We start from the raw sequence: 45,799 nt of genomic DNA, 5'->3' as shown, positions 1-45,799 counted from the left end.
CCCGGATCCACCGATAGGGGCGGGTCGGCTGATGGGTTCGGTTGCGGCCGTTGATGGGCTGTCGGGGCGTGGGTGATCGCCCGACCGATGTGTCGGGTTGTTCCACTGGGTCTTTCGGGTCGGGGCCGGGGGTGGCCGGGCGGATTAGGTGACCTGGGGTCTTCGATGCCGGGTGTGGGTGAAGAGTTGGTTCCATTCGGATTCCCAGGGCCAGCGCCGCGGCAGGTGCAGGGTAAGGCGGCGGGCCGAGGACGCGATCCGCGCCGGGACCGAGATCAGGGTCCGGCGGATGGTGGCGGTCGTCGCCCGCACCAGGCGGGCCCCGGTGAGGGTGGCGGCGGCGCGGGTGAGATTGAACGCCATCACCGCAAGCACCAGCCAGGCACTATTGGCGGCGAACCGCCCCGACGGCAGGTGCGCGAGCGCGGAGTTCTTCAGGTCGGCGTGGACCTGCTCGATGATCGCGTGCCCGCGGTGGATCTTGTCCGCGGCCACGGTGTCCAGGACGGCGGGGTCGGTGGTGGTGAAGAACGCGTGGAACCGCCAGGCGTCGAACAACGTGCCCTGACCATCGGTGTGTTCCCGCAGGTCGGGGATGCGGCGCACCACCAACCGGCCCGGTGTCCGCTCGGAGGCGAGGCGGGTGAACGCGGTGAAGTCGATCTCGGCGACCTCGGCGCGGGAGATCCACCGGCCGGCCTGTTCGTCGTAGACGGCGTCGGTGTATTCGATCGGGGTCCACGCATCCTCGTCGATGGCGGCGATCGCCGCCTTCACCGTCGCGGTCATCCGCACCGTGACCGAGACGTCGGCGCCGGAGCGCAGTGCCGCGGACACGGTCGGGTGCCCGTAGAAGGCCGAGTCGGCCCGCACCAGCACAGACCCCGGTGACAGCTGCGGGCGCAGGCGGCCGAGTGTGGCGAGGGCGTCGCTGACCATCCGGGATGCCCCGCGTGGGGATCCGCAGCCGCCGCGGCGCAGGCGTTGGCCGACGATCACCGGTGCCCGCCCGTCGGTGGTGGCGGTGGCGATCAGCGCGTTCAACCCCCGGACCCCCGTATATCCGTAGCCCGAACCCTGCTTGGCGTGCCCGTGCACCGGGACGATGGTGTCGTCGAGGTCGACGAGGATCCGCCCACCGACTTCGGGCCCACCGACCAGCGGTGTTCGTTCGGCCAGGCCTTGCAGGAATCGGGCGGCGACGGCGTCGAGTTGGCGGACGTGCCCGAAGGAGAACGTCCGCAGGAAGGAGCCCAGCGTCGACGGGGCGTACGGGTGGTCGAATACCGTGGGCATGGCGCCGTGCCGCAGCAGCGCCATGTCGTCGATGCTGTCGGCGCCGGCGACCATGCCCGCTACCAGTGCGGTCACCTTCCGGCCCGCGTGTGCGCCCTTGTCGGTGGGCAGCGTCAGATGCTCGTCTGCCAGGTCATCGAGGCCGCAGTCCTGAGCCAACCCCAGGACCGGGATCAGTCCGGCCGCGGCGAGGAGATTGCGGTCGTCGAACGCCGAGGCCGTCACCGGGTGGGTGTGGGATAGTTGCACCCTAGAGATGCCCTTCGTGTCGATCGAACTGGTTCTGTGAGAAGTCCAATTCTTTCAGCACGCAAGGGCATCTCGCCGTTTCGACTCACCTACCCCGCACCACATCGGTGGATCCGGGCTTAACGTCGGGCGGTTAACAAGTACTCACGGGCGGCGGAGCCGCAGGCGTCGAGCAGGGTCAGGGCGAGGGCCAGCGCACCGTCGACGGCCGCCCGGTCTGCGGCGGGCGCGGCGCTGGCCGCGGCGAACTCGGCCTGATGGTTGACGGCAGGCGCGGAGTCGATTCCGATGTAGGGGTGGATCGCGGGAATCACCTGCGAGACGTTGCCCATGTCGGTGGAGGCCCGGTTCATCAGCGAGTCCGCGCCGGTGCGGAACACGCGGCCCAGCCCCTCCGCGTGCCGGACGTACGACGCGAGCAGCGCTTCGTCGGTGCGGAACTCCGAGTACGGTTCGCTTTCCGGGGCGATGGTGAGTTCACAGCCGGTTGCGATGGCGCCGGCCTCGAAGCAGCGGGCCACGCGGGGTTCGATGCGGGCCAACTCCTCCAGCGTTTCCGCGCGCACGTACCAGCGACCTTCGGTGCGCTGGGGAATGGCGTTGGGCGCCTCTCCCCCGCGGGTCATCATCCCGTGCACTCGCGTGCTCGACGGAAGCTGTTGCCGGAGAAGCCCGATGGCAACCTGCGCCACCGTGAACGCGTCGGCCGCGTTGACGCCCCGCTCCGGGTACGCGGCGGCGTGTGCCGCCTTGCCGTCGTACCGGATGTGGCTGTGGGACACCGCGTACGGTTCGGCCCGGGCGACGTCGACCGGGCCGGGGTGGGCCATGACGGCGGCGTGGACGCCCTCGAACGCTCCGCGTTCGAGCATGTCGATCTTGCCGCCCCCGCCTTCCTCGGCGGGGGTGCCGAGCACCGACAGGGTGATGCCGAGGTCGTCGACGAGCGGGGCGAGAGCCAGCGCCGTCCCCACCGAGATGGCGGAGATGACGTTGTGCCCGCACGCGTGCCCGAGCCCGGGGAGCGCGTCGTATTCCGCGCAGACCGCGAGGTGCAGCGGTCCGGAACCGACGTGCGCGCGGAACGCGGTGGGCAGTCCGACGTACTGTTGCTCCACCGTGAAACCGGCGTCCGACAGCACCCCGGCCACCCGGACGCACGAGCGTTCCTCCTCCCACGCGACCTCGGGGTGGGCGTGGAGGTCGTGCGACAGAGCCAGGATCCGGTCTTCCGCCCTCCTGGCTCCGTCACGAACCGCGGCGTCGGCGCTCACAGGTCCCCCGGCACGCCGTAGGACGGGGCGGCCGTCGGGTCGACACCCCGCACCCGGTAGTCCCGCTTCTGCGGTTCCCACACCGTCCACAGCCGGCGCAGTTCGCCGACCGGGTCGTCGTGCCAGTCGACGCGCAGATCGGTGACGGGCCAGGGCACGTCCTCGACCACCTGGATTCCCGCCGAGTGCACGGGCCCCGCTTCCCCGCCGGCGGTGAGGGCCGCGGTGAGTCCGTCGAGCAGTCTGCCCTCGAACGTCGGGGCCGCGCTCGACACGTAGCCGAACAGCAGCGATCGGATGACGCCTTCGTCGCGGAGCATGTTGCCGGCGACGGCGGCGCCGCTGCCCTGCGCACTGCTGTGGATGCCCAACGTCTGCGCGCCCGAGTGCACGGCCGTGCCGCCATCCGCATCGACGATGACGACCTGGCGGTACTCCGGGAACTTCTCTTGCGCAAGTGCGCTTTTCAGTGCGGTGTCCGCATTCGCACCCGACGCGAGTGCGTCGAGACCGATCGGCCCCAGCTGCGGATTGGTCACGTTCTGGGAGGCGACGACACCGACCCCGGACCGCACGTGCAGGCAGCGTGCGGCCACGGCGGGGCTGGAGGAGCAGACGACCATCCCGAACGCGCCCCCGGGATCACGGGCGACGAGTGAGAACGTCATGAGCTGATCACAGCCGTCGCGTCGATCTCGACGAGCCATTCGGGCCGGGCGAGGGCGTCGACGACGATGCCGGTGGACACCGGATGCACACCTGTCAGCCAGCGTCCGACCACCCGGTAGACGGTCTCCCGGTACCGGACGTCCACCAGGTAGATGGTGACCTTGACGACGTCCTCCAGCCGGCTGCCCGATTCCTTCAGCAGCATCGCGATGTTCGCCATCGCCTTCTCGGCCTGGGCCTCGACGTCGCCGATTCCCACCGACTCCCGGGTGTCGAGGTCCTGTCCGATCTGCCCGCGGAGATACACGACTCCGCCGGCGACGACCGCTTGCGCGAGGTCGTTGTCGAGGTTCTGTTCCGGGTACGTGTCGCGGGTGTTGAACGGGCGGATGCGGGTGTGGGTGGTCATGCCGCACCTCCGTCGACGTTGTCCGACAGCCCCGCTGCGGCCTTGACCAGCCCGAGCGGCCCGTCGAAGTCGAAGTTGCGGTAGACGGCGGCGAGCTGCGCGAACGGCGGTGACTGGGCGAAGAGCTGGAACGTCAGGCGATGTCCCGCGTAGTCGCTGTTGAGCAGGTCGCGGGCGAACGCGAGAAGCTTGCGACGGTCGTCGGCCACCCAGTTGTCGTTGATGGAGTAGAACTTCTCCAGCCACGGCGCGACGTCGGGGTCGGCGAACGTGGCGGCGTCCGGGGTGATGCAGATCTGGCCGCCGCACAGCTCGCGGGCGATGTGCATCATCGCGGGCAGCTGGCTGAGCGCCATCACCCGGCCGGTGTAGAGCAGGGACTGGTTGGGCATGAGCAGGCCACCCGGGCTGGGCTCGGCGAGTGAGATGGCCGCGGTGAGGTGGGCGTTGATCGTCTCCCGGTAGCAGGCGAGCTGGGCGAGCTTCTCCTGCACCGCCTGCTGCTTCTCGAGCCCGCTCTGCTTGACGTTCCACAATGCGGATCCGATCATCAGATCGGCGAGGTGCAGCGTGCGTTGCACGAACGGGAACGCGCTGTAGCGGTGCAGGGTGGAGCGGATGAACGTGGCCGCCCGGGTGTGCCGGTAGAACAGGACGTCTTCCCAGGGGATCTCGACGTTGTCGAACACGACGAGGGACTCCACCTCGTCGACCCGGTTGGCGAGCGGGTAGTCGGCGGACGGCGCGCGGCCGGCGAACCCGTTGCGGGAAATGTACTTCAGCCCCGGCGCGCCCATGTCGAGCACGAATCCGACGGCGTAGTCGGACAGTTCGCTGTTTCCCCAGTTGGCGATGGTGGGTTTGGTGAACGCCTGGTTGGAGTAGGCGGCGGCGGTCTCGTACTTCGCGCCGCGCACGACGATGCCGTTGTCGGTCTCCTTCACGACGTGCAGGAGCATGTCGGGGTCCTGATCCTGCGGCGCCTTGGACCGGTCGCCCTTGGGGTCCGTGTTGGCCGACACGTGGAACGGGTCCTCCCGGACCGACCGGTCCAGGTGGCGTCGGATGTTCTCCGAGAAGCGCGGGTCGACCTCGTTGAGGACGTCCTGACCGTCGAACAGCGACCACATCTCGCCGATGGTCTCGTCACCGACGCGGGTGACCACGCCCCGGGTGTCCTCGAGGACCAGGTCGACGGCGGCGCGCTTGTCGAGCCAGTCCTGCTGCGTGCGGGGGAGCTTGTTGGCGATGGCGTTGCGTTCGCCGGATTCGGGGTCGACGTAGGTCATCGCGTCCTGCGTGGCCTCGTCGTGCGCGAGGTCGTAGATGCGTGCCCGCACGTCGACGATCGGCTTGAACATGGGGTGGTCGGCCACGTCCTTGACGCGTTCCCCGTCGACCCAGACCTCGCGGCCGTCCCTGATGGACTCCCTGTATTCGTCTCCGGTGCGGATCATTTCGTGCTCCTGGTCCTCGGCGCGGGGTGTGCGTCCGGGTAGTCGGGGAAGGTGGAAGGTTCGAATGCTGCAGGCTTGCTGTAGGTGTGGGAGGCGTACACGAGCGGTTCGCCGGGGTGTGCCTCCACCGCGGCGACGCGTCCGATGTAGACGCGGTGGGTACCGGCCTCGATGACGTCGTGGACGGTGCAGTCGAACGACGCGATCGCGTCGTGGACGCGGGGTGAGCCGGATTCGGCCACGGTCCAGTGCCCGCAGGTGAAGTCCCACCGCTGCTTGCCCGGCCAGGGCCGGCCGGCGAAGGTGTCGGCGACGTGATCATGCTGGGTGGCAAGCACATTGACGCAGAAGACACCGTTCCCGGAAATCGCGTCGTTGACCGGGCTTCGTCCGTGCAGGCAGACCAGCACCAGCGCCGGGTCGGCCGAGACGGAGCACATCGCACTCACGGTCTGGGCGGCGCGACCGCCGGGACCGTCGGTCGCGACGACGGTGACTCCGGTCGCGACAGCGCTCATGGCCATGACGAAGTTCGCGGTCGAGTTGTCCGGCATCGGTGAGGCCACCGATGTTCGGGCCGTCGTTTCGACGGCTGGGTGACGGTCAGCGATCGGCATGACGGGCTCCTTTCTGTGTGCGGTGAGCGAGGAGTTCGTGCCGTTGCACCAATCTTGAGGTCCCCGGTGAAATCTGTACAACACAGATAAGTGGCGTACTGCATAAGGAAAAGTGATGAACTGGGAACCGATGTCGATCACGGGGTCGACCAGGGATAATTCCCTACATCAGCCGATGCGGACGGGGACGATCATGACGCCACTGCAACGCTATATCGCCGAAGAGATCGCGATCGATCATGCCGACGGGCTGCTGTCCCGCCGCGAAGCGTTGCGCAGACTCGGACTCATCGGCCTCGGCGTGGCGGCGGCGTCCTCGTTGCTCGCCGCCTGTTCCACCGACAGCGACGAGTCGCCGACCTCGGCGCCGGTGACACCCGGCGGAGCGACGCCCCCGCCACCGGGATCGGCCGACGCCGTCGAGACCGAAGCGGTGACGTTCCCCGGCCCGGACGGCCGCGTCCTGCAGGGTGCGTGGGCCGACGCCGCCACACCTCGCGGAGCGGTCCTCGTCATACACGAGAACAAGGGCCTGACCGACCACATCCGTTCGGTGGCGGGACGATTCGCGGGCGCCGGCTACTCCGCGCTCGCCCTCGACCTGCTCTCGGAAGAGGGCGGGACCGCGACGTTCACCGATCAGGCGCAGGCCACCGCCGCGCTGGCCACCGTGCCGCCGGCACGCTTCGTCGCCGACATGAAGGCCGGAATCGACGAACTCGGGCGGCGGGTGCCGGACGAGAAGATGGCGGCGGTGGGGTTCTGCTTCGGCGGCGGGATGGTGTGGCAACTCCTCGCGTCCGGTGAGCCGCGGCTGGCGGCGGCGGTCCCCTTCTACGGTCCCCTGCCCGAGGGCGCCGACTTCTCCGGGTCGAAGGCCGCGGTCCTCGCCATCTACGCGGAACTGGACGCCCGGGTGAACGCGTCCCGCGACGCCGCGGCCGCCGCACTCGCGAAGGCGGGGCTACCGCACGAGATCGTCACGGTTCCGGGTGCCGATCACGCGTTCTTCAACGACACCGGGCCCCGCTACAACGCGACCGCGGCAGCCGAGGCCTACGAACGTGTCCTCGCCTGGTTCGGCGAATACCTGGGGTGAGGCGGGCGCATCAGCAGTGCGGCCACGAGGAAGCAGACGGCGCCCACGAACGTGCCCAGATCGGCGACCGCCGCGTTCTTCAGCGCGTCGGTGCCGGGCACGATGTACGCGCCGACCGCGGACACACCGAACGCCACCGACCCGATCATGTTCAGCCAGGTGCTGCGCCAGTTGCGGGCATGCGGATCCCACAGCTTGTCGGTTTCGGTGGTGGCCACCACCGCCAGACCGCTGGCGACGAGGAACGCCGTCGACCCGAAGAGGTCGGGACTCCACCCCCACACCCGGTCCTGTTCGACGGTGAGGCTCTGGATCAGCACGACCCCGGTACTCACGTTGAACAGCAGGGTGCCGACGAACTGGATCAGCGCCGCCCACCAGTCGTAGCGTTCGACCGTCGCGGATTCCTCCCCGGGCACCGGCCTGCCGCTGAGCCGCAACTGGATGAATCCAGCGGTCGTGAAGAACAGCGATCCGACGAAGTAGGTGATGTTGTCGATCTCGGGGCCGACCGCCTGCCCGTACACCCGCGTGGCCGCCATCCCGAACAGGAAGGAGCCGATGACGAATCCCCAGGACTCCCGGCGCAGCCGGAGCGTTCGGCGAGGTGCGGACGAGGTGTGGTCACTCGACACCGTGACGTCACCCCCTCACCGGTCGGCAGGGTCTCAGACTCTCCGAAGACACGTACCGGGTCAAGGTCGGAGGCCGAAATTCGGCTGCGCGTCCACGTGGGGTGTGCCAGTGTCGGGACATGACGACGACCACCGCCGGCATCACGATCAGAACGGCGACCGAACAGGACTGGCCGAAGATCACCCTGCTCAACGAGATCTGCTTCGTGACACCGCAGAACGAGGAGTTCACCGCCCACTGGAGGCAACTCGTCAGCGGCGCGCCGCCGATCATCGCGGTCGACGAGGACGCGGTGGTCGGCGCCACCATGGACATCCCCATGACCGTCACCGTTCCCGGTGGCGAGGGCGTTCCCGCGGCGGGCGTCACCGCGGTGACGGTCGCGCCCACCCATCGACGCCGCGGTCTCCTTCGCGCGCTCTACGCCGAACATCACGACCGCATCCGGACGTCGGGGGTCCCGCTGTCGCTCCTCACGGCCAGTGAGGGCGGGATCTACGGACGCTTCGGGTACGGGCCCGCAACCATCGAGACCACGTCGAGCATCGACCGCCGATTCGCCGTGCCGCACCCGAAGGCACCGGATCCGGGTGGTGTGCGGATGGTCCATCCGGCGGAGGCCCGGGCCGCGTTCACCGACGTCTACGACCGCTGGCAACGGGTGACCCCGGGGGCGCAGGTGCGGCCCGAGATCGTGTGGAATCGGATCTTCGCCGACCGTGAGAGCGAGCGCGGCGGCGGCACAAGCCTGTTCGGGCTCGTGCACGACGGCGGTTACGTGCTCTGCCGTCGCGTGTCCGGCGACAACGGAACCGTCGCCCGGGTGGAGGAGATCCGCACGGTCACGCGGGACGCGCACGCCGCGGTGTGGCGGGCACTGCTCGGCCTGGACCTCGTGCGGCGCATCGAAGCGCACCTCACCCCCGAGGACCCACTGCCGTATCTGCTGACCGACGGCCGGCTGGTGCGCACCACGTCGCGTCACGACGAGCTGTGGGTCCGGATCATGGACGTGCCCGCCGCGCTCGAGGCCCGCAGGTACCGAACAGACTTCGACGTCGTGATCCAGGTCGACGACGGATTTTTGGACGCCGGCGGGCGGTTCGCGCTGACCGTGCGGGACGGCACCGCGATGTGCACCCCGACCGACTCCACCCCGCAGGTGGTGCTCGACCTGGACGTCCTGGGCAGCCTGTATCTCGGCGCCCACCGGGCACGCACGTTCGCGGCCGCGAACCGGCTGCAGGCCGCGGACCCCGGCGTCCTCGACCGTGTCGATCACGCCTTCGGCGCCGACCGCGACGCCCAGATGGGGTGGCCGTTCTAGCGGGCCGAACCCGCCTGTTTCGCGAACACGGCCCGCGCCCGTTCGGCGACGGCCCGGGCCCGCGCCGTGCTCCGCACACCTTTCAGCCGGGCGAGTACCACGGGGAGGCCGGGAACGTCGTCGGCGATGGGCAGCGTCGCGACCCGTCCGCCGTCGTAGGTTCGGCCTTCGGCGGGCCGCTGGTTGAGGATCGAGAAGCCGTGGCCGCGGGCGACGAGTCCGCGCACCGTTTCGTAGCTCGCGGACCGGTACCGGACCACCGGCGTGACCCCCGCCGCCGACAGCATCGCCAGGAAGTAGTCGCGGCTGCTCGGCAGGTCCAGCAACACCATGGGTTCGCCCTCGAGGTCGGCGAGGGTGATCGCGTCGTGTCCGGCCAGCCGGTGGTCCGGCGGAAGGATGACGTGCGGCCTGGCAACGCCGAGCGTCTCCGTCTCCATGTCGTCGCCCAGCCCGAGGTCGTAGGTCAGGGCCAGTTCTGCGGTGCCGTTGCGCAGCGCCGCCCGCACCGCCTCCGCCTGCGTCTCGACGACCTCGACCTCCAGGTCGGGGTGCTGATCGCGCAGGTCCGAGATCAGCGTCGGGAGGATGAACGGGGTGAGGGTGACGAAGCAGGCCAGGCGCACCGTTCCCCGCACGTTGTCCTCGTGACCGCGGGCCGCGTCGAGAACCTCACCGAGGTGGGCGAGGACGCTGCGGGTGTCGCGGAGCATCTCCTCCCCCGCCGCGGTGAGGACCAGTCCGCGGGACCGTTGCCGGATGAAGAGCTGGGTGCCGATCTGATGCTCGAGTTGGGAGATCGCCGAGGAGACCGCCGACTGCGCGACCATCAGTTCGTCGGCGGCCTTCGTCATGCTGGAGAAGTTCGCGGCCTCGACGAAATACCTCAGTTGGGTGAACGTCACGTCGGGTCGTCGTTGCATGCGCTCTCCTCGGGATCTGAGGCCACCAGGATTGCAGGTCTCCGACCGGGGAGCCACCCACGACACACGCGGCGGACGCGACACCGTCAGCGGATGTCGGCGTTCACGAGGTCGGGATCCGGCTGCGATCCGGGGCCGTCTTCCCGGGTGGGGCGCGGGCCACTCGCGGACCGCACGGATGTGCCGCGCACGTATCCGACGGCGCCGAGTAGCGCGAGCACGGCCAGCGTCCCGAGCGTGAACAGTTCGAACGTCCCCTGGCTCACTCCCCAGATCTCCTCGAAGTCGTAGTCCAGGCCGAACACCGATTCCAGGGTGCCCGGGAAGACCGCCACCCAGGAGCCGAGCAGCACCCACGCGAAGCACAGGATGCCGAGGACGCGGAAGCCCGCGTTTCCGGTGGGAACCCGGAAAGGCCGCACGACGTCCGGGAAACGCGTGCGCAGGCGGACCGCCGAGGGGATGACGATCAGGTAGCTGAGCAGGAACGTCGAGATCGAGATGGTGAGCACGACCGCGAAGATGGAGCCGCCGGAGCCGGTGATCTGCATGGCGGCGACCATGAAGACGGTGGCGACGAGTCCGGACAGGAAGTTGACGCGCACCGGCGTTCCGAGACGCGGATGGAAACGGCCGAAGAATCCACCGAAGAACGCACCGTCGGCCGCGGCCATCGCCTGCATGCGGTCGCTGATGATCATCCACGCCGCACCCTGGGTCATCAGGATCACCGCGAAGATCACCCCGGTCACGGTCAGCATGGCGGGTGCGGCGGGACCGTAGACGCTGTACACGGTCGCGACCGCCTCGAGGAGTCCGCCGACGCCGGTGATGTCGTCCGCGGGTACGACGAGCAGGATGGCGAAGATCGGCAGCAGGTACGACGCGGCGGCGATGGCGCAGGCGCGGGCGATCGAGATCGGGACGTCGCGGGCGGGGTTCTTCATTTCCCCGGCGGCGCTGTTGCCGGATTCGAAACCGAGGTAGGAGAACAGCAGCAGCGGCGTCACACCGAGGAGCCCGGTCAGGGTAGGGCTGAAGTCGCCCGCGGAGATGCCGGCGAAGCCGTTCTTCGCGGCGTAGATGCCGGTAGTGACGAGGAAGAACAGCAGGAAGACGATCTTGAGGAACGCACCGACCGTCGGAATCCACTTGCCGCGAGCCAGACTCACGACGGCCGCGAGCACCGTCAGCCAGATGAAGACCAGTTTGAACAGGTAGTCCGTCACCGATCCTTCCTCGAACGCGGTGACGTAGTGGTTCCAGGTCTCCGCGGCGATGAACGCCATGGACCCGCCGACCCACACGGGCTGGGTCACCCACGTCAGCAGCGATGCGAGGGCGGCGAGGGGCCGGCCGAACGCTCTCCGGACCCACACGTAGACCCCGCCCTCGCCGGTGAACGTGCTGCCGATCTCGGCGAAGATGAGGCCGTACGGCAGCAGGAAGAACACCGCGAGAACCAGTGCCCACGTGAACGTCTCCGCGCCGAAGGTGGAGACCTGACCGAGAACCTCGACCGACACCACCGCCGCGACGATGAGGAAGACGATGTCGAAACGGCCGAGTGACTTCTTGAGATGTTGCGTCTGTTCGTCCGCCAGGGCGGTGGGGGTGTTGTCGCTCATCGATCGTGCCTCTCACGTTGCAGTGATGCCGGTCACTACTCTCGTCCGGACCCGGCAAATCTGTACAGCACAAAGATCCGGGGTACTGCATCAGTTCTCCAGATGCGGATGCCGCCGGGTTGGCATCTGAATAACTGATGTAGTGGCACGGAAAGATCCTGTTGACTGTTGTGGTCGCGCGGACCGACGATTCTGGCACTGCACGAACCGAACAGCGTGAGGAACCCACCGTGCGTGATCCGCGATACGACATCCTTTTCGAACCGGTCAAGATCGGACCGGTCACCGCCCGCAACAGATTCTTCCAAGTCCCGCACTGCAACGGCATGGGCTACCGCGACCCCTCCGGGGAGGCGTACATGCGGCGCGTCAAGGCCGAGGGCGGCTGGGCCGTCGTCTGCACCGAGCAGGTCGAGATCCACCCCACCTCGGACATCGGCCCGTTCATCGAACTGCGCCTGTGGGACGACCAGGACCTGCCCGCCCTGACCCGAATCTCCGAGAAGATTCACGAGGGCGGCTCCCTCGCCGGCATCGAGCTCGCCCACAACGGCCTGAACAGTCCCAACCTGATCAGCCGCGAGACCCCGCTCGGCCCGCAGAATCTGCCCGTCGTCTCCTGGAACTACGACCCCGTCCAGGCCAGGGCGATGACCAAGTCGGACATCGCCGACCTCCGGCACTGGCACAAGGAGGCGGTGCGCCGGTCGCTGAAGGCCGAATACGACATCGTCTACGTCTACGCCGGGCACGCGATCGGCGGCCTGCACCACTTCCTGTCCCGCCGGTACAACAACCGGACGGACGAGTACGGCGGCAGCCTGACCAACCGGGTTCGCCTGCTCCGCGAGATCCTCGAGGATTCACGCGAGGTCGCCGACGGGAAGGCCGCCGTGGCGTGCCGCATCTCGGTCGACGAACTCCTCGGCGACGAGGGGATCACCCGCAGCGAGATCGAGGACGTGATCGGCCTGCTCGGCGAGACCCCCGATCTGTGGGACTTCGTGCTGGGCAGCTGGGAGGACGACTCCGTCACGTCGCGATTCGGTCCCGAGGCGGAGCAGGAACCATACGTACGCGGTCTGAAACAGCTCACCACGAAACCCGTCGTCGGCGTCGGCCGCTTCACCTCGCCCGACACGATGCTGCACCAGGTCAAGAGCGGAATCCTCGACTTCATCGGGGCGGCCCGCCCCTCGATCGCCGACCCGTACCTTCCCCGCAAGATCGAGGAGGGGAACCTCGAGGACATCCGGGAGTGCATCGGCTGCAACATCTGCGTGTCCGGCGACTTCACCATGTCGCCGATCCGCTGCACCCAGAACCCGACGATGGGCGAGGAGTTCCGGCGCGGCTGGCACCCGGAGCGAATCAAGGTGCGCTCGACCGATTCGAACGTCCTCGTCGTCGGCGCCGGCCCCGCCGGACTCGAGGCGGCCCGCGCGCTCGGGCAACGCGGCTACCACGTCAGCCTCGCCGAGGCGAGCAGGCAACTCGGCGGCCGCGTGATCCGCGAGTCCAAGCTTCCCGGACTGTCCGCGTGGATCCGCGTGGTCGACTACCGCGAACAGCAACTCCGCAAGCTCCCCGACGTGGACGTGTTCATGGAGAGCGAGATGACCGCCGACGACGTCATCGAGAACGACTTCCACCACGTGGTCGTCGCGACGGGCTCGCACTGGCGCCGCGACGGCGTCGGCCGGTGGCACACCCACGCCGTCCCCGTCGACGAGCACGCCGACGTCCTGACCCCCGACGACGTGATGGCGGGGCTCCGCCCCCGGGGCAACAAGGTCGTGCTCTTCGACGACGACCACTACTACCTCGGTGCGGTCGTCGCCGAACTCCTCGCCAAGGAGGGATTCGACGTCACCCTGATCACGCCGGCCGCGCACGTGTCGCAGTGGACGACGAACACCATGGAAGTGGTCCGAATCCGCAAGCGAATCATCAAGGCCGGTGTGCACGTTCAGGTGAACCGCGCCGTCACCGCGGTCACCCCCCAGGGCGTCCGCACCGTGTGCGCGTTCACCGGCGACGAGCAGTTCGTCGAGGCGGACAGCGTCGTCCTCGTCACCGCCCGACTCCCACACGACGAGTTGTCCCACGAACTGCAGTCCCGCGAATCCGAATGGGCCGGCGCCGACCTGCGCAGTGTCCGCGGCATCGGCGACGCCTGGGCGCCGTCCACCATCGCGGCGGCGGTCTGGTCCGGGCACCGGTACGCCGAGGAACTCGACGAACCACCCGCCCCGGGTCCGGTCGCCTTCCGACGAGAAGTCACCGGACTGTCCATCGAACCCGTCGGGAAATTCTCCGTCCCCCCGCTCGCCAACGCACAGAACTGAGGAACACCATGACCGCAGTGCACCCGATCCCGACCGACGCCCGGAACATCGCGGCGATGACACCCAGCGCATACGTCACCGCGGACACGCTCCGGGCAGGCGATCCGAAGGAACACGAAATGGTTCACCTGAGCAGCGGCGACGAGAAGTTCACCGTCGGCTCGTGGCGCGCCGAGCCGTATCGCGAGTACATCGAGTCCTACCCGGGCGACGAATACACCCGGGTGCTGGAGGGTTCGGTGACGCTGACAGCGGACGACGGCGTCTCGCACACCTTCGGACCCGGCGACGCGTTCACCCTGACCAAGGGGTGGCGCGGCGAGTACCGCGTCGACGAGCCCCTGCTCAAACAGTTCGCCATCTATGTTCCCTGATCGCACACCACCACTTTCGAGCCCGAGGGATGACGATGCCTGACCCGACCACACTCGACGACTGGACCCGGCTCGCCGCGACGATCACGCCGCGCCGGGAGCTCTTCATCGACGGCGCGTTCCGTCCCGCCAAGTCCGACGAGACGTTCGACTCGATCAACCCGGCCACCGGTGAGCTGCTGGCACGGGTGGCGGCCGCGGACGCCCCGGACGTCGATGCCGCGGTGCGGTCTGCGCGCGAGGCGTTCGACTCGGGCGTCTGGTCGCGGAGCCCGGCGTCCCACCGCAAGCGGGTCCTGCTCCGGCTCGCCGAGCTGATCCTCGAACACCGGCACGAGCTCGCCCTGCTCGACTCCCTCGACATGGGCAAGCTCGTGGTGGAGGCGCTGACCGTCGACGTCCCCTCGGCCGCCGAGCTTTTCACGTTCTACGCCGAGGCCCTCGACAAGATCGGCGGGGAGATCGCGCCCACCGATCCCGGGAGTCTCGCGCTCGTCTCCCGCGAACCCCTCGGGGTCGTCGGGGCGGTGGTCCCGTGGAACTTCCCACTCGACCTCGCGGTGTGGAAGCTGGCGCCGGCCCTCGCAGCGGGCAACAGCGTCGTCCTCAAACCCGCCGAGCAGGCTCCGCTGTCGGTGCTGCGGCTGGCCGAGCTCGCCGCCGAGGCGGGCCTGCCCGACGGCGTCCTGGGCGTCGTCCCCGGGTTCGGCGCCACCGCCGGGGCGGCGCTGGGCCTGCATCCCGACGTCGACGTCCTCGCCTTCACCGGCTCGACAGCGACCGGGAAGCGATTCCTCCGGTATGCGGCGGACTCGAATCTGAAGCAGGTCTGGCTCGAATGCGGAGGCAAGAGCCCCAACCTGATCTTCGCGGACGCCGACCTCGACGACGCGGTGGAGAAGGCGGTCTTCGGCGCGTTCTACAACCAGGGCGCGGTGTGCTCGGCCAACTCCCGGTTGCTGGTCGAGGAGTCGGTGGCCGAACAGGTGACCGCGGCCCTCGTCCGCCGGGCGTCGTCGATCCGCCCCGGCAATCCGCTCGATCCCGCCTCCACGCTGGGTGCGATCGTCGACGAGAACCACGCTCGCACCGTCGCGGGGTTCATCGACCGCGCCCGGTCCGAGGGTCGGGTATTGCTGGGCGGCAACAGGACCACCGTCGACGGCCGCGGGTCCTTCGTCGAGCCGACGATCTTCGCGGACGTCGCACCCACCGCCGAGGTGGTGACCCGGGAGGTGTTCGGCCCCGTCCTCACCGTCCAGACGTTCACCGACGAGGCCGACGCCGTCCGGATGGGTAACGACAGCATCTACGGCCTGGCCGCCTCGGTGTGGACCGAGAACCTGAACCGGGCACACCGCGTCTCCGCGGCACTGCGGGCGGGGACCGTCTCCGTCAACACCGTCGACGCCATCAGCGCGCAGACCCCGTTCGGCGGGTTCAAACAGTCCGGGTTCGGTCGCGACCTCTCCCTGCACGCGATGGACAAGTACACCGGACTGAAGACGACGTGGATCCGGCTGCGGCAGTGAGCGGCACGACACCGGGTTGAGCTCCCGACCTCGCCGGGCGAATGTACCCGTCGGCGCTGCCGAGGCGCCCGAAGGTACATTCGCCCCGAAACGTGGCACCCCACATGGGCACGTCGAGCCGCTAAGCTGGCGCCATGTTCGCCCTCGTCCCTTCGGAACCCGATCCTCGATTACGTTGTGTCACAGCGTTTCATGGCCGCACCTCCACGATTCCGCCGATCACCGTCCGCCGGCTCGATGCGGGCGACTGGGGGTCGGTGCTCCGGATCTATTCGGAGGGCATCGCCGGCGGGCTGGCCACTTTCGACACCGAGACCCCGACACGGTCGGAACTGGACGCGCGCTGGCTGGGCGGGCACCGCTGGGTGGCGGAGGTGGACGGGACGGTCGCCGGATGGGCGGCCCTGTCCCCCGTGTCCTCGCGGCGCTGCTTCCGCGGGGTGGCCGAGAACTCCGTGTACACGGCCAGGGAGTTCCGCGGCGCGGGCGTCGGGACCGCGCTGATGCGGCGGCTCATCGACGAGGCGGACTTCTCGGGCATCTGGACGCTCCAGGCCTCGGTGCTGGCCGTGAACACCGGGTCCATCGCGCTGCACCACGCGGTCGGCTACCGGACGGTCGGGGTGCGGCAACGACTCGCGCAGATCGACGGCGTCTGGCACGACAGCGTGCTGCTCGAGCGGCGCCGGGAGACCTGACACCGCGGCGACCCCGGGATACCGTGGAGGGATGCTCCCCGTCATCGATTTCGCCGAACTGGACACTCCGGCCGGGCGGGAGCGGCTGCGGGAGATCACCCACCACGTGGGGTTCTTCTACCTCGACGGGCACGGCGTCGACCGCGAACTGCTCGACCGCGTGTTCACCGTCGCGAGGGAGTTCTTCGCCCTGCCCGAGGCCTCCAAGCAGTCGATCGCCATGCTGAACAGCCCCCATTTCCGTGGCTACAACCGGGTGGGCGGCGAACTGACCAACGGCGAGACCGACTGGCGGGAACAGATCGACATCGGCCCCGAGCGGCAGCCGATCCCCGGTGCCGCCGGCTACCTGCGACTGCAGGGTCCCAATCAATGGCCCGCGGATCTCCCCGACCTCGAGAAGACGATCGAGGCCCTCGACGCCGCACTCGCCGACGTCGGGATGCGACTGCTGCGGCACTGGGCCGCGTCACTCGACGCCGATCCGGCGATCTTCGACGACGCATTCGCGCACGCCCCCGCCACGCTGATCAAGGTCGTCCGCTATCCGGAACGGCCGAGCGCCGACCACACCGGAGAGCAGGGCGTCGGCGCCCACAAGGATTCCGGCGTGCTGACGATGCTGCTCCTCGAACCCGGGTCGTCGGGACTCCAGGTGGAAACCGAGACCGGCGACTGGATCGACGCGCCTGCCCGCGCCGGCTCGTTCGTGGTGAACATCGGCGAACTCCTCGAGGTCGCGACCGGCGGGTACCTGAGGGCCACCCGGCACCGCGTGCTCACCCCGGCCGGTGCGCCCGAGCGACTGTCCGTGCCGTACTTCCTCAATCCTGCCCTCGACGCCACCGTCCCGACCATCGGGCTGCCGCCGCACCTGGCCGAACGTGCCCGCGGCATCGAACTCGATCCGGCGAATCCGCTCTATCGCACGTACGGCGAGAACGCGTGGAAGAGCCGCACCCGCGCGCACCCCGACGTCTACGCCCGCTGGTATCCGGGCGAGGCCGAACCGGAGTAAACGCGCGCCGCCACCGGGAGTATTGTTCCCGCAGTGTTGTTCCTGACCTCTCGGCGCTACGTCGACCTCCGCCTGCAGGCGAGCGCAATCTGTCCGCGCTCGCGCTGACGCACCTCTCCACTCAGGACTCTCTCTCGCCGTATCCGCCCCACCGGGCGACGTTCCACGGCCCCATGCGAAAGGCACACCCATGCCCAGTCCCGCGCTGTCCACGCGCGCCGAGACCACCTCTCGACGCCGTCTACCCCAGTGGGCCACATCCTTCGGCCCCCAGATCGTCACCGGGCTCGTCGTCGGCGTCATCCTCGGACTCGTCGCCCGCGCCATGCCCGTCGCCGCCGACGGCAACGAGAACTGGCTCGTCGGAACCGTCCACACCATCGGCTCCAGTTACGTGAAACTCCTTACCGTCGCGGTGATCCCGCTGGTGTTCACGGCCATCGTCAGTTCGATCGCCAACCTGCGCGAGGTGGCGAACGCCGCGCGCCTCGCGGTCCAGACACTGCTGTGGTTCGCGATCACCGCGTTCATCGCCGTCGTCATCGGGATCGTCATCGGACTCGTCACCCAGCCCGGATCCCACACGACCGTCACCGGCGCCGGCAAGGAACCGGCCACCACCGGCTCGTGGTGGGCGTTCGTCACGGGCCTCGTGCCCAGCAACTTCCTCGGCCTGAACGCGAAGACCACCCTCACCGAGGGCGCCGCCAGCACGTCGCTGAGTTTCAACGTGCTGCAGTTGCTCGTCGTCGCGGCCGCGATCGGCATCGCCGCACTGAAGGTCGGGGCCAAGGCCGAACCGTTCCTGCAGTTCAACGCGTCACTCCTCGCGATCGTGCAGAAGGTGCTGTGGTGGATCATCCGCCTCGCACCGATCGGGACCGCCGCGCTGATCGCGAACGCCGTCGCCACCTACGGCTGGGACGCCATCGGCTCGCTCGGCTGGTTCACCGCCGCCGTCTACATCGGCCTGGCCATCGTGTTCCTCGTCGTCTACCCCGTCCTGATCCGCGCGCACGGACTGTCGGTGCGCGCCTTCTACTCCGGCGTCTGGCCTGCCACGCAGCTCGGCTTCGTCTCCCGTTCGTCGATCGGCACCCTGCCCCTCACCGAGCGGGTCACCGAACGCAATCTCGGTGTCCCCCGCGAGTACGCGTCGTTCGCGGTGCCGCTCGGGTCGACCACCAAGATGGACGGCTGCGCTGCCATCTATCCCGCGATCGCCGCGATCTTCGTCGCCGAGTTCTACGGTGTGCCTTTGTCGTTCACCGACTACCTGCTGATCATCGTGGTCTCCGTGATCGGATCCGCGGCCACCGCGGGCACCACCGGCGCCACCGTCATGCTGACGCTCACGTTGTCGACGCTGGGACTGCCCCTCGCCGGTGTGGGCCTGCTGCTCGCCGTCGAACCGATCGTCGACATGGGCCGCACCGCGGTCAACGTCACCGGGCAGGCTCTCGTCCCGACGATCGTCGCGAAGCGGGAAGGCATCCTCGACGAAGCCCGCTACAACGCCGAACGGACCGGCGACCCGTTCGAGGACGACGAACCGGTCGCCGCGAAGTAGCGAAATAGTCGACGAGGGCCTTCCGCACGTGGAAGGCTCTCGTCATGGCCGACCTCGACGCGATCAAACGACGGATCGTCATGCAATTCCAGCGGCACGTCGCCAACCCGCTCTCCAGGCGACTGTCGAGCCAGACGCTCCTCGAGACCACCGGCCGCGTCAGCGGGCAGCCCCGCGTCACGCCCATCGGCGGCCGGCGCACGGGCACCGAGTTCTGGCTGGTGTCCGAGTTCGGTGAGCGGTCGAACTACATCCGCAACATCCGCGCGAACAATGCCGTTCGGCTGCGGATTCACGGCAGGTGGCACGCGGGTACCGCGACGCTGCTTCCCGACGACGACGCCCGCGCCCGGTTGGCGCAGCTTCCCCGGATGAACAGCGTCGCCGTCCGGGCCGTCGGCACCGACCTCCTGACCGTCCGCATCGACCTCACCGACTGAGGTCAGCCCACAAACGCCCACGGAATAGTTACCCGCACCCGCAATAGCGTCCGCATCTGACCAATGTCCGTGCATCTCCGAGCGGGGCCCAGCGTCCTGGCCAGGTGTGATGTTCGCGACTATGCGTTCTGCCTGCACGCTCGGCGCGGATTTGGTACCGCTCGTCGGCTGCGGATCGAGCTACTTGCTCTCGAGACTTAGCCTCGGCTAATCTGCGATTTCGCGCGGACCTGCGAAAGTTCCGCACCTCAGACAACGACGTCTGCCTCACCGGCGTATCGGTTCGGGGCCGGTTCTCTGCCGTGATCCTCTCGCCGACGCCACCCGTGCGCCCAGCACGGCCCCATATTCGGCGAGTATCGCGAGGAGACAGTCGGTTGAACACGAGTGCCACCGAGTCCGGCCTGTACGACAGGACGCTCGACAAGAGCAGCTGCGGCGTGGGCTTCATCACCCGCAAGGACGGCATTCAGACCCATGACGTCCTCACCCGGGGCCATGAGGCCCTGTGTGCTGTTCCTCACCGTGGTGGCATGTCGGCGGAGGGTGTCGGCGACGGCGCCGGTGTCTGCGTCGACTTGTCGGTGCCGTTCTTCCGCACGCTGACCGGTCAGGACGATCTCGAGGCCGGCCGGTTCGGTGTCGGCAACTTCTTCCTCCCCACCGACGTGGCGTTCCACGGCGACGCGGAGGCCGTCATCGAGCGGGCTCTCGCCGATCAGGGTTTGCGGGTGCTGCTCGAGCGTGACGTGCCCGTCGACGCGACCGTGCTCCGGCCCGCCGCGATCCGGCACCAGCTGCCGATCCGGCAGTGGGTGTTCACCGCGCCCGACGCGTGCGCCGACGAGACCGAGTTCGACCGTCGCATCCACGACGCCCTGCTCGCGATCGAGGCCGTCGCGTACACCCAGCCGGATCTGGCCGGGCTGTACCCGCTGTCGCTCAGCGCCCGCACCCAGGTGCTCAAGGGCCGCCTCAACTCGAACGAGGTGATGCCCTACTTCCAGGACCTCGTCGACCCGGCGCACGCCATCCACACCCTGTACTTCCACACGCGGTTCTCGACGAACACCGACCCGCACCCGACGATGGCGCAGCCGTTCCGTCTGATGGCGCACAACGGCGAGCTCAACACGGACAAGAAGAACCGCCTGTCCGAGACGGCGCTCGCTCGTGCCCGGAACCGGGAGATCGTCCGCCCGCACGGCCAGTCCGACAGTTGCCGCCTGGACCAGACGCTGCAGAGCCGGGTGGTGGAGGACGGTCTCGACCTGGTGACCGCGGTGGTGTCGATGATGCCGCCGGCGTGGGAGAACGACTCCACCCTGTCGTCCGAGGTCCGGGCGATGCTCGAGTACTTCTCGCTGTACGAGGAGAAGAACGACGGCCCGGCGGCGCTGATCTTCGGTGACGGCACCGTCGTCGGCGCCCGGCTCGACCGGCTCGGACTGCGTCCGCTGCGCTCGGTGGAGACGGACGAGTACCTGTGCGTCACGTCCGAGGCCGGACAGATCGACTTCGACCCCGAGACGGTCCTGCACCGCGGACGCATCGAGGCCGGCGGAATGCTGTACTTCGACCACCGTGAGGGCCGCTCGTACTCCACCGACGAGGCACTCGAGCTGCTCGCCTCCCGGAACGACTACCCGACGCTCGTCGCGGAGGCTCGCCGGACCATCGAGGCGCTGCCCGAGGTCGAGGCCGAGCCGGGACCGCTGCGGTACAACGGCGACCTCGAGCGCACCCAGCGCTACGTCGCGTACTCGCACAACCAGGAAAGCTTCAAGTTCATGATGGACCCGATGCTCGCGTCGGGTCAGGAGAAGATCTCCGCGATGGGCTACGGCAACGCCATCAACGCGCTCTCCGATCAGGAAGGCGGGGTGGCCAAGTACTTCTCGCAGCGGTTCGCCCAGGTCACGAACCCTTCGCTCGACAGCATCCGTGAGGCCGACGGCATGACGCTGCGCGTCGCGCTGGGCGCCAAGCCGAACAGCGGGGCGCGGTCGGCGCCGCAGATCGTGGTGCCGTCGCCGATCCTCACCCACATGGACATGCTGCGGATCCGCAAGCAGTCCGAGACGCCGGTGCAGCGTTTCCCGATGCTGTACACCCCCGTCCACGGTGACTCCGCCGCCAATGCGGCCGCGCTCGAGGCCGCGGTCGACGGGCTGTGCGACGAGGTGGAGGCGTTCGCCCGCGAGCAGGGCGGCATCGCGATCGTCACCGACCGTCACGTGGCCGCCGACCGCGCCGCGCTGCCGATGATCGTGGCGATCTCCGCCGTCAACCAGCGGCTGATCGAGGAGGGCCTGCGCCTACGGGTGTCCGTTGTCGCCGAGAGCGGTCAGATCTCGTCGTCGCACCATGTGGCCGCCGCCCTCGGTTTCGGCGCCGCCGCGATCTACCCGCTCGCCGTCCGTCTGCGCGCCGAGGAGAAGTTCGCCGACGAGGCGGATGTGGCGTTCAAGCGGTTCGCGAAGGCCGCCGAGAAGTCGCTGATGAAGACGATGGGCCGGGTCGGCCTGTGCACCGCCGAAAGCTACATCGGCGGCGAGTTCTTCGAACCCAACTACCTCGACACCGACGACCGGGTGCTGCGCCGCTACTTCGCGAACGTGAAGACGCCGGTGGGTGGTGTCGGGTTCGCCGTCATCGCACAGGCCGTCGCCGACTGGCACCAGCGCGCCCTGACGGTCACCGGGGAGAAGGACGTCCCGCTGCTCGGTCTGTTCAAGGAGCGCGCGGAAGGCGCCGGTCACTCGTACGGCACGGCGGCCGTGCGTGGCTTCGTCGACCTCACCGAGGAGCCCATCTCGTTCGACACGGCAGGCACGCAGGACCACACGGAATCGCTGCGACTGCTGCCGCTGAACCGGCTCGAGGACGCGTTCGGTCTCGACGACGACGCCTACCGCAACGCCGGCTTCCAGAAGCTGACACCCGAGGCGATCGACCGCTTCGAGATCACCCCCGGCTACCGCGCCTTCGCACGGACGATGGCCGAGGAGCGCACCCGTCGTCCCGCAGCGCTGCGCGACGTGCTGGATCTGCCTGCGGACGTCACGTTCCTCACCACGGCAGCCGAGTTCCGCAAGCAGATGGGCCGCTTCTCCCGCAAGGGCAACAACAGCTTCGCGGTGCGCGGACTCGAATCCGAGGCCCTCGGCGAGGACCGGTTCCGGTTGCGACTCACCGGCCCCCACGCGGGCGAGGCCCGTGTGCTGGCGGCGCTCGGCGAATCGCTGGCGATGCGGTTCGGCGACGACCTCCTCGAGCACAGCGTGGACGGCGATGCCCTGCTCGTGCGCACGTCCGGTGAGGCGCTGCGATGTCTGTCGCTGCTGCGCACCGCTCCGGCGAGCCTGCCGATCGAGCAGGTGCAGAAGGCCAGCGAGATCACCCCGTTCCTCACGTCCGGCGCCATGAGCCACGGCGCGTTGAACTCCAACGCGCACGAGGCCGTCGCGCACGGCACCAACATGGTCGGCGGCATGTCGAACAGCGGTGAGGGCGGCGAGCACATCTCGCGCTACGGCACCATCCGCGGTTCCCGGATCAAGCAGTTCGCGTCCGGCCGCTTCGGTGTGTGGGCCGGGTATTTGGCCGACCCGATGCTCGAGGAACTCGAGATCAAGATCGCGCAGGGCGCCAAGCCGGGCGAGGGCGGGCAGCTGCCCGCACCCAAGGTGACCGTCGAGATCGCGGCCGCGCGTGGCGGCACCCCCGGTGTCGAACTCGTCTCTCCCCCACCGCATCACGACACGTACTCCATCGAGGACCTCGCGCAGCTGATCCACGACTGCAAGGCGGCGCGGGTCCGCGTCATCGTCAAGCTCGTGTCCTCGGAGGGCATCGGCACCATCGCGGTGGGTGTCGCGAAGGCCGGCGCCGACGTCATCAATGTCGCGGGCAACACCGGCGGCACCGGTGCCGCGGCGGTGACCAGCCTCAAGTACGCCGGACGTTCGGCGGAGATCGGTGTCGCCGAGGTTCATCAGGCGTTGTGCGCCAACGGGTTGCGGCAGAAGGTGCTGCTCCGTTGCTCCGGGGCGCACCAGACGGCGAGCGACGTCGTGAAGTCGGCGCTGCTCGGCGCCGACAGCTTCGAGTTCGGCACCACCGCGCTGATGATGCTCAAGTGCGTCATGGCCAAGAACTGCAACGTCAAGTGCCCGGCCGGTCTGACCACCAATCCCGAGCTGTTCGACGGTGATCCGCGGGCGATGGCGCAGTACCTGCTGAACATCGCGCACGAGACCCGCGAGGTGCTGGCCGAGCTGGGGATGTCCTCGCTGCGCGAGGCCCGGGGCCGCTCCGATCTGCTGCAGCTCCTCGACCACCCGTCGAGCGTCGGCCAGCTCGACCTGCGCGCGATGCTCGCCGTGGTCGAGGAAGTGACCATCGGCGATCCGGTGTACCTGGAGAAGGACTACACCCTCGACGACGGCTGGCTCGTGCAGCTGCGCGCCGCACTGGTCGAGCAGGGCGAGGCCACGGTCGAGCTCGGCGACGGGGTGCACCTGAGCAACCGCAACAAGAGTGTCGGCGCCCAGCTGGCGGTCGACATCGAGCGGATGTTGAACCACGAGCTCACCGATGTCGAACTGCCCGCGGTGCTCCGCGACGAGCGCGGCCGCGGCTACCTGCGCGACGGCAGCGTCCGGATCGCCACGTCCGGATCCGCGGGCCTGTCGTACGGTGCGTTCTGCAACGACGGCATGACCCTCGTCCACACCGGAACCGCCAACGACGGCGTCGGCAAGGGCGCCAACGGCGGCAGCATCGTCGTGCGCTCGCCCGGTGGCGGCTCCGACCTGCACGGCGGCAACGTGCTGATCGGCAACTTCGCACTGTTCGGCGCCACCGGTGGACGCACGTTCGTCGAGGGTCAGGCGGGCGACCGGTTCGCCGTCCGCAATTCGGGTGCCACCGCGGTGGTCGAGGGCGTCGGCGACTTCGCGTGCGAGTACATGACCAACGGCGCCGTCCTCAACCTCGGCGGCTTCGGCAAGGGTGTCGGCAACGGGATGAGCGGTGGCTTCGTCTACCAGTACGACCCCGAGGGCAAGCTGCCCGGCAAGGCCAGTGCGGACTCGATCCTGCTCGGCTCCATCACCGGCGACGACGAGCACGCGGCGCTGCACCGTCAGGCCGTGCACGTGCTGCTCGGGTGGCACCTCGAGGCCACCGGTTCCGCCAAGGCGGCATGGTTGCTCGAGAACTGGGAGACCGAACAGCACCACTTCGTGTACGGCATGCCGCGCGCACTGCTGCAGTACCAGGACAGCGACGAGATCCTGAAGGCCAAGCCCCGCAAGGAGCTCGCCGACGAACTCGCCGCCGCACTGGTCGCGCACCAGGTGCGCAAGTTCAAGCTGGACTACCGGGACGGTCACGCGGTGCTGGACGGCGCCGTGCCCGGCTACGGCGAGGCCGACACCGAAGCCATGTTCGCACTGCTGAACAACTACACGGTGCTGAACGCGGCGCAGGAGATGGCGCTGTCCAAGCTGCCGGGTGCCGCGGATCCGTCCGATCCGGCGGTCGACAAGGCCGTCCGCAACCTGCTGCTCACCGAGGACTTCTTCCTCATGCAGCGGTTGCAGCGGTACGCGCGGGAAGCGTTGAAGGACTACAGCGACGAGGACCTGGCCGTGATGGTGGCGGCCAAGCGTCTCGCCGACTACAAGGATGCGCTGCGCCGCCGCAACGTGCGGTCCATCGACGCCCCCGGCACGTACGGCTGGATCCTGCACCAGGACGCCAAGAACGTCGACAAGATCGGCCGGCTGCCCGGTTTCGAGGAGCTGTTCGCGCAGCACGCTCTCCCCGATCTGATCCCCACGAGAGACGTGGTCCCCTCATGAAGATGCCCTACATCCCCCAGGACGCCCCGTTCAGCGAGGACCAGCGCGTGTGGCTCACCGGCTTCCTCGCCGGCATGAGTTCGCGCCTGGTCGTCGGCGGCTCCGACGCGCCTGCTGCGGCGGGCGGTGGGCAGTTGCCCGCCATGCACGTGCTGTATGGCAGCCAGACCGGGAACGCCGAGGGTGTCGCGGAAGACGCTGCGGCCGCGGCCCGTTCGCAGGGCTTCGCGCCGGTGGTGAGCGCGCTCGACGATGTCGACACGGACGCCCTCGCCGCCATGCACCGCGTCCTCGTCGTCACCTCCACCTACGGTGAGAGTGAGATGCCGGACAACGCCGAGCTGTTCTGGCAGGCGCTGGCGGCGGAGACCGCGCCGCGACTGGAGAACTCCGACTTCGCCGTCCTCGCGCTCGGCGACACCGGCTACGACGGGTACTGCCAGGCCGGCAAGATGATCGACACCCGGCTCGAGCAGCTCGGTGCCCGCCGCGTCACTCCGCGCGTCGACTGCGACGTCGACTACGAGGACACCGCCGCCGCGTGGGTCGCCGACACCCTCCCCCTGTTCGCGGCCGTCGAGGGCATGCGCGGCGAGTCCCCCGTCGCCGATGTCGCCGAGCCCGAGACGAAGCCGGCCCGGAAGCGGTCGCAGTGGAACCGCAAGAACCCCTACGCGTCCACGCTCTCCGTGAACCGGCGGCTGTCGAGTGACACGTCCGCGAAGGAGATCCGGCACTACGAGTTCGCGCTCGCCGACAGCGGTCTCGAGTACGAGACCGGTGACGCGCTCGGTGTGATGCCGATAAACGATCCCGCGCTCGTCGACGCCCTGGTGTCCCGGCTGGGCATCCCGGCGGATGCCGCCGTCACCGGCAAGGAGTGGCCGTTCAGCGATCTCCTGCTGCACGGGTACGAGATCTCCACGCCGAGCCACGAATTCATCGACGAGATCGAGAAGCGGGCGGGCGACGAAGAACTGAGCCACGTGCTGCGGCACGGCGACAAGGAAGCCCTCGACGCCTGGTTGTGGGGCAAGGACGTGCTCGACCTGCTGCTCCTCGAACCGTCGGTGACCCTGACCGCGGACGAGTTCGTCGGGCTGCTGAAGCCGTTGCAGCACAGGGCGTATTCCATCTCGTCCAGCCCACTCGCCAACCCCGGCAGCGTGCACCTGACCGTCGCCAGCGTCCGCCACAGCTCGGCCGGACGCGACCGCGGCGGCGTGTGCTCCACGTTCCTTGCCGATCGGATCGCCGAGGGCGGCAGCGGCGGGATCTTCGTGTCGAAGAACAAGTCGTTCCGCGTCCCCGCGAACGACGACGCACCGATGATCATGGTCGGCCCCGGCACCGGCATCGCGCCGTTCCGCGCGTTCCTGCAGGAACGGCAGGCGCGAGGCGCGTCGGGACGCAACTGGCTGTTCTTCGGCGACCAGCACCGAGCGTCGGACTACATCTACGAGGACGAGATCGGCGCGATGAGCGACAGCGGTCTCATCACCCGACTCGACCTCGCCTTCTCCCGCGACCAGGCGGAGAAGATCTATGTGCAGAACCGGATGGTCGAGAACGGCGCGGAGTTGTTCGCCTGGCTCGAGGACGGCGGCCACTTCTACGTCTGTGGCGACGCCACCCAGATGGCGAAGGACGTCGACCGGGCCCTGCACGAGGTCATCGCCACCCATGGCACCCTTTCCACCGAGCAGGCCGCCGACTACGTGACCACGCTCAAGAAGGAAAAGCGCTACCTGCGCGACGTGTACTGACCACGTCGGCAGCAACTCACGAGGAGCAAGAACAATGGCAGTGGTGATTCTGTACGGCAGCGAGGGCGGAACCTCCGAACTGGTGGCCGACAACATCGCCGACGTGCTCGGCGACTACGGCGACACGTCCCTGTACGACATGATGGAGTTCGACGCGGGCGATCTCGACCCCGAGAATTTCCACGTCATCGTGTGCTCCACCTACGGTGAGGGCGAGCTGCCCACCGGCGCGGAACCCTTCTTCGAGGGTCTCGAGGAGGACGAACCCGACCTCACCGGTGTGCAGTTCGCGCTGTTCGGCCTCGGCGACAAGGTGTACGAGGAGACCTACAACCGCGGCGGCGAGATCATCGCGGAGAAGCTCGTCTCCCTCGGCGCGGTCCAGGTGGGCGAACACGGCAGGCACGACGGGTCCAGCTCGATCCGCCCGAAGGATCAGGCCGAGGAGTGGGCCAAGAACATCGGCGAGGAATTCCTCGGATAGCACCTCACACCGGGAGCCGCGACTGCACGCTCCGCACCCAGTCGCGGCTCCCGTCGAGGTAGCGGTCCCGTGCCGACGCGAACAGGCGGACGCTGTCGGCGCCGGGCCAGTCCGCGGGCAGCATCCCGGTAGGCAGGCCCGGGTCGATGTACGGAATGATGCGCCATTCGTCGAGCAGCGGAACGAAGCGGACGAACGCCTCGCGCGGCGACACCTCCTCTGCGGCAGACAGAGCGACCCGGTGGCGGTCCAGGAAGTCGCGGTGCCGCGCGGCGATGCCGTCCAGGTCCCACCACCGCGTCGCCGCGTCCCCCATCGAATCGGGGACGAACACCGACGTGGACACGAACGTGGTCACGTACTCGGACAGGCCCAGCGCGGCGACGATGTCCTGGACCTCGCGGGCGAGGTACTCGGGGGCGATCCACAGGCCGGGCGACACGGTTCCGCAGCCGATCCAGCCGAGTCGCCTGCGCAACTGGTGCCGCACCGCCCGTTGCGATTCGGGGATGGTGAACGAGATCAGCCGCCAGGGGTCGGTGTCCGCCATCTGACGGAAGCCGAAGATCCGCGGATCGCCGCGCCTGAACATCGCCTCGGCCTGCTCGGTCACCTCGTACCCGCTCCGCCCGTCGCGGGTCAGCGGCCGCAGCACCCCCTTCTTCTTCAGGCGGGCCACAGCGATGCGCGTCGATTCGGACGGGATACCGACGGCCTGCATCAATTCCACGAAGTCGGCGATCGCCACCCACCCGCCGAGGTCGCGCACGTACGCGCCGAGGACCGTTCGGATCAGCGACGTCGCGCTGCCGGGCCGCGAATCGAAGTCGTCGAGGATCGCGCTCGCCGGTTCAGTCGGTGAGTTCATCACGGATCGCGAGTATCCCGGCGCACACCTCACCGAAGCTGGTACTCAACGGGCTCAGGCCGAGCCGAAGCCCCTGCGGGGCCCGGAAGTCGGGGATGACGCCCTTCGTCCACAGTCGCTCGACGACGGTCTGGAACCGCGGGTGGTCGATGATGACGTGACCACCCCGTTCGGCGGAATCCTCCGGCGACCCGATCTCCGCACCCAGCGGAACCAGAAATTCGCGCACGAGGTCGAGTGCGTACTCGGTGAGCGCGATCGACTTGGCGCGCACGGCGTCCATGCCGACCTCGTCGAGGAGTGCGAGGGTGTCCTGCAGTGCGATCATGCCGAGGACCGACGGCGTTCCGCTGATCACCCGCCGGATGCCGGGCGCCGGGCGGTAGCCCTGCTCCATCGCGAACGGGTTGTCGCGGCCCATCCAGCCCCAGATCGGCTGCACGAAGTCCTGCTGATGGTCGGCACGAACGTAGGCGAACGCCGGTGAGCCCGGTCCGCCGTTCAGATACTTGTACGTGCACCCGACCGCCAGATCGACACCCCACGTGTCGAGTTCGAGGGGAACCGAGCCGACGGAGTGACACAGGTCGAGCAGCAGGAGCGCACCGGCGTCGTGTGTCACGCGAGCGGCGCCGGCGGCGTCGACCAGGTACCCGGAGCGGTAGGCGACGTGGCTGAGCACGACGAGCGCGGTGCGTTCGGAGACCACGGACTTCAGGTCGTCGACGGTGACGCCGCCCCGGGTATCGGACTCGATCCACCGGAGCGTGAGCCCGAGTTCTCCCGCGACGGCCTCGAGCACGTACCGGTCCGTCGGAAAGTTGTCGCGGTCCACGACGATCTCGGGGCGGTCCGGCCGCAACGCGAGCGCACCTCGCGCGAGTTTGTACAGCAGGACCGTCGTCGAGTCGCCGATGGTGGTCTGCCCGGCGGCCGCGCCGAGCGCCACCCTCGCGAGAGTGTCACCGATCGTGATCGGCAGGTCGTACCACTCCTCGTCCCACCCGCGGATGAGCCGGCCACCCCACGACTGGGTGACGAAGACGCCTATCCGCTCGGCGCTCGCCTTGGTGGGTCGGCCGAGCGAGTTGCCGTCGAGGTAGGCGGGCACCGAGGGGTCGTCGGCGCCGATGAACAGGTCTCGGTACGGGCGCAGCGGGTCCACGGCGTCGAGTTCGGCGGCGCGGGCAGCCGGCACATCGGTCGAGGTGGTCATCATCGTCCGATCTCGGTGCGCACGGCCAGCAGTTCCGGGAAGAACGTCAGGTCCAGCGCCTTCTGCAGGAATCCCACTCCGCTGGACCCTCCCGTTCCGGATTTCATGCCGATGGTCCGCAGCACCGTGCGCATGTGACGGAAGCGCCACAGCTGAAAGTTCTCCTCGAGGTCGACGAACTCCTCGAAGGCCTCGTAGACGGCCCAGTGTTCGTCGTGGTTCTCGTAGACGAACTTGATCAGGGGCAGCAAATCCTCGTTCAGCGTGTAGGCGGCGGTCACGTCGCGGTCCAGCGCGGAGGCCGGCACGTCGTACCCGAGCCGCGCCAGACACTGCCAGAACGCGTCGTACAGGCTCGGCTCGGCGAGGAGCCGTTCGAGCAGATCGTGGGCGGCGGGATCGGCGTCGAACACCGCAAGCATTCCGGCGTTCTTGTTGCCGAGCACGAACTCGACGGCGCGGTACTGGTAGGACTGGAACCCGGACGAATTGCCGAGGAACCGGCGGAACTCCGAGTACTCGGTGGGGGTCAGCGTGGCCAGCACCGACCACTGTTCGGTCAGCGTCTTCTGGATGTGCTTGACGCGGGCCACGCACTTGAGCGCCCGGCCGATCTCGTCCTCGTCGAAAGCGGCTCGGGCGGCGAGCGTTTCGTGCAGGACGAGCTTCAGCCAGAGTTCGGTGGTCTGGTGCTGGATGATGAACAGCAGTTCGTCGTGATGCTCCGGCCGGCTCACCGGTTTCTGCGCGCTCAGCAGGGTGTCGAGGTCCAGGTACGAGGCGTAGCTCATCCGCTCGCTGAAGTCGGTGACGATGTCTTTCTCGATGGCTCTGGTGTTGGCCTGCACGCCCATGACCGTCCTCACTGCTGGTGTTCGAGTTCCGGGCTCCGCCCTCCATATTACATAATCGTGGCGACCGCTACAGTTGTCGAATACGCGCCTCGCAGCTCGGTGATTGACCAGACGTCACGGCCCCAACCGACGCTTACCGTTCCGCGTCAGCAGGAGCTGTGATCGTGGTGGTGGTCGTCGGTGTGGGTCTCGTCGTCCGCGTCGGTAGCTCTGGTGGCGGCAGCATCCAGGTGGTGGTCGGCTCCGACGAGCGTGTCACCGGGAGCACCTCGAACGACGTCTGCACCACCATGGACGGGGTCGGCAGACACCTCAGACCGGCCACCTGGAAACCGCGACTGCCGCGGTTCGGCACCGCCGCGCGGAAGTCGGCGACGCTGCCGACCTGACGGGTCTCGCCCAGGACACGATCGCCGAACTCCACCGCCCACGGCCCGCCACAGGTCGGAAGACTCGTCGCGTGATATTGAATGCGGTCGCCCGGCTGCCCGCGCGGCGGAGTGAGGACGAGGACCGGCCCGGCGGGATCGAGCATGCGCGTCGCGTCCCTGTCGGGTTCGCTCGACGCACCGCCGCCGGTGTGGAATGCGAGCAGGACAGCAACAGACCCGACGAATACCGTCGTGGCCAACCAGGGCGTCTGCCGCACCGACCTCACCTCGCACCCTCAATTATGCGGCTTCGCCGTCCGTGCGCACCGACTCAGCGCGCATCCGAGAGAAGACCACGCACAGAGCCACCTCACCCAGGACACGAACACCCGTGGCCAGATGTCGTCACGGGTACGTACGGTGACCCGGTGACCGAACCAGCCCGCAGAGTCGACATCGTCTTCGCCCCCGGAGCGGTGGCGCACCGTGGAACCGCGGAGGAACTCGTGGGCCGGGCGCTGGATGCGCGCGGCCTGACCGGTGGGTTGACGTTCGCCGCGGACACCGCCCGGTTGGAGCGGGCCGTGCGGTCGGCGGCGGGGCGAGGCGAGTTCATTGCCGTGCCCGGTGCCGGGGCCTCCTTCACCGCCCCGGCCGGCGGAGCGATCCGCGTCGATTTCGGGGAGTGCGAGGCCGACCGCTCGCCGGGCACCCGGGTCCACATCCGGGGGCGCGGACTCGACGGACTCCGCTACGCCGTCGACAGTTGGTATCACCACCGCTTCCATCCCGGACGGACCGTCCGCTACGGCGACCACCCCGATCAGCGAGTGGAACTGCGGATCCCGGGCGCCGACGGCCCCTTCCCCGTCGCCGTGCTGATCCACGGCGGATTCTGGCGTCCGCGTTGGGAGTCCGACTTGATGGACGCGTTGGCAGTCGACCTGACGGCCCGCGGGTACGTCACCTGGAATGTCGAGTACCGGCGGGGCACGGAGAACCGATGGGCAGCAATGGCGTCCGATGTCGCCGACGCCGTGCAGGCTGTCGCGACGGTGCCGGAGGCGGACCCGGAGCGGGTCGTGATTCTCGGCCACTCGGCCGGTGCTCAGCTCGCGCTCCGCGCCGCCGCCGACGCCGCGACCGAGGACGCAGCGGTTCATCCGGCACTGGCCGTCAGCCTCGCTGGGGTGCTGAATCTGCGACTCGCCGGCGAACGCCACCTCGGCGAGGGCGCGGTGGCGGACGCCGTCGGCGGCGACCGGGCCGGCGACCGTGCGACGTACGAACGGTCGTCGCCGATCGAGCGACTGCCGCTGGGCACCGCTCAGCTGGTGGTGTGCGCCGTCGACGACGAGCCGGACATGCTGGAGATGAGCAGGGAATACCACGACGCCGCCGCGGCGACCCCCGACGACGTCGTCCGGATCGAGGGGCCCGGCGATCACTTCACCGTCATCGATCCGGAGAGCGAGATCTGGCGAAGGACCGCAGAGGCGATCGACGCCCGGATCAGACCTCGGACAGCGTCGACTCCGCCGCCCGCAGCCCGGACCCGGACCGGCCGCGTAGCAGATCCGCGCACCTCTCGGCCATCGTCATGACCGTGACGTTCGGGTTGACGTGCGGCAGTTTCGGCATCGCCGACGCGTCGACCACTCGCAGTCCTCGAACCCCCTTGACGCGCAGTTCCGGGTCGAGCACCGCCATCGGATCGTCGACGGCGCCCATGCGGGCCGTGCCCGCGGGGTGATACACCGTGTTGTGGGTCTTGTGGATGTAGTCGAGGATCTCGGCGTCCGTCACCGCGTCGGGTCCCGGCGCCAGTTCGCGGGCAATCCACCCGCGTAGCGCCTTCTGCTCGGCGATCGTGCGGGCCAGCTTCACCCCGGACAGCATCACCCGGTCGTCGTGGCCCTCGCTGTCGGTGAAGTACCGGGGGTCGACCTTCGCGCGATCGCGGAAGTCCCGCGACCGCAGCCGGACCGTTCCGCGGGAGCGGCCCTGAGTGACGTTGGGTGTCAGGCAGAATCCGTTGTCGGTGGTCGGGTAACCCCACCGCAGGGTGTTCATGTCGAACGGGACGCTGCCGTAGTGCATCATCAGGTCGGGATGGTTCAGGCCCTCCCGGGTGGTCGCGAACAGTCCGATCTCCCACCACTGCGTCGATTCGGTAACCATCGGCTGGGACGCCTCCCAGAACACGAGGCCCTCGACGTGATCGTCGAGGTTCGATCCGACACCGGGCGAGTCGACGCGCACGGGGATCCCGAACTCCGCGAGATGCTCCGCCGGACCGATACCCGACAGCATCAGGAGCTTCGGGGTGTCGATCGCCCCGGCCGTCACCACCACCTCCCGTCGCGCCGACACCGTGTCGTAGCCGGTGAGGTCGGGACGCTGGTACCGGACGCCCGTCGCCGTCTGCTGTTCGTCGAACAGGATCTCGCTCACCCAGCAGCCGGTCCGGACCTCCAGGTTGGGCCGGGTCCCGAGGATCGGGTGCAGGTAGGCGTGCGACGACGACATCCGGGTGCCGTCCTCGGACGCGTTGATCTGGAACCACCCGGCACCGTTGAGCACCGTTCCGCCGCGGTTGAATGCGACGGTCGGCAGACCGACCGCGGCTGCGGCGTCGAGAACCGCTCGGCCACAGGGGTCGTTCGGCGGGACGTCCCGCAGCCGCACGGGCCCGCTGCGGCCGTGCCCGTCGCCGGGGGCGTCGTTGCTCTCGAGCCGGCTGACGTACGGGAGGATGTCGCGCGCACCCCAACCCGACGCCCCCATCGCCTCCCAGTCGTCGAGTGCCTCGGCCGGCGGCCAGAATGCGATACACGAGTTGTGGGACGAGCAGCCACCGAGGACCTTGGCCCGGGCGTGCCGCATGAAGCTGTTGCCCTTCTCCTGTGGCTCGACGGGGTAGTCCCAGTCGTAGCCGGAGTCGAGCAGATGCATCCATTGGGACAGCTCGAGGATCGCCCGGTCCCCGACGTCGGACGGGCCCGCCTCGAGCAGGCACACCGTTACCGACGGGTCTTCGCTCAGACGTGCTGCGAGTGCGCAGCCCGCGCTGCCACCGCCGGCGATCACGTAGTCGAATTCCCCTGCAGTGCTCTTCGATTCGTCGTCGGTCATCGGGCGAGCTCCTTGTCGTTCGGTTCGGATTCCGGCGCGGTCGTTACCACCGCCGCGCAGTGTGACGTCAACGTTCCGATGTGGTGCCGGCCGGTGGTGAGGTACCACAGCAGGCCGAACCCGAGGATGATGCCGATGTAGACGAAGGCGCCCCAGGTGTTGTACCAAGGTTCCCCGTACACGGCCTCGCGTGGCCACGCGAGGTTGAGGGCCATCCCGATTCCCCAGACGAGTGCGACGATGTTGACGGGCAGTCCCCATCTGCCCATCGTGAAGTAGCCGCCCTCCTTCAGGTCCCGCGGCGGCCACTCACCCCGCAGCCGTTTCTTCAGCATCGGTCCGGTGACCATCAGGTAGGCCAGGTAGATCATGATGATCGCGATCGACGTGAGCACGGTAAAGATGTGCGGTTGACCGATGTTGACCACCAGGATCAGCGCGGCCACCACCCCGATGGTCACCGCAGGCACGACGGGTGTCCGCGTCCGCGGGTGGACGCGGGCGAGCCGCTCACCGAACGGGAGGGCGTTGTCGCGGGCCATGGCGAAGGTCAGCCGGATCGCGGCGGTGTGCACCGCCAGCGAGCAGACCGTCACCGCAATCACGATGCACACCAGGAAGATCGTGCCCAGCGGACCCCACATCACCTGCTCCACGATGTACTGCAGGCTGCCGTCCGACGCGCCGATCTTCGGATCGTCGAGGTCGGGTGCCGCCATCACGGCGAACACGAGGATCGCGCCGCCGATCACGAACGACGCGAGGATCGCACGGAAGATCGCCTTGGGGGCGGTGCGGCGGGGTTCGACCGTCTCCTCGCCCAGCGAACTCGCGGTGTCGAAGCCGTACATCACGTAGCCCGACGCGAGCGTCGCCACCAGGAACGCACCGAGGTATCCGCCGCTTTCGCCTGCGCCGTACCCGTGGGTGGAGAAGAACACCTGCGGGCCGCGGGTCATGTTGGCGGCGAGGATGATCGCGATCAGCACCGCCGCGATGATCTCGATGAACACCCCGGCGCTGTTGATCATCGCCATGAGACGGACACCGAGCGCGTTGACGACGGTGGTGAAGCCGATCATCACCGTCCCGAGAATGACGGCGTTGGTGGCGAAGTCGTGTTCTCCGGTGCCGTCACCGATGATCTGGAAGCCGCTCCACAGCCGCGGCAGGTTGAGCTGCAGCGCCAGCACAACGGCCGACAGGGTGACGATCGACGCGGTGAGCATCAGCCAGCCCGCGGACCACCCCACTACTCTGCTGCCGAGCGTCTTCGCCCAGTTGTACACGGAGCCGGCGATCGGATACTTGGCGGCCAACTCCATGAAGCAGAGCGCCACGGCGAGCTGGCCGACGAACACCAGCGGCCACGACCACAGGTAGGCGGGGCCTGCGGTGCCGAATCCGAAGTAGAACAACTGGAAAGTGCCGGTCAGGATGGAGATGTAGCTGACGCCCGCGGCGAAGCTCGCGAACTTGCCGATACTGCGATCGAGGGACTCCTTGTAGCCGAACTCCTCGAGTCCACTGTCGTGATCGCCGGTCGTATTGTCGGTACTGATCATTCGATCACTTCCTGAGAAGGTGAGTAGGCCTGCTCGCGCGCCCCTGCCGGGAGCACGTCAGGTCGCGGTGAACCAACCCGCGAGAGGCGAGGTCGTGTTGTTCCAGATGTGTTTGACTTCCTGGTATTCGGAGAGCCCGGCCGGTCCGAGTTCGCGCCCGTTGCCGGACTTCTTGAATCCACCCCATTCCGCCGCCGCGGTGTAGTAGCCGAAGTCGTTGAGCCACACGGTCCCGTGGCGCAGGCGGCGCACCACCCGTTCGCCGCGGGCAGCGTCCGACGTCCGGACTCCGGCGGCGAGGCCGTACTCGGTGTCGTTGCCGAGCCGGACCGCGTCCTCCTCGGTGGTGAACCTCTCGACCGTGAGAATGGGCCCGAACGTTTCTTCCTGCACGATGCGCATGGACCGGTCGCAGTGGTCGAAGATGGTGGGCAGGTAGTAGCTACCGCCGTCGAGCGCGGGATCGGCGGGCCGGGAGCCACCCGTCCGGAGCACCGCCCCTTCGGAGATACCCAGTGCCACATAGGCTTCGATCTTGTCGCGCTGTGCGGTCGACACGAGCGGTCCGGTCTCGGTGCCGGGATCGAGCCCCGGGCCGACGCGGATGGCCTCGGCGCGCGAGACGAGGGCGGCGACGAAGTCGTCGGCGATCGACTCCTCCACGATCAGCCGCGTCCCCGCCGAGCACACCTGCCCCGAATGCAGGAAGACGCCGGTGAGCACCTGGTCGACCGACGACTCCCACTCGGCGTCCGCGAACACGATGTGCGGGTTCTTCCCGCCGAGTTCCACGGCGACCTTCGTGACGTGCTTCGCGGCCGTCTCCAGGATGGTGGTGCCGGTCGCGAGTCCACCGGTGAACGAGATGAAGTCGACGTCACCGGTGTCGGTCAGCGCGGGTCCGAGGTCGGCGCCGCTCCCCTGCACCAGGTTGACGACACCGGCGGGCACACCTGCCTCCTCGATCAGCCGGACGAACGCGATCGTGCTCAGTGGCGTGACTTCACTGGGCTTGAGCACCATCGTGCAGCCGGCGGCCAGCGCGGGTGCCACCTTCCAGGAGATCTGGAGCAGCGGGTAGTTCCACGGCGCGATGAGGACGCACACCCCGATCGGTTCGCGAACGACCCGGGAGACGACAGCGGGGTCACCCACGTCGACCACCCGGTCGCTGGAGACGAGGGCCAGCCGGGCGTAGTACCGGAAAACCGACACGACGTCGTCGATGTCGATTCGGCTTTCCACCAACGTCTTACCGGTGTCCAGCGTCTCGATACGCGCCAATTCCTCCTTGTCGCGCTCGAGCAGATCCGCGATACGCGACAGGAGCGACGACCGCGCGGCGACCGCCGTCTGAGGCCAGTCCCCGGCGTCGAAGGCCGCCCGGGCCGCGTGCACGGCTCGCCCGGCGTCTTCGGGCGACGCCTCGTCGACCGTGGCGATCACGTTCCCGGTCGCCGGGTCGATGCAGTCGCGGGTGCGGCCCGACGTCGCCGCGACCCACTCCCCCGCGATGAAATTCACCTTCCCGAACAACCTCTGGACGCCCTGATCCGCGGATAGTGCCGTCATCTTCATACTGTGTCCGAAACCCTCTCGTGTGCATACCTTTTCGATGAACCGACGATGAGCGGATCACGGGAGAGGTCCCGATACAGCGAGAAGCACAATCCGATCATCACCAGGAGGAACGGCGCGGCCGCGATGATCGTCATCGTCTGCAGACCCTGCAGGGCGTCCGAGCCGCCGGTCCAGAGGATGAGTGCCGCGGTGCCCCCGGTGAGGGTTCCCCAGAAGATGACGACCCACGTGCTCGGTTCTCGTGCACCCCGCTGCGACAGGGTGCCCATCACCAGGGACGCGGCGTCCGCGCCGGATACGAAGAAGATCGCGACCAGCACCATGACCAGCACGGTGGCGAACCCCGTCAACGGCAGATGGTCGAGCATCCCGAACAACTGGCCTTCGGTCGAAGAACGCGCCGCCAGGTCGACTCCGTCCTGCTGCTGTCCGATGCCTGCGCCGCCGAACACCGCGAACCATACGAGGCTGACCGAGGTGGGAATGACGATCACGCCGATAACGAACTGCCGGATGGTGCGGCCGCGGCTGATCCGGGCGAGGAACATTCCGACGAACGGAGTCCACGACACCCACCACGCCCAGTAGAAGATCGTCCACGACGACAGCCAGGACGCCGTGTCGTCGCCGGAACTCGCGGCCGTCCGTCCCGACATGGTGGCGAGTTGCGCCGCGTAGTCCGCGATCGCGGTGGGGAGCAGATTGAGGATGAGGACGGTCGGACCGAGCACGAACACGAACAGCGCGAGAATCACCGCAAGCACCATGTTGATGTTGGACAGCCAGTGGATCCCCCGCGCCACTCCCGACACCGCCGAACCGACGAACGCGAACGTCAAGAGCCCGACCAGGGCAACGAGTGCGAACGTGCCGACGTGGCCCATCCAGCCGATGATCTCGAGACCGGAACCGATCTGCAGTGCGCCGAGTCCGAGCGACGCGGCGGTGCCGAACATCGTCGCGATGATCGCGAGGATGTCGATGACCTTCCCCACGGCGCCCTCCGAGCGGCGACCGAGGAGAGGGAAGAACGCGGCACTGATGAGCTGCTTGCGGCCACGCCGGTAGGAGCCGTACGCAATCGACAACCCGACGACCGCGTAGATCGCCCACGGATGCAGACCCCAGTGGAACATCGTCGTGGCCATCGCCGACCCGACGGATCCGTCCGTTCCCGGCGGCGGGCTCACCAGATGGGCGAGCGGTTCGGCGACGCCGTAGAACATCAATCCGATTCCCATGCCGGCGCTGAACATCATCGCGATCCAGCTCACCGTGCGGAACTCCGGTTTCTCGCCGTCGCGGCCGAGCGGAATCCGGCCGTACCGGGAGAACGCGAGGAAGAGCGAGAAGACGACGAACGCCGACGAGGCGGCGATGAACAGCCAACCGAGGTCGGCCACCAGCCAGTCCAGCGCCGCGGTCGACACGACCGAGAGGTTCTCCGGTGCCAGCAGTCCCCACAGGATGAGTCCGACTCCGAGCCCCGCGGCCGTGCCGAACACCACCTTGTCGACGCTCCGCCGCCCTTCGCCGTCGGACGGCGCCGCCGCCTGCTGCTCCTGCGCCTGGTGTCGGGGTTGCGAATCGACACCGTCTACCCTGGGAGGGTCGGTCACCCTCGGTTGCTCGCCGGCGTAGGTCATCGGGGATCCCCGCTCAGCCTTTCGAGTAGCCAGTCGTGGAATTCGCCGATGTGGTGTTCCGCGGGCACCAGCACACCCCCGTTCCGGTACGCCTTCGACGCCATCGTGGGCTGGGTCCGCTCACAGGCGTCGAAGTCCTGCTGGTTGACCCGGTGGAACAGCTCCACCGAACGGGAGACGTCGCGACCCGACGCGGTGACCTCCGGGGAGTACAGCCAGTCGCATTCGACGATGGTGCGATCCGCGGACACGGGGTACATGCGGTGGAAGATGACGTGGTCGGGCACGAGATTGACGAAGACCTGCGGCCGGATCGTGATGGCGTAGTACTTGCGGTCCTGGTCGGGACTGATGCCGGACAACGACTCGAATCCGCCGGTTCCGTCGATGGTGAATCCCTCGACGTCGTCACCGAAGGCGGCACCGTGCCCCACGAAGTACTGTGCGGCAAGGCCGTCCGCGAACTCGGGAAGTACCTCGGTGAGCTCGGGGTGGATGGTCGCGCAGTGGTAACACTCCATGAAGTTCTCGATGATCAGCTTCCAGTTGGCTGCGACGTCGTAGACGATCCGGCGGCCGAGTTCCAGGGTTCCGATCTGGTACCGGTCGATGGCGGCCGGATCACCGAGTCGTTCGGTGACGGCGCCGACGACCTCGTCCTCGAACGACGGCGGTTCGTCGGCCAGGCACACCCATGCGTAGCCGAGCCATTCGCGAAGCGCGACCGGCACCAGTCCGTACCGCACCCGGTCGATGTCGGCTCCGGTCTCGTCCCGCAGCGCGGCCATGTTGGGGGCGGCCACCAGTTTGCCGTCGAGTCCGTACGTCCACGCGTGGTAGGGGCACTGAAGGTTTCTGCGGATCTGCCCTTCGTCCTCGGTACACAGCATGGCGCCGCGGTGCCGGCAGATGTTGAGGAAGGCGCGCAGTTCCCCGTCGCGGCCGCGGACGAGGAGCACGCTCTCCCGGCCCACCGTGATCTTCCGGAAGGCTCCGGGGTCGGCGAGATCGGCGGCGCGGACGGCGCAGAACCACATCGCCTCGAACAGGTTCTCCTGTTCGTCCGTGAAGATGTCGGCGTCGGTGTAGTACCGGCCACCGAGGGTGGGGATCAGTGCCGGTGCGGGCGCGGAGGCGGGAGCGGGGGCTTGGACGTCCGGAGCGGACATAGATGTCACCGTTTCTTTCGTTGCCGGGAAAGATGCGTTTCGGTCGGGCTGTGACCTGATGTCTGTGTGCGTAAGGGGGGCGCAGATCGCAGGGGCGTCGTTGCCGAGTGTGACGACATGCGTGCCCGATCCGCGGCGACCGTTCGAACAGCGGGCAGCTGTTCCCGCCGAGTCATCGCGGCGTCAGCATTGTTGCGTCATCAGCAACGCTATGCGATTTACACAACTTAGACTGTGGCCCGCGGACGTGTCAAACATCACATTCGACACTTCTTTCGCGGACGCGACACGACCGAAACACCGCGTTAACCGCGGACGGCCGGAACCCGGACAAACGGGACTATCCGTTCGTCCCGCCTTGAGGGAGAGGCACTTCCGGGCGTTCAGTCACCCGCGCCGACGGATTGCTGCGCTTCGATCCGCGCGACCGCGTCGGCGAGTTCGAGCGCCACGGCCTCGAACCGTTCGGGTGCCAGCCGGTACTCCGGCCCGGACACACAAATCGACGCGACGATCCGGTTGGTGACCTTGCTCCGCACCGGCACGGCGATGGAATTGAGCCCCGCTTCGAGTTCCTCGGCCGTGGACGCCCACCCGCGCGACCGCACGTGCTCGAGTTCGACGTCGAACGCCCGGAAGTCGGTGATCGTGTTGGGAGTGAGCGGGCTCAACTGCGGCCCCAACCGGCTCCGGAGCTGGCCGGACGTCAATTCCGAGACCAGGACCTTGCCGGTCGCGGTCGCGTGCGCCGGGGTCACCTGACCCACCCACGTACGCAGCGCGACGTGGCGATCGCTGCGGGCCTCGAGCACGTTGAGGGTCGCCGGACCGTCCAGCACGGCGAGGTTGACGGTCTCCCCGAAGGCGTCGGCCAGGCGGTCGCACTCCGGCTGCGCAACCTCGACGAGCCCGCTCTGCGCGACCGTGGCCTCGGCCAATCGCACTACCGCGAATCCGAGCTGATACTTGCCGCGGACACCCGCTTCCTCCACGAATCCGCGTTGCTGCAGCGACGCGATCAGGCGTGACACCGTCGATTTATGCACGCCGAGACGCACGGCGATCTCCGAGGCGCCGACACGGCCTTCTGCCGCGACTATCTCGAGCACGTCGATGGCACGTTCCACCGCGTGCACGGTCTTCGCCTTTCCTTCCGTTCCCTGGGCCGCGGGCGCCGTTGCCTCGGATTCACTCATGCCCCGAGGTTATGCCCACCGACTTCGGGAACGCAGTTTTTACACGCGAATGCTTGACACCGTGGGGCAGCACCGGAGAGCATTGTGTTGCACAGCTTGCAAGTCGTCGCGCATAGCGCAACAACCGCTCCACAACTTGTCCTTCCTCCCCGACGTTTCGGAGGTATCGAGTGATTCTCGATAACGATTCCCCAGTTGTGACCCACCCCGGCGCCATGGCGTTCCCCGTCTGCGAACTCGTGACACTGCCCGTGGGCGAAGTCGTGACGGTGACCCCGCCGGGCATGGCTCCCATCTCCGTCTTCCACACCTCCGACGGTCTGTATGCCATCGACGACACCTGCACCCATCAGGACGCCTCCCTCGCCGACGGCTGGGTCGAAGGCTGCACCGTCGAGTGCCCGCTCCACGAAGCGTGCTTCGACCTCCGCACCGGAGTGCCCTCGGGCCCGCCGGCCAAGATCGCAGTCCGCACACACGACGTGTCGATCGTCGACGGCACCGTGCTGCTTCATCTCGACCAGAAGGGCGACGCCCGATGAACACTGTCCCGAATTCCATTGTGGTACTGGGCGCTTCCCTCGCCGGACTGTCGGCGGTGCGCGCACTGCGCGAGAAGGGATACACCGGCCGCCTCGTCGTGGCCGGCAGCGAGCAGTCCCTGCCCTACGACCGGCCGCCCCTGTCCAAGGAATTCCTCACCGGCGACCTGACCGACGAGGATCTGCTGTTGATGAACAGCGACGACGACACCCTCGACGTCGAATGGCGCATGAACAGAACTGCCACCGGTCTGGTCCATGCCCCCGAAGGGCTCCACCGTGTCACGTTCGACGACGGGTCCCACTTCGACGCCGATGCCGTCGTCGTCGCGACGGGCGCGCGTGCCCGAACCCTGCCCGGACACTCCGGCCTCGCCGGCGTGCACACACTCAGGTCGGTCGACGACGCACGCGCACTGCGGGATTCGCTGTCGCGTGCGCAGAACCTCGTGATCGTGGGAGCAGGGTTCATCGGCGCCGAGGTGGCCTCCACCGCGGCCCGCATGAGCCTGAACGTCACCGTCGTCGAGGCGTCACCGACACCCCTGGCGGGCCCGCTCGGCATCGAACTCGGGGCGATCTGCGCAGGACAGCATGCCGCACACGGCGTCCGGCTCCTCACCGGGGCAGTCGTCGCCGCACTGCTCGGTGGCGACGCGGTCGAAGCCGTCCAGCTGAGCGACGGAACGATCCTCCCCGCGGACGCCGTGGTGGTCGGAATCGGGGCCGTCCCCAACGTCGAATGGGCACGCGATTCGGAACTGATGATCGACGACGGTTTCCTCACCGACTCGTCGTGCCGCACGAACGTGCCCGGCGTGTACGCGATCGGCGACTGCGCACGGACTTTCGACGACGCCCACCAGGTGCACCACAGAAGCGAGCACTGGAGCAACGCCGTCGCACAGGCCGCCACCGTCGCCGACACGATCATGGCCACACCGTCCGGACCCGCCGCGATCCCGTACTTCTGGTCCCACCAGTACGGCAAGATGCTGCAGTTCGCCGGGACGAGACACAGCACCGACGAGGTCCGGTTCGTCGACGGCGATCCCGGAACCGGCACGTTCGTGGCCACCTACGACCGGGACGGCGACACCGTGGGCGTCTTCGCGATGAACAGTCCCCGGCTGTTCACCCGGTACAAGAAGCAACTCGCCAGGTCGCGGGCCTGATGCCGGCGCTACGTGACGGCATAGCCCAATCGGCTGCTGATCTGCTGGGACGTGTCGAGTGCGGCGCGGGCGACGTCCTCGAACCGTTCGGGCAGCAGTCGGTAGGCGGGGCCGGACACACTCAGAGCAGCAATCATTTTCGACGTGTAGTCCCGGATCGGGACGGACACCGCGTTCAGCCCGAGTTCGAGTTCCTCCTCGGACTCCGCCCAGCCCCGCTCGCGAATGGTTTTCAGCGATTCCACGAGCGCAGGCACATCGGTGAGAGTTTTCTCCGTGAGAGCAATCGGAGTTTCTCCCACGCGCTCCGCGAGTTCGCTGTCGGACAATTCCGTCAGCAACAATTTTCCACTCGCCGTCGCATGTGCCGGGCTGCTTTGACCCACCCAGGTATTGGTACCGACGCCGGACGGACCGTCCGCTTTGACGATGCTCACCGATCGATTTCCGTCGAGTATCGACACATTGACGCTCTCACCGACAGTTTCCGCCAGTTCGGCGCACAATTCCTGACTCTGCCGCACCAGATCGCCGTCCGGCGACGCGGTGCGGGCCAGCCGGACGATGGAATTGCCGAGTTGGAATTTTCCCCGGCTCTTCAATTGCGCGACGTACCCTCGCGAATCCAGAACGGCGACGAGGCGCGATGCGGTCGACTTGTGGACACCCAACTCGTCGGCGATTTCGGTGACACCGGCGGTACCGAGCCTCGCCAGGATTTCGAGTACCGCCAGAGCGCGGTCCACTGACTGCACAGCGCCGGACGGCCGGCTCCGATCCCCATTCGAGTTATCGTCCAATTCAGTCATCTCGACTTCAGGATAGGCGACATCACCGTGCGACGGTTACCTCCATCCACACCCGGTTCCACGTCATCACAGTCGGGGTCGGTGCGCATTTCCACTGTGGATCGCAGAATTGCGGCCATTTCATCGACCAATCGTCGTGGAATTACCCGCAATTCGGGGTTGACCCCCTTACTCGTCCAGACCTAATGTGTTGATATATCAGTCGTCGATTTCGGTTCGGATCAGTCCGATCCGTTTCGCAATTCACAGTTCTTTCCGGCGCCGTTCGAGCCCACACCGAACACCGAATCTCCCGCTACTTCGCCACACACAGGCACCCACCCAACCAGGAGGACCATCATGGGGTCACCGCGCGTAGTGATCATCGGAGCCGGCATCGTCGGCGCGAATCTGGCCGACGAGCTCACCGCTCGCGGCTGGGATCGGATCACGGTTCTCGATCAGGGACCGTTGCCGCTCACCGGAGGCTCCACGTCGCACGCACCGGGCCTGGTGTTCCAGACGAATGCGTCCAAGACGATGACCGAGTTCGCCCGGTACACGGTCGAGAAGTTCGTCGGGCTCGACGTGGACGGCGAATGGTGCTTCAACCAGCTCGGCGGACTCGAGGTGGCCACCACCCCCGAGCGTCTCGCCGATCTGCACCGCAAACAGGGCTGGGCCACGTCCTGGGGCATCGAGGGCGCCGTCCTCGACCCGGCCGAGTGCGCGAAGCTGCACCCGCTGCTCGACGAGAAGCGGGTTCTCGGCGGGCTGTACGTGGAGACGGACGGCCTCGCGAAGGCGTCCCGTGTCGTCGTCGCGCTGGCCCGGCGCGCCGAGGCCCGCGGTGCCGTGTTCCAGGGTTCGACGAAGGTGATCGGCATCGAACAGAGCGGCGGCAAGGTGACCGGCGTCGCCACCGCGGACGGGGTGATCCCCGCCGACATCGTGGTGTCCTGCGCGGGCTTCTGGGGTCCCGACATCGGTGCGATGGTGGGCATGGACGTCCCGCTGCTCCCTCTGGCGCACCAGTACGCGAAGACCGAGCAGATTCCCGAACTCGTCGGACGGAACACCGAACTCGCCGAGGCGGGCTTCCCGATCCTGCGCCACCAGGACCAGGATCTGTACTTCCGTGAGCACGTCGACCGCCTCGGCATCGGCACGTACGCGCACCGCCCGATGCCGGTGAACCTGCGCGACCTGGACGCGAGCGACGACGTGTCCGCGTCCGACATGCCGTCGATGCTGCCGTTCACGGAAGAAGACTTCGCGCCGTCGTGGGAGCAGAGCAAGTTGCTGCTGCCGTGCCTCGAATCCGCGAAACTGGAGGCCGGTTTCAACGGGGTCTTCTCGTTCACCCCGGACGGCGGACCGCTCATCGGCGAGTCCCCGGACGTCGCCGGGTTCTGGATCGCCGAGGCAGTGTGGGTGACGCACTCCGCCGGTGTCGGCCGGGCGGTCGCGCAACTGCTCGTCGACGGCCGCTCCGAGGTCGAACTGCACGGCTGCGACGTGCACCGCTTCGAGGAGATCCAGCTCGCACCCGACTACGTCAGCGAGACGTCGCAGCAGAACTTCGTCGAGATCTACGACGTGCTGCACCCACTGCAGCCCAAGGAGTCTCCCCGCGACCTGCGGGTCAGCCCCTTCCACACTCGCCAGAAGGAACTCGGCGCAGTGTTCCTGGAAAGCTCCGGCTGGGAACGCCCGCACTGGTTCGAGTCCAACGCCCATCTGGTACAGGACCTTCCGGCCGAATGGCAGCCGCCGGCCCGCGAACCGTGGGCAGCGATGTTCCACTCCCCCATCGCCGCGGCCGAGGCCTGGAAGACCCGAACCTCGGTGGCGATGTACGACATGACACCGCTGAAGCGCCTCGAGATCAGCGGCCCCGGCGCGCTGACCCTGCTCGACCGGCTGACGACCGGCAAGATGGACAAGTCCGTCGGGTCCGTCACTTACACGCTCGCGCTCGACGAGACCGGTGGCGTCCGCAGCGACCT

At 68.1% G+C, this 45,799-nt stretch carries 36 protein-coding genes (1 of these 36 running past the window's edge); 16 read left to right on the top strand and 20 right to left on the bottom strand.

Features of this window, described 5'->3' with window-relative positions:
• Positions 1 to 144: 144 nt before the first annotated feature.
• The 6 genes from ACNJ7E_RS34510 to ACNJ7E_RS34485 all read right to left on the bottom strand — a co-directional run bounded on the left by ACNJ7E_RS34510 (position 145) and on the right by ACNJ7E_RS34485 (position 5,971).
• Complete coding sequence (locus ACNJ7E_RS34510; protein WP_418339895.1) at positions 145 to 1,545, bottom strand: IS1380-like element ISRop1 family transposase; 1,401 nt, start codon at positions 1,543 to 1,545, stop codon at positions 145 to 147.
• A gap of 119 nt (positions 1,546 to 1,664) precedes the next feature.
• Complete coding sequence (locus ACNJ7E_RS34505; protein WP_418341997.1) at positions 1,665 to 2,819, bottom strand: M20 family metallopeptidase; 1,155 nt, start codon at positions 2,817 to 2,819, stop codon at positions 1,665 to 1,667.
• Positions 2,816 to 3,487, bottom strand: coding sequence for a DUF1028 domain-containing protein (locus ACNJ7E_RS34500; RefSeq protein WP_418341996.1), 672 nt, complete (start codon positions 3,485 to 3,487; stop codon positions 2,816 to 2,818). The genes ACNJ7E_RS34505 and ACNJ7E_RS34500 overlap by 4 nt, the downstream gene beginning before the upstream one ends.
• Positions 3,484 to 3,897: a RidA family protein gene (locus tag ACNJ7E_RS34495; protein ID WP_418341995.1), complete on the bottom strand. Its 414-nt coding sequence runs from the start codon at positions 3,895 to 3,897 to the stop codon at positions 3,484 to 3,486. The genes ACNJ7E_RS34500 and ACNJ7E_RS34495 overlap by 4 nt, the downstream gene beginning before the upstream one ends.
• A complete protein-coding gene (locus tag ACNJ7E_RS34490) occupies positions 3,894 to 5,354 on the bottom strand; it encodes a 4-hydroxyphenylacetate 3-hydroxylase family protein (RefSeq protein WP_280782071.1) in 1,461 nt (486 codons plus the stop codon). Before ACNJ7E_RS34490 ends, ACNJ7E_RS34495 begins: the two co-directional genes overlap by 4 nt.
• Complete coding sequence (locus ACNJ7E_RS34485) at positions 5,351 to 5,971, bottom strand: flavin reductase family protein (RefSeq protein WP_418341994.1); 621 nt, start codon at positions 5,969 to 5,971, stop codon at positions 5,351 to 5,353. Before ACNJ7E_RS34485 ends, ACNJ7E_RS34490 begins: the two co-directional genes overlap by 4 nt.
• Positions 5,972 to 6,164: 193 nt before the next feature.
• Here ACNJ7E_RS34485 and ACNJ7E_RS34480 point away from each other — a divergent pair, with 193 nt between their 5' ends.
• On the top strand, positions 6,165 to 7,070 hold the full coding sequence (locus ACNJ7E_RS34480) for a dienelactone hydrolase family protein (RefSeq protein WP_418341993.1): 906 nt from the start codon (positions 6,165 to 6,167) through the stop codon (positions 7,068 to 7,070).
• Here ACNJ7E_RS34480 and ACNJ7E_RS34475 read toward each other — a convergent pair.
• Positions 7,028 to 7,705 carry a hypothetical protein gene (locus ACNJ7E_RS34475; protein ID WP_247253758.1) on the bottom strand — a complete coding sequence of 226 codons (678 nt, stop codon included), beginning with the start codon at positions 7,703 to 7,705 and terminating at the stop codon, positions 7,028 to 7,030. The two genes, ACNJ7E_RS34480 and ACNJ7E_RS34475, sit on opposite strands and share 43 nt — an antisense overlap.
• 119 nt (positions 7,706 to 7,824) lie before the next feature.
• Here ACNJ7E_RS34475 and ACNJ7E_RS34470 point away from each other — a divergent pair, with 119 nt between their 5' ends.
• Positions 7,825 to 9,033, top strand: coding sequence for an enhanced intracellular survival protein Eis (locus ACNJ7E_RS34470; protein ID WP_418341992.1), 1,209 nt, complete (start codon positions 7,825 to 7,827; stop codon positions 9,031 to 9,033).
• Here ACNJ7E_RS34470 and ACNJ7E_RS34465 read toward each other — a convergent pair.
• Both ACNJ7E_RS34465 and ACNJ7E_RS34460 read right to left on the bottom strand, forming a co-directional pair.
• Positions 9,030 to 9,956 (bottom strand): LysR family transcriptional regulator, encoded by a 927-nt coding sequence (locus ACNJ7E_RS34465; protein WP_280782075.1) that lies wholly within the window; start codon positions 9,954 to 9,956, stop codon positions 9,030 to 9,032. The two genes, ACNJ7E_RS34470 and ACNJ7E_RS34465, sit on opposite strands and share 4 nt — an antisense overlap.
• Before the next feature lie 86 nt (positions 9,957 to 10,042).
• Entirely contained in the window at positions 10,043 to 11,584 is a 1,542-nt protein-coding gene (locus ACNJ7E_RS34460) for an APC family permease (protein ID WP_280782076.1), read from the bottom strand.
• A 230-nt stretch (positions 11,585 to 11,814) separates the two neighbouring features.
• Between ACNJ7E_RS34460 and ACNJ7E_RS34455 the strand changes: the two genes are divergently transcribed.
• The 10 genes from ACNJ7E_RS34455 to ACNJ7E_RS34410 all read left to right on the top strand — a co-directional run bounded on the left by ACNJ7E_RS34455 (position 11,815) and on the right by ACNJ7E_RS34410 (position 27,684).
• The gene (locus ACNJ7E_RS34455) at positions 11,815 to 13,932 is read left to right on the top strand and encodes an oxidoreductase (RefSeq protein WP_418341991.1); all 2,118 of its coding nucleotides are present in this window, start codon (positions 11,815 to 11,817) and stop codon (positions 13,930 to 13,932) included.
• 8 nt (positions 13,933 to 13,940) lie between these two features.
• Complete coding sequence (locus ACNJ7E_RS34450; RefSeq protein ID WP_105413473.1) at positions 13,941 to 14,306, top strand: cupin domain-containing protein; 366 nt, start codon at positions 13,941 to 13,943, stop codon at positions 14,304 to 14,306.
• 35 nt (positions 14,307 to 14,341) lie between these two features.
• Positions 14,342 to 15,838 (top strand): aldehyde dehydrogenase, encoded by a 1,497-nt coding sequence (locus ACNJ7E_RS34445; RefSeq protein WP_418341990.1) that lies wholly within the window; start codon positions 14,342 to 14,344, stop codon positions 15,836 to 15,838.
• A gap of 134 nt (positions 15,839 to 15,972) precedes the next feature.
• On the top strand, positions 15,973 to 16,536 hold the full coding sequence (locus ACNJ7E_RS34440) for a GNAT family N-acetyltransferase (RefSeq protein ID WP_280782079.1): 564 nt from the start codon (positions 15,973 to 15,975) through the stop codon (positions 16,534 to 16,536).
• A gap of 31 nt (positions 16,537 to 16,567) precedes the next feature.
• Positions 16,568 to 17,554, top strand: coding sequence for an isopenicillin N synthase family dioxygenase (locus tag ACNJ7E_RS34435; protein ID WP_280782080.1), 987 nt, complete (start codon positions 16,568 to 16,570; stop codon positions 17,552 to 17,554).
• 190 nt (positions 17,555 to 17,744) lie between these two features.
• Positions 17,745 to 19,124, top strand: a complete 1,380-nt coding sequence (locus ACNJ7E_RS34430; RefSeq protein WP_280782081.1) for a dicarboxylate/amino acid:cation symporter — start codon at positions 17,745 to 17,747, stop codon at positions 19,122 to 19,124.
• A 44-nt stretch (positions 19,125 to 19,168) separates the two neighbouring features.
• Positions 19,169 to 19,564: a nitroreductase/quinone reductase family protein gene (locus tag ACNJ7E_RS34425; RefSeq protein ID WP_280782082.1), complete on the top strand. Its 396-nt coding sequence runs from the start codon at positions 19,169 to 19,171 to the stop codon at positions 19,562 to 19,564.
• Positions 19,565 to 19,941: 377 nt separating this feature from the next.
• A complete protein-coding gene (locus ACNJ7E_RS34420; protein WP_418341989.1) occupies positions 19,942 to 25,434 on the top strand; it encodes a glutamate synthase-related protein in 5,493 nt (1,830 codons plus the stop codon).
• On the top strand, positions 25,431 to 27,200 hold the full coding sequence (locus tag ACNJ7E_RS34415) for a sulfite reductase subunit alpha (protein WP_418341988.1): 1,770 nt from the start codon (positions 25,431 to 25,433) through the stop codon (positions 27,198 to 27,200). The genes ACNJ7E_RS34420 and ACNJ7E_RS34415 overlap by 4 nt, the downstream gene beginning before the upstream one ends.
• A 34-nt stretch (positions 27,201 to 27,234) precedes the next feature.
• Complete coding sequence (locus ACNJ7E_RS34410) at positions 27,235 to 27,684, top strand: flavodoxin domain-containing protein (protein WP_005252412.1); 450 nt, start codon at positions 27,235 to 27,237, stop codon at positions 27,682 to 27,684.
• Between the two features lie 4 nt (positions 27,685 to 27,688).
• Here the strand turns inward: ACNJ7E_RS34410 and ACNJ7E_RS34405 are convergent, their stop codons facing one another.
• From ACNJ7E_RS34405 to ACNJ7E_RS34390, 4 genes are all read right to left on the bottom strand, one after another.
• Positions 27,689 to 28,552: a PaaX family transcriptional regulator gene (locus ACNJ7E_RS34405; protein ID WP_418341987.1), complete on the bottom strand. Its 864-nt coding sequence runs from the start codon at positions 28,550 to 28,552 to the stop codon at positions 27,689 to 27,691.
• On the bottom strand, positions 28,536 to 29,771 hold the full coding sequence (locus ACNJ7E_RS34400; RefSeq protein ID WP_418341986.1) for a kynureninase: 1,236 nt from the start codon (positions 29,769 to 29,771) through the stop codon (positions 28,536 to 28,538). Before ACNJ7E_RS34400 ends, ACNJ7E_RS34405 begins: the two co-directional genes overlap by 17 nt.
• The gene (locus tag ACNJ7E_RS34395; protein ID WP_280782087.1) at positions 29,768 to 30,622 is read right to left on the bottom strand and encodes a tryptophan 2,3-dioxygenase; all 855 of its coding nucleotides are present in this window, start codon (positions 30,620 to 30,622) and stop codon (positions 29,768 to 29,770) included. Before ACNJ7E_RS34395 ends, ACNJ7E_RS34400 begins: the two co-directional genes overlap by 4 nt.
• A gap of 133 nt (positions 30,623 to 30,755) precedes the next feature.
• Complete coding sequence (locus ACNJ7E_RS34390) at positions 30,756 to 31,271, bottom strand: hypothetical protein (protein ID WP_280782088.1); 516 nt, start codon at positions 31,269 to 31,271, stop codon at positions 30,756 to 30,758.
• A gap of 150 nt (positions 31,272 to 31,421) precedes the next feature.
• Here ACNJ7E_RS34390 and ACNJ7E_RS34385 point away from each other — a divergent pair, with 150 nt between their 5' ends.
• Positions 31,422 to 32,597, top strand: a complete 1,176-nt coding sequence (locus tag ACNJ7E_RS34385) for an alpha/beta hydrolase family protein (RefSeq protein ID WP_280782089.1) — start codon at positions 31,422 to 31,424, stop codon at positions 32,595 to 32,597.
• On the opposite strand, the gene ACNJ7E_RS34380 is transcribed toward ACNJ7E_RS34385, so the two are convergent.
• The 6 genes from ACNJ7E_RS34380 to ACNJ7E_RS34355 form a co-directional block, all read right to left on the bottom strand.
• Positions 32,506 to 34,128 carry a GMC family oxidoreductase gene (locus tag ACNJ7E_RS34380; protein WP_280782090.1) on the bottom strand — a complete coding sequence of 541 codons (1,623 nt, stop codon included), beginning with the start codon at positions 34,126 to 34,128 and terminating at the stop codon, positions 32,506 to 32,508. The two genes, ACNJ7E_RS34385 and ACNJ7E_RS34380, sit on opposite strands and share 92 nt — an antisense overlap.
• Complete coding sequence (locus ACNJ7E_RS34375; RefSeq protein WP_418341985.1) at positions 34,125 to 35,693, bottom strand: APC family permease; 1,569 nt, start codon at positions 35,691 to 35,693, stop codon at positions 34,125 to 34,127. Before ACNJ7E_RS34375 ends, ACNJ7E_RS34380 begins: the two co-directional genes overlap by 4 nt.
• Before the next feature lie 57 nt (positions 35,694 to 35,750).
• A complete protein-coding gene (locus ACNJ7E_RS34370; RefSeq protein ID WP_418341984.1) occupies positions 35,751 to 37,271 on the bottom strand; it encodes an aldehyde dehydrogenase family protein in 1,521 nt (506 codons plus the stop codon).
• Entirely contained in the window at positions 37,268 to 38,920 is a 1,653-nt protein-coding gene (locus ACNJ7E_RS34365; RefSeq protein WP_418341983.1) for a BCCT family transporter, read from the bottom strand. Before ACNJ7E_RS34365 ends, ACNJ7E_RS34370 begins: the two co-directional genes overlap by 4 nt.
• Positions 38,917 to 40,089: an aromatic ring-hydroxylating oxygenase subunit alpha gene (locus ACNJ7E_RS34360; protein ID WP_280782094.1), complete on the bottom strand. Its 1,173-nt coding sequence runs from the start codon at positions 40,087 to 40,089 to the stop codon at positions 38,917 to 38,919. Before ACNJ7E_RS34360 ends, ACNJ7E_RS34365 begins: the two co-directional genes overlap by 4 nt.
• 383 nt (positions 40,090 to 40,472) lie before the next feature.
• A complete protein-coding gene (locus ACNJ7E_RS34355; protein WP_280782095.1) occupies positions 40,473 to 41,285 on the bottom strand; it encodes an IclR family transcriptional regulator in 813 nt (270 codons plus the stop codon).
• Positions 41,286 to 41,482: 197 nt separating this feature from the next.
• Between ACNJ7E_RS34355 and ACNJ7E_RS34350 the strand changes: the two genes are divergently transcribed.
• Positions 41,483 to 41,827, top strand: coding sequence for a bifunctional 3-phenylpropionate/cinnamic acid dioxygenase ferredoxin subunit (locus tag ACNJ7E_RS34350; RefSeq protein ID WP_280782096.1), 345 nt, complete (start codon positions 41,483 to 41,485; stop codon positions 41,825 to 41,827).
• Complete coding sequence (locus ACNJ7E_RS34345; RefSeq protein ID WP_280782097.1) at positions 41,824 to 43,002, top strand: NAD(P)/FAD-dependent oxidoreductase; 1,179 nt, start codon at positions 41,824 to 41,826, stop codon at positions 43,000 to 43,002. The genes ACNJ7E_RS34350 and ACNJ7E_RS34345 overlap by 4 nt, the downstream gene beginning before the upstream one ends.
• Positions 43,003 to 43,010: 8 nt before the next feature.
• Here the strand turns inward: ACNJ7E_RS34345 and ACNJ7E_RS34340 are convergent, their stop codons facing one another.
• Positions 43,011 to 43,811 carry an IclR family transcriptional regulator gene (locus tag ACNJ7E_RS34340; RefSeq protein ID WP_280782098.1) on the bottom strand — a complete coding sequence of 267 codons (801 nt, stop codon included), beginning with the start codon at positions 43,809 to 43,811 and terminating at the stop codon, positions 43,011 to 43,013.
• A gap of 339 nt (positions 43,812 to 44,150) precedes the next feature.
• Between ACNJ7E_RS34340 and ACNJ7E_RS34335 the strand changes: the two genes are divergently transcribed.
• On the top strand, positions 44,151 to 45,799 hold the 5' portion of the coding sequence (locus ACNJ7E_RS34335) for a GcvT family protein (protein WP_280782099.1). The gene runs 814 nt beyond the window's last position; 1,649 of the gene's 2,463 nt are visible here — the first part of the coding sequence; it begins with the start codon at positions 44,151 to 44,153; its stop codon lies off the right edge, out of view.

This window comes from Rhodococcus mengyinensis, from assembly GCF_048381435.1.
Lineage (GTDB): Bacteria > Actinomycetota > Actinomycetes > Mycobacteriales > Mycobacteriaceae > Rhodococcus_F > Rhodococcus_F opacus_D.
The sequence above is the reverse complement of the archived record's forward strand: the minus strand, read 5'-3'. Positions and strand labels throughout refer to the sequence as shown.

What these genes read in the sequence shown, in the direction of transcription:
- ACNJ7E_RS34460 (WP_280782076.1), bottom strand. Translation starts at nt 11,584, where the DNA reads ATGAGCGACAACACCCCCACCGCCCTGGCGGACGAACAGACGCAACAT.
- ACNJ7E_RS34415 (WP_418341988.1), top strand. Translation starts at nt 25,431, where the DNA reads ATGAAGATGCCCTACATCCCCCAGGACGCCCCGTTCAGCGAGGACCAG.
- ACNJ7E_RS34430 (WP_280782081.1), top strand. Translation starts at nt 17,745, where the DNA reads ATGCCCAGTCCCGCGCTGTCCACGCGCGCCGAGACCACCTCTCGACGC.
- ACNJ7E_RS34400 (WP_418341986.1), bottom strand. Translation starts at nt 29,771, where the DNA reads ATGATGACCACCTCGACCGATGTGCCGGCTGCCCGCGCCGCCGAACTC.
- ACNJ7E_RS34425 (WP_280782082.1), top strand. Translation starts at nt 19,169, where the DNA reads ATGGCCGACCTCGACGCGATCAAACGACGGATCGTCATGCAATTCCAG.
- ACNJ7E_RS34405 (WP_418341987.1), bottom strand. Translation starts at nt 28,552, where the DNA reads ATGAACTCACCGACTGAACCGGCGAGCGCGATCCTCGACGACTTCGAT.
- ACNJ7E_RS34480 (WP_418341993.1), top strand. Translation starts at nt 6,165, where the DNA reads ATGACGCCACTGCAACGCTATATCGCCGAAGAGATCGCGATCGATCAT.
- ACNJ7E_RS34345 (WP_280782097.1), top strand. Translation starts at nt 41,824, where the DNA reads ATGAACACTGTCCCGAATTCCATTGTGGTACTGGGCGCTTCCCTCGCC.
- ACNJ7E_RS34370 (WP_418341984.1), bottom strand. Translation starts at nt 37,271, where the DNA reads ATGAAGATGACGGCACTATCCGCGGATCAGGGCGTCCAGAGGTTGTTC.
- ACNJ7E_RS34435 (WP_280782080.1), top strand. Translation starts at nt 16,568, where the DNA reads ATGCTCCCCGTCATCGATTTCGCCGAACTGGACACTCCGGCCGGGCGG.
- ACNJ7E_RS34440 (WP_280782079.1), top strand. Translation starts at nt 15,973, where the DNA reads ATGTTCGCCCTCGTCCCTTCGGAACCCGATCCTCGATTACGTTGTGTC.
- ACNJ7E_RS34445 (WP_418341990.1), top strand. Translation starts at nt 14,342, where the DNA reads ATGCCTGACCCGACCACACTCGACGACTGGACCCGGCTCGCCGCGACG.
- ACNJ7E_RS34395 (WP_280782087.1), bottom strand. Translation starts at nt 30,622, where the DNA reads ATGGGCGTGCAGGCCAACACCAGAGCCATCGAGAAAGACATCGTCACC.
- ACNJ7E_RS34465 (WP_280782075.1), bottom strand. Translation starts at nt 9,956, where the DNA reads ATGCAACGACGACCCGACGTGACGTTCACCCAACTGAGGTATTTCGTC.
- ACNJ7E_RS34490 (WP_280782071.1), bottom strand. Translation starts at nt 5,354, where the DNA reads ATGATCCGCACCGGAGACGAATACAGGGAGTCCATCAGGGACGGCCGC.
- ACNJ7E_RS34340 (WP_280782098.1), bottom strand. Translation starts at nt 43,811, where the DNA reads ATGACTGAATTGGACGATAACTCGAATGGGGATCGGAGCCGGCCGTCC.
- ACNJ7E_RS34495 (WP_418341995.1), bottom strand. Translation starts at nt 3,897, where the DNA reads ATGACCACCCACACCCGCATCCGCCCGTTCAACACCCGCGACACGTAC.
- ACNJ7E_RS34365 (WP_418341983.1), bottom strand. Translation starts at nt 38,920, where the DNA reads ATGACCTACGCCGGCGAGCAACCGAGGGTGACCGACCCTCCCAGGGTA.
- ACNJ7E_RS34450 (WP_105413473.1), top strand. Translation starts at nt 13,941, where the DNA reads ATGACCGCAGTGCACCCGATCCCGACCGACGCCCGGAACATCGCGGCG.
- ACNJ7E_RS34355 (WP_280782095.1), bottom strand. Translation starts at nt 41,285, where the DNA reads ATGAGTGAATCCGAGGCAACGGCGCCCGCGGCCCAGGGAACGGAAGGA.
- ACNJ7E_RS34360 (WP_280782094.1), bottom strand. Translation starts at nt 40,089, where the DNA reads ATGTCCGCTCCGGACGTCCAAGCCCCCGCTCCCGCCTCCGCGCCCGCA.
- ACNJ7E_RS34485 (WP_418341994.1), bottom strand. Translation starts at nt 5,971, where the DNA reads ATGCCGATCGCTGACCGTCACCCAGCCGTCGAAACGACGGCCCGAACA.
- ACNJ7E_RS34380 (WP_280782090.1), bottom strand. Translation starts at nt 34,128, where the DNA reads ATGACCGACGACGAATCGAAGAGCACTGCAGGGGAATTCGACTACGTG.
- ACNJ7E_RS34500 (WP_418341996.1), bottom strand. Translation starts at nt 3,487, where the DNA reads ATGACGTTCTCACTCGTCGCCCGTGATCCCGGGGGCGCGTTCGGGATG.
- ACNJ7E_RS34470 (WP_418341992.1), top strand. Translation starts at nt 7,825, where the DNA reads ATGACGACGACCACCGCCGGCATCACGATCAGAACGGCGACCGAACAG.
- ACNJ7E_RS34375 (WP_418341985.1), bottom strand. Translation starts at nt 35,693, where the DNA reads ATGATCAGTACCGACAATACGACCGGCGATCACGACAGTGGACTCGAG.
- ACNJ7E_RS34410 (WP_005252412.1), top strand. Translation starts at nt 27,235, where the DNA reads ATGGCAGTGGTGATTCTGTACGGCAGCGAGGGCGGAACCTCCGAACTG.